Annotated in this window: 49 protein-coding genes, 1 tRNA gene and 1 pseudogene (1 of these 51 running past the window's edge); 20 read left to right on the top strand and 31 right to left on the bottom strand. The window is 61.6% G+C overall.

Annotated elements, in window-relative coordinates:
* The 9 genes from pqqC to APH36_RS13750 all read right to left on the bottom strand — a co-directional run.
* Positions 1-691 carry the 5' portion of a pyrroloquinoline-quinone synthase PqqC gene (pqqC, locus tag APH36_RS13785; RefSeq protein WP_003255592.1) on the bottom strand. The gene continues 65 nt to the left of window position 1, outside the view, so 691 of the gene's 756 nt are visible here — the first part of the coding sequence; its start codon is at positions 689-691; its stop codon lies off the left edge, out of view.
* A gap of 9 nt (positions 692-700) precedes the next feature.
* On the bottom strand, positions 701-1,612 hold the full coding sequence (pqqB, locus tag APH36_RS13780; protein ID WP_060499082.1) for a pyrroloquinoline quinone biosynthesis protein PqqB: 912 nt from the start codon (positions 1,610-1,612) through the stop codon (positions 701-703).
* A gap of 79 nt (positions 1,613-1,691) precedes the next feature.
* On the bottom strand, positions 1,692-1,763 hold the full coding sequence (pqqA, locus tag APH36_RS30780; protein WP_003243383.1) for a pyrroloquinoline quinone precursor peptide PqqA: 72 nt from the start codon (positions 1,761-1,763) through the stop codon (positions 1,692-1,694).
* Positions 1,764-1,934: 171 nt separating this feature from the next.
* A complete protein-coding gene (pqqF, locus tag APH36_RS13775; RefSeq protein WP_060499081.1) occupies positions 1,935-4,223 on the bottom strand; it encodes a pyrroloquinoline quinone biosynthesis protein PqqF in 2,289 nt (762 codons plus the stop codon).
* A gap of 82 nt (positions 4,224-4,305) precedes the next feature.
* Positions 4,306-5,100, bottom strand: a complete 795-nt coding sequence (locus APH36_RS13770) for a carbon-nitrogen hydrolase family protein (RefSeq protein ID WP_060499080.1) — start codon at positions 5,098-5,100, stop codon at positions 4,306-4,308.
* A gap of 14 nt (positions 5,101-5,114) precedes the next feature.
* Positions 5,115-6,797, bottom strand: coding sequence for an NAD(P)/FAD-dependent oxidoreductase (locus APH36_RS13765; protein WP_060499079.1), 1,683 nt, complete (start codon positions 6,795-6,797; stop codon positions 5,115-5,117).
* 162 nt (positions 6,798-6,959) lie between these two features.
* Positions 6,960-7,274 carry a DNA-binding transcriptional regulator gene (locus tag APH36_RS13760; RefSeq protein WP_060499078.1) on the bottom strand — a complete coding sequence of 105 codons (315 nt, stop codon included), beginning with the start codon at positions 7,272-7,274 and terminating at the stop codon, positions 6,960-6,962.
* Positions 7,252-7,614 (bottom strand): hypothetical protein, encoded by a 363-nt coding sequence (locus tag APH36_RS13755; protein ID WP_060499092.1) that lies wholly within the window; start codon positions 7,612-7,614, stop codon positions 7,252-7,254. The genes APH36_RS13760 and APH36_RS13755 overlap by 23 nt, the downstream gene beginning before the upstream one ends.
* Positions 7,615-7,760: 146 nt before the next feature.
* Positions 7,761-8,222: an Lrp/AsnC family transcriptional regulator gene (locus APH36_RS13750; RefSeq protein ID WP_016484597.1), complete on the bottom strand. Its 462-nt coding sequence runs from the start codon at positions 8,220-8,222 to the stop codon at positions 7,761-7,763.
* Positions 8,223-8,404: 182 nt separating this feature from the next.
* Between APH36_RS13750 and APH36_RS30775 the strand changes: the two genes are divergently transcribed.
* A complete protein-coding gene (locus APH36_RS30775) occupies positions 8,405-8,647 on the top strand; it encodes a DUF4160 domain-containing protein (protein WP_082426392.1) in 243 nt (80 codons plus the stop codon).
* The gene (locus APH36_RS13745; RefSeq protein ID WP_060499077.1) at positions 8,644-9,183 is read left to right on the top strand and encodes a DUF2442 domain-containing protein; all 540 of its coding nucleotides are present in this window, start codon (positions 8,644-8,646) and stop codon (positions 9,181-9,183) included. The genes APH36_RS30775 and APH36_RS13745 overlap by 4 nt, the downstream gene beginning before the upstream one ends.
* 72 nt (positions 9,184-9,255) lie before the next feature.
* Here APH36_RS13745 and APH36_RS13740 read toward each other — a convergent pair whose 3' ends face one another.
* The 8 genes from APH36_RS13740 to rpsU all read right to left on the bottom strand — a co-directional run bounded on the left by APH36_RS13740 (position 9,256) and on the right by rpsU (position 22,549).
* On the bottom strand, positions 9,256-10,089 hold the full coding sequence (locus APH36_RS13740; protein WP_223624630.1) for a hypothetical protein: 834 nt from the start codon (positions 10,087-10,089) through the stop codon (positions 9,256-9,258).
* A gap of 60 nt (positions 10,090-10,149) precedes the next feature.
* Positions 10,150-12,027, bottom strand: a complete 1,878-nt coding sequence (locus APH36_RS13735; protein ID WP_060499076.1) for a hypothetical protein — start codon at positions 12,025-12,027, stop codon at positions 10,150-10,152.
* 12 nt (positions 12,028-12,039) lie between these two features.
* A complete protein-coding gene (locus APH36_RS13730) occupies positions 12,040-13,596 on the bottom strand; it encodes an OmpA family protein (protein WP_060499075.1) in 1,557 nt (518 codons plus the stop codon).
* 572 nt (positions 13,597-14,168) lie between these two features.
* Positions 14,169-14,245, bottom strand: a tRNA-Ile gene (locus APH36_RS13725).
* Positions 14,246-14,261: 16 nt separating this feature from the next.
* A complete protein-coding gene (locus tag APH36_RS13720) occupies positions 14,262-18,005 on the bottom strand; it encodes a bifunctional diguanylate cyclase/phosphodiesterase (RefSeq protein WP_060499074.1) in 3,744 nt (1,247 codons plus the stop codon).
* Positions 18,006-18,131: 126 nt separating this feature from the next.
* Complete coding sequence (gene rpoD / locus APH36_RS13715; RefSeq protein WP_060499073.1) at positions 18,132-19,982, bottom strand: RNA polymerase sigma factor RpoD; 1,851 nt, start codon at positions 19,980-19,982, stop codon at positions 18,132-18,134.
* Between the two features lie 67 nt (positions 19,983-20,049).
* Positions 20,050-22,032, bottom strand: a complete 1,983-nt coding sequence (gene dnaG, locus APH36_RS13710) for a DNA primase (protein ID WP_060499072.1) — start codon at positions 22,030-22,032, stop codon at positions 20,050-20,052.
* Between the two features lie 301 nt (positions 22,033-22,333).
* A complete protein-coding gene (gene rpsU / locus APH36_RS13705) occupies positions 22,334-22,549 on the bottom strand; it encodes a 30S ribosomal protein S21 (protein WP_003255575.1) in 216 nt (71 codons plus the stop codon).
* Positions 22,550-22,753: 204 nt separating this feature from the next.
* Here rpsU and tsaD point away from each other — a divergent pair, with 204 nt between their 5' ends.
* Positions 22,754-23,779, top strand: a complete 1,026-nt coding sequence (gene tsaD / locus APH36_RS13700; protein WP_016715759.1) for a tRNA (adenosine(37)-N6)-threonylcarbamoyltransferase complex transferase subunit TsaD — start codon at positions 22,754-22,756, stop codon at positions 23,777-23,779.
* Positions 23,780-23,782: 3 nt separating this feature from the next.
* Here the strand turns inward: tsaD and plsY are convergent, their stop codons facing one another.
* Complete coding sequence (plsY, locus tag APH36_RS13695) at positions 23,783-24,352, bottom strand: glycerol-3-phosphate 1-O-acyltransferase PlsY (RefSeq protein WP_016715760.1); 570 nt, start codon at positions 24,350-24,352, stop codon at positions 23,783-23,785.
* Between the two features lie 74 nt (positions 24,353-24,426).
* On the opposite strand from plsY, the gene folB reads away from it, so the two are divergent.
* Together folB and folK are read left to right on the top strand one after the other, a co-directional pair.
* Positions 24,427-24,783, top strand: coding sequence for a dihydroneopterin aldolase (folB, locus tag APH36_RS13690; RefSeq protein WP_016715761.1), 357 nt, complete (start codon positions 24,427-24,429; stop codon positions 24,781-24,783).
* Entirely contained in the window at positions 24,774-25,283 is a 510-nt protein-coding gene (gene folK / locus APH36_RS13685) for a 2-amino-4-hydroxy-6-hydroxymethyldihydropteridine diphosphokinase (protein WP_060499071.1), read from the top strand. Before folB ends, folK begins: the two co-directional genes overlap by 10 nt.
* A 119-nt stretch (positions 25,284-25,402) precedes the next feature.
* On the opposite strand, the gene APH36_RS13680 is transcribed toward folK, so the two are convergent.
* From APH36_RS13680 to APH36_RS13630, 11 genes are all read right to left on the bottom strand, one after another.
* Positions 25,403-26,518 carry a multifunctional CCA addition/repair protein gene (locus APH36_RS13680; RefSeq protein WP_060499070.1) on the bottom strand — a complete coding sequence of 372 codons (1,116 nt, stop codon included), beginning with the start codon at positions 26,516-26,518 and terminating at the stop codon, positions 25,403-25,405.
* Positions 26,519-26,573: 55 nt separating this feature from the next.
* Positions 26,574-28,142 (bottom strand): SpoVR family protein, encoded by a 1,569-nt coding sequence (locus APH36_RS13675; RefSeq protein WP_019097138.1) that lies wholly within the window; start codon positions 28,140-28,142, stop codon positions 26,574-26,576.
* Positions 28,139-29,413 carry a YeaH/YhbH family protein gene (locus tag APH36_RS13670; RefSeq protein WP_025754030.1) on the bottom strand — a complete coding sequence of 425 codons (1,275 nt, stop codon included), beginning with the start codon at positions 29,411-29,413 and terminating at the stop codon, positions 28,139-28,141. Before APH36_RS13670 ends, APH36_RS13675 begins: the two co-directional genes overlap by 4 nt.
* A gap of 130 nt (positions 29,414-29,543) precedes the next feature.
* Positions 29,544-31,466, bottom strand: a complete 1,923-nt coding sequence (locus APH36_RS13665; RefSeq protein ID WP_060499069.1) for a PrkA family serine protein kinase — start codon at positions 31,464-31,466, stop codon at positions 29,544-29,546.
* 284 nt (positions 31,467-31,750) lie between these two features.
* Entirely contained in the window at positions 31,751-32,080 is a 330-nt protein-coding gene (glpE, locus tag APH36_RS13660) for a thiosulfate sulfurtransferase GlpE (protein WP_060499068.1), read from the bottom strand.
* A 14-nt stretch (positions 32,081-32,094) separates the two neighbouring features.
* A complete protein-coding gene (locus tag APH36_RS13655; RefSeq protein WP_060499067.1) occupies positions 32,095-32,961 on the bottom strand; it encodes a symmetrical bis(5'-nucleosyl)-tetraphosphatase in 867 nt (288 codons plus the stop codon).
* Positions 32,961-33,341: a Co2+/Mg2+ efflux protein ApaG gene (gene apaG / locus APH36_RS13650; RefSeq protein WP_060499066.1), complete on the bottom strand. Its 381-nt coding sequence runs from the start codon at positions 33,339-33,341 to the stop codon at positions 32,961-32,963. Before apaG ends, APH36_RS13655 begins: the two co-directional genes overlap by 1 nt.
* Positions 33,342-33,485: 144 nt before the next feature.
* A complete protein-coding gene (gene rsmA, locus APH36_RS13645) occupies positions 33,486-34,286 on the bottom strand; it encodes a 16S rRNA (adenine(1518)-N(6)/adenine(1519)-N(6))-dimethyltransferase RsmA (protein ID WP_028699058.1) in 801 nt (266 codons plus the stop codon).
* Complete coding sequence (gene pdxA / locus APH36_RS13640) at positions 34,283-35,272, bottom strand: 4-hydroxythreonine-4-phosphate dehydrogenase PdxA (protein ID WP_060499065.1); 990 nt, start codon at positions 35,270-35,272, stop codon at positions 34,283-34,285. The genes rsmA and pdxA overlap by 4 nt, the downstream gene beginning before the upstream one ends.
* Positions 35,269-36,588 carry a peptidylprolyl isomerase SurA gene (gene surA / locus APH36_RS13635; protein ID WP_060499064.1) on the bottom strand — a complete coding sequence of 440 codons (1,320 nt, stop codon included), beginning with the start codon at positions 36,586-36,588 and terminating at the stop codon, positions 35,269-35,271. Before surA ends, pdxA begins: the two co-directional genes overlap by 4 nt.
* Positions 36,569-39,376, bottom strand: a complete 2,808-nt coding sequence (locus APH36_RS13630; RefSeq protein ID WP_060499063.1) for an LPS-assembly protein LptD — start codon at positions 39,374-39,376, stop codon at positions 36,569-36,571. Before APH36_RS13630 ends, surA begins: the two co-directional genes overlap by 20 nt.
* 130 nt (positions 39,377-39,506) lie before the next feature.
* On the opposite strand from APH36_RS13630, the gene APH36_RS13625 reads away from it, so the two are divergent.
* The 3 genes from APH36_RS13625 to APH36_RS13615 are packed head-to-tail and all read left to right on the top strand — an operon-like array spanning position 39,507 to position 41,963.
* A complete protein-coding gene (locus APH36_RS13625) occupies positions 39,507-40,526 on the top strand; it encodes an aminoglycoside phosphotransferase family protein (protein ID WP_060499062.1) in 1,020 nt (339 codons plus the stop codon).
* Complete coding sequence (gene murU, locus APH36_RS13620; RefSeq protein WP_060499061.1) at positions 40,523-41,194, top strand: N-acetylmuramate alpha-1-phosphate uridylyltransferase MurU; 672 nt, start codon at positions 40,523-40,525, stop codon at positions 41,192-41,194. Before APH36_RS13625 ends, murU begins: the two co-directional genes overlap by 4 nt.
* Position 41,195: 1 nt before the next feature.
* The gene (locus tag APH36_RS13615) at positions 41,196-41,963 is read left to right on the top strand and encodes a TerB family tellurite resistance protein (RefSeq protein ID WP_060499060.1); all 768 of its coding nucleotides are present in this window, start codon (positions 41,196-41,198) and stop codon (positions 41,961-41,963) included.
* Positions 41,964-41,999: 36 nt separating this feature from the next.
* On the opposite strand, the gene APH36_RS13610 is transcribed toward APH36_RS13615, so the two are convergent.
* Positions 42,000-42,998: an alpha/beta hydrolase family protein gene (locus tag APH36_RS13610; RefSeq protein ID WP_060499059.1), complete on the bottom strand. Its 999-nt coding sequence runs from the start codon at positions 42,996-42,998 to the stop codon at positions 42,000-42,002.
* 95 nt (positions 42,999-43,093) lie between these two features.
* Between APH36_RS13610 and APH36_RS13605 the strand changes: the two genes are divergently transcribed.
* From APH36_RS13605 to trpE, 9 genes are all read left to right on the top strand, one after another.
* On the top strand, positions 43,094-45,481 hold the full coding sequence (locus APH36_RS13605) for a PAS domain S-box protein (protein ID WP_060499058.1): 2,388 nt from the start codon (positions 43,094-43,096) through the stop codon (positions 45,479-45,481).
* Positions 45,482-45,488: 7 nt separating this feature from the next.
* On the top strand, positions 45,489-46,121 hold the full coding sequence (locus tag APH36_RS13600) for a response regulator transcription factor (RefSeq protein ID WP_173401663.1): 633 nt from the start codon (positions 45,489-45,491) through the stop codon (positions 46,119-46,121).
* Positions 46,122-46,416: 295 nt separating this feature from the next.
* Complete coding sequence (locus tag APH36_RS13595; RefSeq protein ID WP_060499057.1) at positions 46,417-47,541, top strand: ABC transporter ATP-binding protein; 1,125 nt, start codon at positions 46,417-46,419, stop codon at positions 47,539-47,541.
* Positions 47,542-47,581: 40 nt separating this feature from the next.
* On the top strand, positions 47,582-48,616 hold the full coding sequence (locus tag APH36_RS13590) for an ABC transporter substrate-binding protein (RefSeq protein ID WP_060499056.1): 1,035 nt from the start codon (positions 47,582-47,584) through the stop codon (positions 48,614-48,616).
* A 60-nt stretch (positions 48,617-48,676) separates the two neighbouring features.
* Positions 48,677-49,924, top strand: coding sequence for an ABC transporter permease (locus APH36_RS13585; protein WP_016715781.1), 1,248 nt, complete (start codon positions 48,677-48,679; stop codon positions 49,922-49,924).
* A gap of 11 nt (positions 49,925-49,935) precedes the next feature.
* The gene (locus APH36_RS13580; RefSeq protein ID WP_060499055.1) at positions 49,936-50,763 is read left to right on the top strand and encodes an ABC transporter permease; all 828 of its coding nucleotides are present in this window, start codon (positions 49,936-49,938) and stop codon (positions 50,761-50,763) included.
* Between the two features lie 155 nt (positions 50,764-50,918).
* On the top strand, positions 50,919-51,593 hold the full coding sequence (rpe, locus tag APH36_RS13575; RefSeq protein ID WP_016484625.1) for a ribulose-phosphate 3-epimerase: 675 nt from the start codon (positions 50,919-50,921) through the stop codon (positions 51,591-51,593).
* Positions 51,590-52,408 carry a phosphoglycolate phosphatase gene (locus tag APH36_RS13570; protein WP_060499054.1) on the top strand — a complete coding sequence of 273 codons (819 nt, stop codon included), beginning with the start codon at positions 51,590-51,592 and terminating at the stop codon, positions 52,406-52,408. The genes rpe and APH36_RS13570 overlap by 4 nt, the downstream gene beginning before the upstream one ends.
* A gap of 69 nt (positions 52,409-52,477) precedes the next feature.
* The gene (gene trpE / locus APH36_RS13565; protein WP_060499053.1) at positions 52,478-53,959 is read left to right on the top strand and encodes an anthranilate synthase component I; all 1,482 of its coding nucleotides are present in this window, start codon (positions 52,478-52,480) and stop codon (positions 53,957-53,959) included.
* A gap of 68 nt (positions 53,960-54,027) precedes the next feature.
* On the opposite strand, the pseudogene APH36_RS32680 reads toward trpE, so the two are convergent.
* Positions 54,028-54,477 (bottom strand): annotated as a pseudogene (locus APH36_RS32680) (autotransporter domain-containing protein); the annotation flags it as partial.
* A 676-nt stretch (positions 54,478-55,153) separates the two neighbouring features.
* Here APH36_RS32680 and APH36_RS13555 point away from each other — a divergent pair.
* The 3 genes from APH36_RS13555 to trpC are packed head-to-tail and all read left to right on the top strand — an operon-like array spanning position 55,154 to position 57,636.
* Positions 55,154-55,747: an aminodeoxychorismate/anthranilate synthase component II gene (locus tag APH36_RS13555; RefSeq protein ID WP_060499051.1), complete on the top strand. Its 594-nt coding sequence runs from the start codon at positions 55,154-55,156 to the stop codon at positions 55,745-55,747.
* 9 nt (positions 55,748-55,756) lie between these two features.
* Positions 55,757-56,806: an anthranilate phosphoribosyltransferase gene (gene trpD, locus APH36_RS13550; RefSeq protein WP_019097608.1), complete on the top strand. Its 1,050-nt coding sequence runs from the start codon at positions 55,757-55,759 to the stop codon at positions 56,804-56,806.
* Complete coding sequence (gene trpC, locus APH36_RS13545; protein WP_060499050.1) at positions 56,803-57,636, top strand: indole-3-glycerol phosphate synthase TrpC; 834 nt, start codon at positions 56,803-56,805, stop codon at positions 57,634-57,636. Before trpD ends, trpC begins: the two co-directional genes overlap by 4 nt.
* The last annotated feature ends 35 nt before the right edge of the window (positions 57,637-57,671 follow it).

Genomic DNA, 57,671 nt, shown 5'->3' with positions numbered 1-57,671 from the left:
GCTCGTAGGCCATGCTCATGGCGTCGAGCATGCTCCAGAGGATATCCAGCTTGAACTGCAGGATCTCCAGCATACGCTCCTGGCCCGCGCGGGTGGTGTAGTGCTGCAGGGTAATCGCCAGGCCGTGCTCTACGTCACGACGAGCCTGGCCCAGGCGGGTGCGGAAGTATTCGTAGCCGGCCGGGTCGATCCACGGGTAGTGCTGTGGCCAGCTGTCCAGGCGCGACTGGTGGATTTGCGGGGCGAACAACTCGGTCAGCGAACTGCTGGCTGCTTCCTGCCAACTGGCGCGGCGGGCGAAGTTGACGTAGGCATCGACGGCAAAGCGTACGCCGGGCAGTACCAGCTCTTGCGAACGCAGCTGGTCCGGGTCCAGGCCGACAGCCTGGCCCAGGCGCAACCAGGCTTCGATGCCGCCGTCCTCGCCAGGCGCGCCGTCGTGGTCGAGCAGGCGCTGGATCCACTCGCGGCGTACTTCGCGGTCAGGGCAGTTGGCCAGGATCGCGGCATCCTTCATCGGGATGTTGACCTGATAGTAGAAGCGGTTGGCCACCCAGCCCTGTATCTGCTCACGGGTGGCGCGGCCTTGGTACATCGCCACGTGGTACGGGTGATGAATGTGGTAATAGGCGCCCTTGGCGCGCAGGGCCTGCTCGAATTCGGCAGGGGACATTGGCAATGCGTCGCTCATCAGGCCTCCTTACAACTCAATGCTCATTCCGTCGAAGGCAACTTCCACACCGCGGCGCTGGACTTCGGCGCGCTCCGGGGAGTCTTCATCGAGAATCGGGTTTGTGTTGTTGATGTGGATAAGCACTTTGCGCTGACGCGGGAAAGCGTCCAGCACTTCGAGCATGCCGCCCGGGCCGTTCTGCGCCAGATGGCCCATTTCGCGGCCCGTGCGAGTGCCCACGCCACGGCGTTGCATTTCATCGTCTTCCCACAGCGTGCCGTCGACCAGCAGGCAGTCGGCGCCGTGCATCATCGCCAGCAGCTTGTCGTCCACCTGGCCCAGGCCTGGAGCGTAGAACAGCTTGCCGCCGGTGCGGGTGTCTTCGACCAGCAGGCCCAGGTTGTCGCCCGGGTGCGGGTCGAAGCGGTGCGGCGAATAAGGCGGTGCGGCGCTGCGCAGAGGGAATGGGGTGAACTTGAGGTTTGGGCAGGCCTCGATAACGAAGCTGCCTTCCAGCTCGATGCGGTTCCACTGCAGGCCACCGTTCCAGTGGCTGAGCATGTTGAACAACGGGAAGCCGGTGGTGAGGTCCTGGTGGACCATGTCGGTGCACCACACCTGGTGCGGGCAGCCTTCACGCAGGCTGAGCAGGCCGGTGGTGTGGTCGATCTGGCTGTCCAGCAGCACGATGGCGTTGATGCCGGTGTCGCGCAGGGCCCGGGCTGGCTGCATCGGCGCGAAGGCCTGGAGCTGGGCGCGGATGTCGGGCGAGGCATTGCACAGCACCCAGTGTACGCCGTCGTCGGACAGGGCGATGGACGACTGAGTGCGCGCAGTGGCCCGCAGGGTGCCGTCACGAAAGCCCTTGCAGTTGACGCAGTTGCAGTTCCACTGCGGGAACCCGCCACCGGCGGCGGAGCCGAGAACCTGGATGTACATGGCCACTCTCTATGCAAAAAACCGGATCGGAAAAACGAAAACGCCCCGGCAGGCCGAGGCGTGGAACCCTAAGCCGGGCTTAGCGGTTAGCGAAGTACATGGTGACTTCGAAGCCGATACGCAGATCAGTGTATGCAGGTTTGGTCCACATGGGATTACTCCTTCCGGATGGGTTTGGGGTTGCTCAGTTACTACTTGGGTACCACCACGCACTGGAGGTTCCCGGAACTGGGATTGCGCTATCTTACAAGAAAAATTTGTACTGGAAGGTTAATTATTCGAAAAGTGCCGTTGCATTTTGCGTAACAATCACGGGCCTGGATCACTTCCACGTAGGGGTTGGCGCGGCAGCGTTGGCCAAACACAACCAGGAGGCGTCTGCATCGAGCAGGTTACCCAGCAGGTGGTCCAGATCCGTCTGCCGCGTGTTCAGAATAGCCCTGCGCAACGTATCCAGCCTGCCGGGTTGTGTAGCCAGGTGTGTCTGCCACGCCCATTCGGCGACATCGGCGTTGGCCATGGCCGGTTCATCGAATTGACTGGCCAGGGCCTGCTGGGTGTCTGGGTCAAGGGTGACACCCTTGCTGAGTAGCGTGAGCAGGTGGTCGAGGATCTGTGCCTGGTGGGTGTGCGGCGATTGCACCCCGAACAACAGGCCGCCGACTCCCTCTATCTGACGAAAGGTACTGAATACCGCATAGCCGAGTTGCAGCTCCACCCGCAGCCGCTGGTAAACCGGCCCTTGCAGCAGTTGCGCGAGCAAGCGGCCGCTGGCTTCGCGGGTTGCAGGCAGCGGGCAGAACAGCAGTAAGGCATGTTCACTGCCCGGTACTTCGGCATGCTGCCAACGGCGGTTGGCCCAGGTGCGCAGTGGGCTTGGTAGCGAGCCGTGCCCTGGGCAGTGCTGCAGCGCAGTGCCCAGGGCGTTCCGGGCTGAATCGTCGAAGCCTGCGGCCAGGCCGTGCCAGCGTGTGTGCTGCCACAGCTTGTCGAGTTGCTGCTGCTCCAGCGTGCAGGCAGGCACAGCAGGGGGCGGGGTGCCGAGCACCGCGTCAGGCAGTTGCTTGAGCAAGGCCCTGATGGGGATCAGGGCCGCTGGTGGCGTTGTGCAAGGCAACCAGCATCTGGCCGGGGGGCTGACGATCAAAACCAAGGCCTGCGTTACTGCCCGCAGCACCGCTGCCGGTAGCCCGGCGCAGCGCAACTGCCAGTACTCCCCGGCAGCCGTGAATTGCAGTTGTACCGAGGCGCGTTCACAGCGCTCCTGCAGTGGCGCCAGGGCCTGTTCGAGCACACCCTGCAAACGTTGGCGCAGCGTTGAGGGTACGTGCCAGCGCAGGTAGAGCGCTGCGTATTGGCGGGCGCCAGGAAGCAGCTCACTGACCCGCAGTGCTGCCGGTACAGGCTTTGTACTCGCACTGGGTAGACCAGCCATCAGCAAGGGGTCGACCAAGGGCATGTGCCATTCGCCATACACGTTGCATGGCAGGCCTTGCAGCACGGCTTGAAGGGCCTGCAAACCGTGCGTATCCAACTTGGCGAACGGCTGCCCCGTGCTGTCACGGCGGGCCAGTTCAAGTGCACTGGCGCTGCGTTCGCGACTGTGTTGCAGCAGGCCGAATTCGCGGTTCAACAGCTCGAGGTCGGCCTGGCGGATGAAGCTGAACCAGCCTCGCAACAGGGCGCTGGCTTCGTCTGCGCAGGCGTCGGCGCTGAGCTTAAGGTCGAGGTGCCACAGCAGCTGGCCGGCAAAGGCATACAGTGTTTCGGCCTTGAAACGTTGCAGCCATCCACGCGCGCGAAGTGCGCCCAGCCAGGTACCCGGGCGGCTGTCGCCGAGGCAGGCGATCAGCAGCTCCAGCGCTTGCTCGGCACCTGCCGGGAGGTTTTCGTGAGTGAAGGCCAGTGGTGTAGCCGTCGCCGACAATGGCGGCGGTTCGACTTGCGGCACATGCTTGCCTGTGGCGAACAGCGTCGCATGCTGCCGGCCAAGTTGCTCCAGCTCATCCAGCGGCTGCGGCCCGCACAGGCTCAAGACGATCTGCCCGCCCTGGTAGAAGCGTTGGTGGAAGCCCGTAAGTGCTTGCTGAAAGGCAGGGGCCTGCAGGGCCAGGGTATACCGGTTGCCGGCATGAAATGCGCCCAACGGATGGCCTTGCGACACTGATTGCAACAAGGTGAATTGCTGCTGGGCCTGCGGGTTGCGTGACCAGGCAATGAACTCGGCGTGGATCACTTCACGCTCGCGGCGTTGGCGCTCGATGCCCAGATCCGGTTCGGCGAGCATCTGGCACAGGCGCTCGAGGCCCCCGGCCAAGGCATTGGGCGGCACTTCGAAGAAAAAGTCGGTGGTGCGTTCCCGGGTGCTGGCGTTGACCTGGCCGCCCAGGGTCTGCACGTAACGCATCAGGCCGTCGTCCAGCGCAAAGCGTGGGGTGCCTAGGAAGAACAGGTGTTCGAGGAAGTGGGCCAGGCCCGGCCATTTGCCCGGTGCGTCATGGCTACCCGCATGTACCCGTAGGGCGGCGGCCGAACGCTTTAGGCGCGGGGCGTGGCGCAGGGTCAGTTGCAGGCCGTTGGCGAGGGTGAGGTGGCGGATGGCGTCAGGCATGGGGGCTCCGGTTGCTGCTGTCCATGCTAACCCATTTGTTTGCAGGCACGGCCTCTTCGCGGGTTTACCCGCGAAGAGTTCGTCAGCCCTTACGCAGATGCAGCTCCTGTCGCAGGTCAGTCAGATAAGGAAATGCCTGCCGCCCATGCACCACTTGCTCATGCTCCAGCTCCGCCAGCAACAGGCATTCATCCCGCCCGCCCATGGCCAGCAAACTACCATCCGGGCCGATGATGCTGCTCTGCCCGCAATACTGGATCTCGCCTTCCGCGCCGCAGTAATTGGCATACACCAGGTAGCACTGGTTCTCCTGCGCCCGTACCCTTACGGTCACCTGGCAGATGAAGTCATACGGCGCCATGTTCGCCGTCGGCACCAGGATCAGCTCGGCACCCGCCAGCGCCAGGCGTCGGGCGTTTTCCGGGAACTCGATGTCGTAGCAGATCAGCAGGCCGACTTTCCAGCCTTCAAGCTCGACCACCGGAAAGTGGTCCGGGCCTGCGCTGAACATCGAACGGTCCAGTTCGCCAAACAGGTGGGTCTTGCGGTAGTTGCACAGGCTGCGGCCATGGGCATCGATCAACTGCACGCTGTTGTAGATCGCGCCATCATCTGCCCGCTCCGGGTAGCCATAGACAATGGCAATGCGGTGGGTCTGGGCGATTTCCACTACCTCCATGGCCGCCGGGCCATCGTCAGCTTCGGCCAGGCGCTCGACCTGGGGTAGGCCGATGTTGTAGCCGGTCAGGAACATCTCCGGGCACACCAGCAGCTGTGCGCCGCGCTCGGCTGCCAACTGTGCCTGATGGCGCAGCCGTTGCAAGTTGCCGGGCACGTCCAGTGGCTTGGGTGTGCCCTGGAACAAAGCGATGCGCATGACGCCTCCTTGATTCAGTCTGCCAGGGCAATAGGGCCGATTTCATCGAACACATCGCCCGGGCCTGGGTTGTCCGGGTGGGTGTGGCCACCGAAGTGGTTCATGATACCCCACACCGCATTCAGTGATGTTTGCACCGCGCCCTCCACCCAGGCGGGTGTCCACGATACATCGTCACCGGCGATGAACATGCCGCGCTGCTCGGCGGGCATGTTCTGCTGCATGAAGTGTGCGTACATGCGCTGGTTGTAGCGGTAGTGACCCGGCAGTGCGCCCTTGAAGGCGCCCAGGAAGTGCGGATCCGCCTCCCACGAAATGGTGATTGGATCGCCGATGATGTGCCCGGCGATATCGGTTTTCGGATAGATCTTCTTCAGCGCATCCAGGGCCAGTTGCACGCGCTTTTCCACCGGATGCGGCAGCATTTTCAGCGCATCGCTCATCCACGCATAGGACAGGCAGATCACCCCCGGCTTGTCGTCGCCGTTGTCGAACAAGTAGGTGCCGCGGGTGAGGCGGTCGGTGAGGGTCATGCTCATCAGGTCGCGGCCGGTTTCCGGGTCCTTGTCCTTCCAGAATGGTCGGTCGACCATGACGAACGTCTTCGACGACTGCATGTAGCGGGTGCGGTCCAGGGCCATCCACATCTTTTGCGAGAACAGCGATTCCTCGCAGTCGATCTGGGTGGTCAGCAGCCAGGTCTGGCAGGTGGCGAGCACGGCGCCGTAGTGGCGGGTGTCGCCCCAGTTGTCGGTGACCGCCAGGCGGCCATCGGCGGCACGGGCAATGCGTTTCACCCCCGTTCGTGGCGCGCCGCCATGCAGGCCGCTCAGGCTGGTGCCCTCCGGCCAGTGGGCGCAGCGCTCCGGCACATGGCGCCAGATCCCTTGTGGCACCTGCTCCACACCACCGACGACCAGGTGTTGGTGGTCGTCGCAGTTGGTCATCACCACGCGGAAGATTTCCAGCATCGAGTTGGGGAAGTCCGAGTCCCAGCCACCGGTGCCGAAGCCGACCTGGCCGAACACTTCGCGGTGCTGGAAGCTCAGTTTGGCGAACGAGCGTGAGGTGGCGACGAAATCGTAGAACGTGCGGTCGTCCCACAGTGGTACCAGCTTGTTCCACAGCGCTTTGAGGCGCGGTACATCCCGATCGCGGATGGCTTGCTGGATGTCGGCGAACTGGGCACCACTTTCCAGCGCGTCGGCCCAGGCGTCGGCCACTTCGTGGAACAGCTTGGGCAAGTCGGTGGTTTTTTCGGCGTAGTAGGTCTGGCCTTCCAGGTCGATCACGGTGCTGCCCGAGGCCGGCGTCAGCGGGTTAGGGAAGGGCTTGGTTTCCAGGCCCAATTTGTCCACATAGTGGTAGAAGGCAGTGGACGATACCGGAAAGCGCATGCCACCCAGCTCTGCGATGATCCCGTCGGTGCCATTGAAGGCTTGCGAGCGCAGCCGGCCGCCCAGTTTGGAGGCCTCATACACCACCGGTTTGAGGCCTAGCTTCATCAGCTCGTAGGCCGCCACCAGGCCGGCAATACCGGCACCCACGATGGCCACTTCTTCACCGTGGCGCTCAGCCGGAATACTGCCCAGGCCTGCGGGGTGTTCCAGCCAGTCGTCGAAAGCGAAGGGGAAATCCGGGCCGAAGATGGTGATGGGCTTTTTGCCGTCGGCGGGGTGGCGGTTTTTCTTGTTCATGAAGTGACCTTGCCAGAGGGGCTGCGCGGGTGGCGGAGCCTGAGTATAGGAGATGGCTGGAGGTCATTTTAGGGAGTGGAGTGTTCGTTAATAAGGCACAGAGTGGTGTCTGAATGTAGCTTTTGTCGTCATATTTACCATTTAAAAGATATTTATGACGATTCAGGTCAGGGATGCCAAGTGATTCACCGTCTCGGGAAACTTCTGTACAAGACGAATCAATGCGACGGCCTGTGCATTGGGCCTGGAACGGCCTTGCTCCCAATTCTCCAGCGTTCTGGCATTGGTCCGTAAATAATTTGCGAACAGCGCCCTGGACATGTTGAGGCGCTGGCGGAGCTCTAACAGTTCGTTAGGTGCCAAGGGGGCAAGCTCGGTGAAGCTGACTTTGTGCGAGCGCAGGGTTTTCTTGCCTTGGCGATCTTCAGCTAGTGCATCGAAGCCTTCAGTGAGCTCAGTGAACAGGTTGCGGTGCATGGTTTGTCCTCGACAGGTATTCGCGCTCGAGCAGGGTTCGCAGTATTTTTCGCTCGGTGTCGCTCAAGTCATCTTGCATGTCTTTCCCGTACACGGTGAAAAGCCAGAACTGACTGCCAGGAAGCCAGAAGTAGTAGATGACGCGGATGCCACTTCGCTTCCCCTTGTGACGTTGAGCATCAGAGAACCTCAGCTTTCTGAGGCCACCTGTGCCTTTGATCACATCTCCGGCAAGCGGACCGTTCATCAAGAAGCGCTGCAAGGAACGAAAACCCTCGTCACTCAGATAGCTGGCACGATGCCGCTCGAAAGGGGGGAGCTCGACAAAAACTGCTTCCATGGTGTGTACGTTATCTGCGTATAGTTTCGTGTTGGCCACGAGGTATGTCAATCCATCGCTAGCCAGCCTATACGCATTCGAGCTACACCTAAGGCGTAGTGAGTTGCAGCGTGTTACTTAGATCGCTGTACAGTCCGAGTGCCATTTCAAAGTGGTTGCCCACGGTCCACCTTGCTGCTGAGAATGATTGACGTGGTGGTCTTCTCCACCCCGTCGACACTGCCGATCTGGTCGAGCAACTGGTCCAGTTGCTCAGGCGAATCCGTAAGCAGCCAGGCCACGTAGTCGAACTCGCCGCTCACTGCGCACAGCTGCTGGACTTGGCCCATGGCACTCAGGCGCCGCACCACTTCCTTGCCGGAGCGCGGCTGCACCTTGATACCCACATACGCCTGCAGCCCGCCACCCAGCACCCGCTGACCCAAGCGCACGCCATAACCGGAGATGACCTTGTTCTTCTCCAGCCGCTCCAGGCGCGAGTTGACGGTGGTCCGGGCGATACCCAATTGGCGGGCGAGTGTGGCGACGCTTTCGCGGGCGTTGATTTGCAGCAGGGCGATCAGCTGGCGATCGATCTCATCCAGCGTGATGGAGCGGGAATCCGACATGACGAGTCTCTTCGGTTGGCCTGCTAGCCTAGCGAGCGACTGCCAATCAGGGCAAGACCGCTTCTACAGCGACCGCGCTGGCCTGAAGAGACATGTAACCATAATAGTTACATTTTTGGGGCTGTAAGCGTGTTGCTAAACGGGAACTGTCTAGTGCAACCATTGCACTGTATGATTAGCCCATGCCCACGATCCATCGGTTGTCCAATTGCGTAGTCTGCCTGTATGCAAATGATCATCTGCCGCCGCATTTCCATCTGCGACTCAGTGATGGTCGTCAGGCACTGATCGCGATCAATGACCTGACCCCGATGGTCGGCTTCGGCGCTTCGCGGGTTTCCCTGCAAGAAATGAGTGAAGCGCTTGAATGGGCTTCGCGGAACAGGGCTCGACTGCTAGCAATGTGGGAGGAGCTGAATCCATGACCAACAAACAATTCCAGCTGACCGAGGTGGCTGCGGTCGCCCCTGGTTCATTGCTGCTGAGCTTTGCGGACGGCCAGCAATTCACCGTGGTTCTGGATGAAATCATTGGAAAGCACGCGACGTTGGCCCCGCTTGCCAATCCCAAGGTGTTCGCAAAGGTCGCAATTGGTGAGTGGAAAGATACGGTCATCTGGGCCGGTGACGAAAATCTTGAACTTGCCGCCGACAACCTTCGTGCCAGAGCTGTCGAACAGGCAGGGGAGTGTTCACATGAGTTCATCTGGAACTGGATGGCCAGGCATGGGCTGACGTTGGATCGTGCAGCTCAGGAGCTGGGGCTGAGCAGGCGTATGTTGGCCTACTATCGCAGTGGTGAAAAACCCGTACCGAAGACCGTAGCCTTGGCTATGAAAGGGTGGGAGGCACTCCGGTTGGCTGAGGCTGAGGCTGAGGCTAATAGCGTATCTCGTGGCTCGTCTGGCCAGTACGCAAACAGGTTGATTGGCCAAGGGCGTGCACGGAAGAAGCGAGCCTAAATGCTCAACTGAATGGCAAGCATGAAAAAGCCGCGCGTGAGCGCGGCTTTGTCGAATCTGGTGGTCCCTCAACTACTCGACAGCCGCCGTCAGTTCTGGATTGCCAAAACCGGCGAGACTTGCGTTCGACTCCTTGAAGTAAGTGCTCCAGAACTGCTCCAGGTTCTGAATCATCTTTCCACTGCGGTACCCGTTTTTGGCAGTGGTCGGTACGAAGGCTGCGCCATGCACGTAGACGCGCGCTCCGCTGAAATCACCCAGCAGTTTCTGCTTCTCGACCTTGGCTATTTCGACCTTCGGATCTATCTGACGGATACCGTTGGACTGATAGAAGCTTCCGAAGTCGCTGTACTCCAGCATGTCGGACATCAGCAGAATGACATGCTCGCTGACGCCTTCAGCCTTGGCCAGGTCCTCGCCCACTGCTTTCAGGCTGAACAGGATCTCACTGCGGGGAATGTCGGAGCTCGACTTGCCCATGGTGGCGGCAAAGACCTTGCCGAAGCCTTGGAACATCTGCGCAGGTTGGTGCTTGAGGCAGGACTCGAACTTACGGGTGGCCATCATCGGTACGCTACCCAATACCTTCGGGTCGATTGGTTGCTCCAGCTCGCCGGCGTAGCGCAGGCGGGTGTAGTGACCTTCAAGGTACGCGCTGAAGGAGTACAGGCGGATCTTGTCGCCTGGCTGCATGAAGCGCTTGATGTGGCCCCAGGCAGTTCGTTGCAGGTCTTGGGTCAGGGGAGTGGTCTGGTCCACGACCACGGTCAGCATCCGGCCGGACGGCGAAGTGCGGAACTCGTCGATGCGGGCTTGGGCGTAGCAGCTCGGAACGTCATTACGTTCAGCCGCCAGCAGAGCGGTAGGCGCGAGCAGCAGCGCCAGAGCCAGGCTCTTGAAATTCATGGTGCCTCCAGGGGGTGTGGGTAGAGCGGCTACGCAAGGGCGCAGCCGCTCAGTGCAGGCTTAGGCACGCTGGGTGCTTTGCTTGACCATCAGTTGCAGGCGACGAGCGCGCTTGATGGTGTCGAGATCAACACCTTTGGTGGTGGCCACGAAGGACAGGTCATCGTCGTGGAACTCAGTCAGGTCACCGAACTGGTTCGGGTCGAACCCGCCAGCAGCGGGTGCTGCAACAGGGGCTGCTGCAACAGACGCGGGTGCAGCTTGGACTACAGGCGCGGCAACTGCCGGGGCGGTTTCGACGACTGGCGCAGCGTGCACGACGGCCACAACAGGCTGGGTTTCGACTGGGACATTCACTTGAACAGCCACAGTCGGTGCAGGTGCAGGTGCGGCAGGTGCTACGAAGGTTTTCGCTACACTTCTGAAGGTGTCGCGAAGTTGGAACAATGACGGGTCATCGATCTGATTCATCCGTGGCAAGGCTACCCGAATGATTTCATCAATCCTCGCAGAGTCGTTGTTGGCAATGGCAGTGTTCAGGTCAGCAGTCGACTTCTTGATGTAGTTTTCCAATACCGCCCGGCTGTCTTTACCGAGTTGTTCAGCAATCGCTTTCTGATCAGTCCAGGCTTTGCCCGCGTCCTGCTCTTCAATGAAGCGGATGAAGGTACGGCGTACGTTGTCTTTGCGCAGCTCTTCGCGATCACCGCCTTTCACGCGGAATTGCGCCAGCTGAAGAGCCTGGAGCTTGCCGAGGGCTGATTGGGCGTCATTGGCAATGCTGCGGGCTTTGGCTTCGTGATAACGCGTGAACTCACTCGCGCTGGAGAACTTGTGCACCAACTCCCAAGCCTTGCGCGAGTAGGTACCGGCGAAGCCGAAGGTGTAGGCCAGGAAGGTGGAGGTGAACTGGATGAAAATGAACAGTGCACTCAGCACCGCAAATGTCACGAGGCTTGCGCGGTGGAGAGCATCAATCTGGTCCTGGGCAGATTTGCCAGCGGTATCGTTGGCGATGGACTGCATGTCGCCCGGCAACGGGAAGTCGTCCTCACCGCTGGCAGGGAAGTCGTCAGCTGCTTGCGAGACAGCCGGAGGGTTGGCGATCAGGTCAGCCTCTTGTGCATTGAGGGTCTCGGTACGTACCCAGAACGCAGCGACGGCCAGGATGACGATAAACACGGCATAACCGATAACGATGCCGTAACGCTTGGCCGGCATAGCGCCATCCTGTGGCACCTTCACGCGGTTCAGCATTCGCTGATATTCCGGGCGCCCGTCATCGATGTTGGTGTTATCGATGGTCACGATGTCACGGGACACCATGTCGCCATCAGCACCACCGTGACGCAGTTCCTCGTAACCCATGATCTTGCCGACGATGCTGTTGAGGTAGAGCTGACGGCCAGCAAACTCAGACAGAAAAACACCGATGATCGATATGACCAACCCGATGCCAAATGCACCTGCTACGGCAGTGTCGGGGGTTGCGAGCGTCAACGCAAAGGGTGCGAGCGCGTAGCCGAAAGCCGTGGCCTCGATCAGCATCAGTACGATGATGATCGCCCACATGCCGAAACCTTTTTCTTTGCGGTTGTCTTCTCCGATCTTGCCCAGGTAGTCCTGGCAGCGCTTGAAGTGCGCTTCCGACGGCTGGTGGTCACGGTAGTAGGTTTCGTATTTCAGGTTCAGCTGGTTTTCCGACTCGTAGAAGCCGACAGCTTCCGGGTTTTTCGGGGTCGGTTGCTCCTTCGAGCCCGGATTCTTGACCCAATGTGCCAGGCGGCCGACCCAAGGGGTGTTGATGCGCGCCTTCATCAGGGCGTAGCGCACCTCGTACCAGTTGGTGATGATCGGGATGGCCAGGAACGTCAGCAGGACGATTGGCAGGACGATGTGCCAGTAGAGGGCGAAAAACGTCTGGATGGTTTCGAGCATGGGTAATTCTCCTTAGCCGCGCTTCTTCGGTTGGAACTGCGCCACGTAGGCGTCACCCTGTTTCGGGTAGTAGATTTCGCCGGCCACCGCATTGCCTGCACGTTTGTCGAACACGATGTCCATGCAGGAAACCGGAGTGCTCTTTTGGTCGAGCGCGAAAACGCGGTAAAGCACCTGAGTCTCACCTTCGTAGGTGTTGGCGACCGACTTGAAGGGGGCAGAGTCCTTCCTGTTGGCGGTACCGACGTTCGAGGTGAACTGCATGATCGGCACCCCGGCAGCTGCACCCGTGTCACGCAGCACGGCAACGGGGCCTACTGCGGCCACGTGGCCATTGACCTTGCTCGCCCAGACTCCACCGTTGAGGCCTGGCAGGAAGTCAGTGGTCGAGTAGTCTTTCAGCGCCTTACCGGTGGCCAGGTTTTTCACCTCACCCTCGACGCGCGGCAGGTCCCCAACGCAAGAGGTGACAGGTGCATCGGCGTATGCCGAGCTGATCATGGAGAAGGTCGAGCTCTTCGGCTGAATGCGGGACGACAGCATCGAGGTGGTCGTGGTAACCGGCACACCACCGAAGTCGATACCGCCTTTACCTCCGAGTTGGACCACAACATCCTGGGCCGGGGTGGTTGGCAGTACGGGGGCCTTCTTGTTGATAACCGGAGCTTCCAGCTTGGCGGGCGTGCTCACTGGCTGCTTCGCAGCAGTAGCGACCTGAATGGGTTTGGACGGGGTGCTCGGCTTTGCGGCGACCGTCTTGGCTTTGACCTTGGACTCGACGGCGGTGCCATGAGCCAGGTACTTGGCGCTAGAACGCTCGTCACGCACGCGTTGCGCCAGAACCTGCTCGTTGTCGACTTCGACGATCTCCACTCGGCGGTTCTTCGCTCGGCCGGCATCGGTGGTGTTATCTGCCACAGGCCGTGCGGAGCCTGCCCCCTGGAAGAAGATGTCCTGTTTCGGAACGCCAATCGCAGCCATCATGTCAGCGACGGTTTGAGCGCGTTTTTCGGACAGTCTCTGGTTAAGTTCGGCACCACCCGAAGAGTCGGTGTGACCGACCACCAAGAGCTTCTTGGCGGGGACACCTGGCCGAGTTGCTGCGCGATCACGCGCGAACTCTTGTGCCATCATGCTCAGCTTGCGATAGCCCTCAGCGGTCAGGGTTGCCGAACCCGAAGAGAACATCTCGGCGACTTCGATCTGGGCTTCCACGCCGACAGACTTCTTCTGGCCGCTGGCATCAACCATTTCTACTTCCCGCACTTCGGCGGTGAGACCCTGCTCGGCAGCCACAGCCTTCAGACGATCGACACGCTGCTTGTACGCATACAGTGCAGCGCAGCCCAGCGCTCCGCCAGCGACAGCGCCTGCGGCAATCTGATTGCCGTTGCCACCAGCGGCAGCAACAACACCGCCTACGACGAGCGAGCCGAGAACCGCGCCGGCACCACAGGCGAATTTGCCGGAGCGCTCTCCCAGCGTTTTATCGATCGTTGCGCATCCACTCAACCCCACGGCAATAGCCGTAGCGAGAGCTGTGCGTTGCATTGTCTTTGTGCTCAGCATGCCCCTTCCTCTTTCTTCTGCCCAACCCGGGCGAATACCAGCGTTACCGCTGAAACTGTTGCAGCGTCGGCCGCAATTTCCTTGCATCGATAGCACCGTAACGGTGCTATCGAAAAATTCACGCGCTGGGGGCTGAAATCGAATCGACCCTGCGCGAGGCCGCTGTGCAGGGCGAGATTGAGTGCATGCGTCTTGACATGGGGGGAGATAGAAAACGACTCCATGTTCTCTGCGATGCGCCATCCAGGGCGGAATGTGGCAATTTGCTACCTTAATGTTTCCGTATCAAGATGTGAACAAGTTCAACCGGTTCTTCGGCGCTAGTTACTGCCTTTCTCCCAAAGAAGGGGTGCCAAATAACGTGGAGACATCCTCACTCTGCAGCTGGCTCACAGCCATGGCTCAGAAATACGCCCATTTCAGTCCAGGCCATCTGGCCGATGTGGTCAATCTCAACCCTCTGGCTGGGCGTGGACACACGGTGGACACATCGAAGGGTTGTGAAAGGTGAGGGAGACGGGAAATAGCAGACTGTAGAAACGACAAAGCCGCGCAGTGCGCGGCTTGTAAGCTGGTGGGCCCACACGGACTCGAACCGTGGACCAAAGGATTATGAGTCCTCTGCTCTAACCGACTGAGCTATAGGCCCTCAGTAAGTGGCCGGATTATAACGAGGGTTTCGCACCTGTGCCATCTGAAAGATCCGATAGTGCTATGCGAAGAAACGCGGCCGCAAATTCCTCTGGCGGCAGCGGCAGGCTGACGATGTAGCCCTGGATCTGCTCGCATCCTTCGGCTGCCAGAAAACGCTGCTGGGCTTGGTTTTCAACACCCTCGGCAATGATCGTCAGTTGCATGCTGCGGCCCAGGGCGATGATCGCACGGGCGATGGCCGCGTCGTGGGGGTCGTCAGGCAGGCCGCGGATGAACGACTTGTCGATCTTGAGGATGTCCAGCGGCAGGCGCTTGAGATAGCTCAGCGAGGAGTAGCCGGTGCCAAAGTCGTCGATGGCCAACTGCACGCCCAGTTTTTTCAGCTGGTACAGCACAGCCAAGGCCTCTTCTGCCTGGCTCATGATGAAGTTTTCGGTGATTTCCAACTGCAAGTCGCCGGCCTTGAGCTGGTGCTGCTTGAGCAATTGCTCGATGCGTCGGGCAAGGTTTGGGTGGCGTAGCTGGGCGCCAGCGAGGTTGATCGACAACGGGCCGAACGGTTCATAGTGTTGTTTCCAGGCCTGCATCTGCCGGCAGGCTTGCTCAAGCACCCAGTCGCCGAGCTGGAGAATGGTGCCGTTCTCTTCCGCCAGGTGGATGAAGTGCTCCGGCGGTACTTCACCAAAGGTGGGGTGGCTCCAGCGGATCAGCGCCTCGGCGCCTACCAGGCTTTGGGTCTTGAGGCTGAGCTTGGGCTGGAAGCACAGGCTCATTTCGTTGCGTTCGACGGCGCGGCGCAGCTCGTGCTCAAGGGCGATGCGCTCGCTGGCCTGAGCGGTGAGGTCGCGGGTGTAGGCTTCGACGCGGTTGCGGCCTTTGGCCTTGGAGCGGTACATGGCCGCGTCGGCGTTGCGGATCAATGTCGCGACATCAGTGCCGTCCTGTGGGTACAGGCTGATGCCGATACTGGCGCTGGTAAAGAACTCGTGCTCACCGGCCTGGAACGGCGCGACGAAGCAGGCCAGCAGTTTGTTGGCGATGGTGCTGGCGTCACTGGGCTTGTGCAGGCCCGGTAGCAGGATGATGAACTCGTCGCCGCCCAGGCGGGCCACAGTGTCGACGTCACGTACCTGTTCCTTCAGGCGCTGGGCGATGCCTTTGAGCAGCAGGTCGCCGACCGGGTGACCGAGGCTGTCGTTGATGTGCTTGAAGCGGTCGAGGTCGAGGAACAGCACCGCGCCCTGGCGGTTCGACACTTGCGCGCAGGTAAGCACGGCCTGCAGGCGGTTCTCGAACAGGGCGCGGTTGGGCAGCCCGGTCAGCGGGTCGTGGTGGGCCTGGTAGTCGAGCTTGGCCTGGGCGTGCTTGAGGCTGGAAATATCGGCAAACACGGCCACGAAATGCGTGATCTCGCGTTCGTTGTTGCGCACCGCACTGATGGTCAGCCAGCCGGGGTACAGTTCGCCGTTCTTGCGTTTGTTGTAGATCTCGCCTTGCCAGTGGCCTTCGTCGGTAAGCTGGTGCCACATGGCGGCATAAAAGGCGCTGTCGTGCTGGCCGGAAGCGAGCAGGCGCGGGGTTTGGCCCAGGGCTTCGATTTCGCTATAGCCGGTGATTTCACTAAAAGCGCGGTTGACGGCACTGATGCGTTGGTCGATGTCTGTGATCAGCACGCCTTCGGCGGTGTTTTCGAACACGGTGGCCGCCAGTTGCAGCTTTTCCTGCATCAGATGGCGTTCGGTGATGTCTCGGGCAATGGTCAGCATGCAATCGACGCCGGCAATCGGCAGGGGCCTGGCGGACAGCTCGCAGAGGCGGATCTGCCCGTCACTGCGGCGGATGTGGCAGGTGAAGTCGCGCACGAAGCCGTCACGGTTGAGCTGGTCGACGAGGCGCTTGCGCTCGTTGAGGTCGACCCAGATACCCAGGTCCAGCGAGGTTTGGTCGATGGTCGGGTTGAGGTCATAGCCGGTAAGGCGGCAGAAGCCCTCGTTCACCTCCAGCAGCAAACCGTCGCTCTGGCGCGACAGTAACAGGCCGTCGGGCGAGGCGTGAAAGGCTTTGGCGAACTTCTCTTCCGAGGTTTGCAGCTGTTCCTGGGTTTCCTTGAGCTGGCTGATATCGCGTACTGCCACCACCAGCGCCGGGGTGCCGTCGAGCTCGAAGGTTTCGGCCGAGGTCAGGCCGGTGAACAGTTGGCCGTTGCTGCGGCGGAAGCTCATTTCAAGGTTACGGATACCGCCCTGGTGCAGGCGTTCGAGCACCCGCGGGCCGCTGCCTTCGACACCCCACAGGTTGAGGTCGGTGGCGGTACGGCCAATCACCTGGCCTGGGGTCAGGCCGATCTGTTCTTCGAACGCTTCGTTCACCTCCAACAGGCAGCCATCACTGTGACGGGCGATCAGCAAAATATCGGGGCACTGCTGGAACACCGAGGCGAACTTCTGCTCGGACAGGCGCAGGGCGTCCTCGGTGCGCTTGGTTTCGCTGATGTCGATCATCAGCCCGCGCATCACCGGTTGGTGGCCGTGCTCGATCATGCTGACAATATTGCGTACCCAGAGGGGCTGGCCGTCGGCTCGGATTACCCGGTAATCCAGGCTGTGGTCGCGCCCGGCTGCAGTTTCGCTGTCGCAGTAGGCCTGGGCCCAAAGGGCGTCCTCCGGGTGCAGAATGCTGCGCCAGAAACCAGGCTTGAGCCAGTCACTCAAGGGGTAGCCGAGCAGGTCTTCGGCATGCGGCGAAACGTAGCTGTAGGTGAAGTCTTTGGCATCGGCTTCCCAGGCGATGGCCGACAGGCTTTCTATCAAACCTCGGTAGTGGTATTCGCTGCTGCGCAGTTCCTGTTCCAAGGCAATGCGCCGTGAAATTTCCGAACTGAGGCGGCGGTTGATGCGGATCACCACGGCCAGTACGGCCATCAGCAGCAGCACCGTTGGCAGGCCATACACCAGCAGGTCGGACCAGAACATCCGCTGGTCGACCACATTGCCTACCCAGCGCTGCTGTATCTGGCTGACTTCGCTGCTGCTCATGTCGGCCATCACTTTGTCGAGAATACCGACCAGTACATGGTTGCTGCGGGGGACGGCCATCGCCAGTTGGTAGCGATAGGGCGTTTCGCCGCTGACGTAGAGGCCGTCGAGCTTGAGCTGGCGCAGGCTCCAGATGCTGGATGCGAGGTCGCCGACGACAGCATCTACCTGATCGGTGGCCAAGGCCTGCAGCGTGGAGCTTACATTGGGCAGTGCGACCAGGTTGAGGTCCGGGTGGTGGGTGCGCAGCAACTCGTGCGGGGCGTAGTTCTCGACCACAGCGATTTTCAGGCCGTACAGGTCTTCCAGTTTGCGCGGCTGTGCACCGCCTTTGTGGGCAAGGATGACAATGGGAAAGTCGAGGTATGGGCGGGTGAAAGCCAGGTAGCCCTGGCGTTCAGGGGTAGACATGATGCCGGGCAGCAGGTCGATGCGGCTTTCGCGCGCCTGCGCCAGTACTTCGGTCCAGCTACTGGGTTCGACCGGTTTTAGCGTCACACCCAGACGTTGCTGGATCATGGCGATGTAATCGGCGGCCAATCCCTGGTACCGGCCCTCCTGGTCGCGAAACTCGAACGGTGGCCAAGAGGCGTCGACACCCAGGCTTAGCTGCGGATGGGCAGCCAGCCAGGCTTTTTCCTCGTCTGTCAGGGTCAGGGCGCCGGCCGTTGTGTTCCACAGCATCAGGAGCAGCAACAGAATGGCCGGCTTCAAGGACATGGCAGCCTCGCATTCAGGTGGTCTGAAGTCGAGTGTAGACGGGCATTGCGGCAGATGTGCAGTGGAAGCCGGGCTTTATGTTACGGGCCACTAAAGAAAAACCCCGGCCTGGGCCGGGGTTTGTCATCACTCGTCGAGGAAGGAGCGCAGGTGCTCGCTGCGCGTCGGGTGGCGCAGTTTGCGCAACGCCTTCGCTTCGATCTGACGGATCCGCTCACGCGTTACGTCAAACTGCTTGCCCACTTCTTCGAGGGTGTGGTCGGTGTTCATGTCGATACCGAAACGCATGCGCAGCACCTTGGCTTCGCGTGCGGTCAGGCCCGAGAGCACGTCGCGGGTGGCTTCCTTGAGGCTTTCGACCGTGGCTACGTCGATCGGGGACTGCATGGTCGAGTCCTCGATGAAGTCGCCCAGGTGCGAATCTTCGTCGTCACCGATCGGGGTTTCCATGGAGATCGGCTCTTTGGCGATCTTCAATACCTTGCGGATTTTGTCCTCAGGCATTTCCATGCGCTCGCCCAGCTCTTCCGGGGTCGGTTCACGGCCCATTTCCTGCAGCATCTGGCGGGAAATACGGTTGAGCTTGTTGATCGTTTCGATCATGTGCACCGGAATACGGATGGTGCGTGCCTGGTCGGCGATCGAACGGGTGATCGCCTGACGAATCCACCAGGTGGCGTAGGTCGAGAACTTGTAACCGCGACGGTATTCGAACTTGTCCACCGCTTTCATCAAGCCGATGTTGCCTTCCTGGATCAGGTCGAGGAACTGCAGGCCACGGTTGGTGTACTTCTTGGCGATGGAGATCACCAGACGCAGGTTCGCCTCGACCATTTCTTTCTTGGCGCGGCGGGCCTTGGCTTCACCGATCGACATGCGACGGTTGATTTCCTTGATCTCGGCAACGGTCAGGCCGGTTTCGGTCTCAAGGTCGATCAGCTTCTGCTGGCAGGCAACGATGGCGGCGTCCTTTTCACCCAGGGCGGCAGCCCACTTAGTGTTGCGCTTGGCCAGGTCACCGCTCCAGGTTTGGTCGGTTTCGTTGCTTGGGAACATGCGCAGGAAGTCGGCACGCGGCATGCGGGCGTCACGCACGCACAGCTGCATGATGGCGCGTTCTTGCTGACGCAGGCGGTTCAGGGCATCACGTACACGCTCTACCAGTACCTCGAACTGCTTCGGTACCAGCTTGATCGGCATGAACAGATCGGCCAGGGCCTGCAGGGCCTCGACGCTTTCCTTGTGGGTACGACCGTTTTTCTTCAGGACCTTGGTGGTCGCCTGAAGCTGCTCGGATACCGCACCGAAGCGCTGGGCTGCAACAACCGGGTCCGGGCCGCTTTCGGCCTCTTCCTCGTCGTCACCGCCTTCGGACTCTTCTTCGTCGTCGTCGGACTCTTCTTTCGCAGCGGCGGCCTTGGTGCCAGGAATCGGCACTTCTTCGGTCGGCGCAGCGATGTTGTCGTCAGGGTCGATGTAACCGCTGAGAACGTCCGACAGACGGCCACCCTCGGTGGTGACGCGGTCATATTCGCCGAGAATGTAGTCGACAGTGCCCGGGAAGTGGGCGATGGCGCCCATGACTTCACGGATGCCTTCCTCGATACGCTTGGCGATTTCGATTTCGCCTTCGCGGGTCAGCAGCTCGACGGTACCCATTTCGCGCATGTACATGCGCACCGGGTCGGTCGTGCGGCCGATATCGGTTTCAACTGCCGCCAACGCAGCAGCGGCTTCTTCGGCCGCGGCTTCGTCGGTGTCGGCTTCCGCCAACAGAAGGGCATCCGCATCCGGAGCACTCTCGAATACGTTGATCCCCATGTCGTTGATCATGCGGATGATGTCTTCCACCTGTTCCGGATCTGAAATATCCTCAGGCAGGTGGTCGTTGACCTCCGCGTAAGTCAGGTAGCCCTGCTCACGACCGCGGGTGATCAACTCTTTGATACGAGACTGCTGTTGCGCTTTTCCGGACATAACACCCTATCCACTGAAGGTCTTGGCGGGCAAAAAACAAGCCGAGGATTATACCCGAGCATGGGCCTCACGCGCCAGATGAGGTCGGCGTTTGTGCGGGAACATTCCGGCTCAGCAGGGCGAGGAGCTGGGTTTTTTCCTCGCTGGTCAATTCGCTTTGACGTGATTTCCTGAGCAGTTGTTCCAGGCTGCGCTCGCGTTGGCGGGCGGACAAGCTAGTTATAGTGTCGAAAAACTGTTGTTCAAGGTTGTCGGCCACGATCAGCCATTCCTTTTCTGCCAGCGCTCGCAGCAGGCGGCCCTGTTCGGTGCCGTGCCAACGTGCGATCAACTGCATTGAGCTTAGCCCAGGATTTTTCTGCGCGGCTTCGATCAGTGCCACCAGCAGTTGGCTGTACAGATGTTCTTCGTCGGCAAAATGGCTGGCGTCTTCCACCTTGCCGGCCAGCAGCGGGTGGTGCAGCAGGGTGCGCAAGGCCGCCAGGGTGGGGGGTTCGACCGGGGCCGGTACGCGTGGTGGCGCTTCGTCGCGTTGCTGCCAGGGCTTGCCGCCTTTACGGTTCTTGTCCCAGGGTTTGTCGCTCCATTGCTTCTTGCCGCCGCCCTTGTTCGGCTTCCACTCCTGTTCCTGATGAACAGGGGCGTAGTCGTGCTGCGGCATGTCGCCGAAGTCGGGGGTGTAGCTGGCCATGGCGTCGTAGTCGTAGCCAGGGTCGTAATCCGGCACGCTGTTGGCCGCGGGTGCGTGTTGCGTCAGTTGCTCGACCTGCTGCGGATCGAGGCCGGTGATTTCCTTCAGGCGGTTGCGCATCAACTGGCGCAGGTTGGCGCCAGGGATCTTTTCGATCAACGGTGCGGCCAGGGTCGCCATGTGTGCCTTGCCTTCCAGTGAGCGAGGGTCGGCTTCGACACTCAGCTGCTCGAAGAAGTAGTCGGCCAGTGGCTGGGCATGCTGGTTGATGCGGGCCATGAAGGCATCGGTGCCTTCGGCGCGCACCAGGCTATCCGGGTCTTCGCCTTCAGGCAGGAACAGGAAACGCGCGCGGCGGCCGTCCTGCAGGTTCGACAGGGTCGACTCCAGCGCACGCCAGGCGGCCTTGCGCCCGGCCTGGTCGCCGTCGAAGCAGAACAGCACGCTGGGCACCACGCGGAACAGCCGCTTGAGGTGCTCCTCGCTGGTGGCGGTGCCCAGGGTGGCCACGGCATTGCGCAAGCCTTGCTGGGCCAGGGCGATGACGTCCATGTAGCCCTCGACGACGATGATTTCGTCGAGGTTGCGGTTGTGCTTGCGCGCCTCGTACAGCCCGTACAGTTCCTGGCCCTTGTGGAACACCGGGGTTTCCGGGGAGTTCAGGTACTTGGGTTTGTCGTCGCCGAGCACCCGGCCGCCGAAGGCGATGATGCGCCCACGGCTGTCGCGGATCGGGAACATCACCCGGTCGCGGAAGCGGTCGTAACGCTTGCCGCTTTCGGCGTTCTCGATCAGCAGGCCGGCGTCGATCATCACTTTCTGCTGCAGGGTGTCGGCACCCAGGTGCTTGAGCAGGTTGTCCCAGCCTGGCGGGGCAAAGCCCAGGCCGAAGTCGCGGGCAATTTCCCCGGACAGGCCGCGCCCTTTGAGGTAATCCACCGCCGCCTTGCGGGTCGGGTGGCTGCGCAGGGCCTGGCGGTAGAACTCCGAGGCGGCATCCAGTAGCGGGTACAGTGGCGAGTCGGTAGGCTGGCGCGGCTTGTGGTCGCGGCGGCCCTGTTCGCGGGGCACTTCCATACCGGCGGCGCGGGCCAGTTCCTCGACGGCCTGGGGGAAGTCCAGGTTGTCGTGGTCCATGACGAAGCCCAGGGCGTTGCCGCCGGCGCCGCAGCCGAAGCAGTAGTAGAACTGCTTGTCGGGGCTGACCGTGAAGGAGGGGGTTTTCTCCTTGTGGAACGGGCAGCAGGCGGAGTAGTTCTTGCCGGTTTTTTTCAGCTGGACGCGCGAACTCACCACGTCGACGATGTCGAGGCGGTTGATCAGGTCGTCAATGAAGCTCTGGGGAATCAGCCCGGCCATGGCAGTCTCGTCATCTGGCAACTGGCAAGTCTAATCGCTCACGCGCCGAATGGGGCGAGTGTTGCTTGGGGAAGTGCGAGGGAGTGTGCTCGTCGCCGGCCCTTGAGGGCCCGTCAGTCGGACGTGCACGTCTGGTCATACAACAAGGAGGACCAGCTCTGACGTTTCAGGCAGGTTGCCCATGTGCAGTTCGCATGACGCTTGTGCAGGGCCTTGAGCTAGCTGCTCAAGTTTGAAGCGACCACTGCCATCGCCCGGCGGTTAGCCGGGCAGGGCAGAAGCTTTGCGTTGAACGCCTGTATTAGTACAGACGAACGGCGCGGCGCTGTTCGCGCTGAACTTTCTTGGCGTGACGCTTAACAGCGGCAGCTGCTTTGCGCTTACGCTCTGCGGTCGGCTTCTCGTAAAACTCGCGGCTACGAACTTCAGCCAGTACACCGGCTTTTTCGCAGGAGCGCTTGAAACGACGCAGAGCTACGTCGAAGGGTTCGTTCTCTTTAACTTTGACGGCTGGCATCCAGGGCTACCTTAATTCATTACCGGGGTAGACGTGCTCCTGGCAAAACAAAGGTGTGCTGGAGAACGTCGGTTTTCAAGGGTTGCGGATGTTAACCCTTAGCAAGCCGGAATGCAAAGCCTCTGATCGAAAACCGCTGGTCGGCATCCGACACGGGGACTATCATGCGCGGCTTCGAATTCAGCCCCCACAAGGGACGAACCCATGCTAGTACTGGGATTGGAAACATCCTGCGACGAAACTGGTGTCGCATTATACGACAGTGAACGCGGTTTGTTGGCCGATGCACTGTTCAGCCAGATCGACCTGCACCGCGTGTTTGGCGGTGTGGTGCCCGAGCTTGCCTCGCGTGACCACGTCAAGCGCATGCTGCCGCTCATCCGCCAGGTGCTGGACGAGGCCGGCTGCGTCGCCACCGAGATCGACGCCATCGCCTACACCGCAGGCCCTGGCCTGGTCGGTGCACTGCTGGTGGGTGCCTCCTGCGCCCAGGCACTGGCCTTTGCCTGGGACATTCCGGCAATTGGCGTACACCACATGGAAGGCCACTTGCTGGCGCCCATGCTGGAAGAAAACCCACCGGAGTTTCCGTTCGTCGCTTTGTTGGTTTCCGGCGGGCATACCCAGTTGGTTCGGGTCGATGGCATCGGCCAGTACGAACTGCTGGGCGAGAGCCTGGATGACGCTGCCGGTGAAGCGTTCGACAAGACCGCCAAGCTGATCGGCCTCAACTACCCCGGTGGCCCGGAAATCGCGCGCCTTGCTGAAAAGGGTGTGCCTGGGCGTTTCGTGTTCCCACGGCCGATGACTGATCGCCCGGGCCTGGAGTTCAGCTTCAGTGGCTTGAAAACCTTCGCCCTCAACACCTGGCAGCAATGCAAGGATGCTGGTGACGACGGTGAGCAAACCCGTTGCGACGTGTCCCTGGCATTCCAGCAGGCGGTGGTGGAGACGTTGACCATCAAATGCAAGCGGGCGCTCAAGCAGGCCGGCCTCAAGCGCCTGGTCATCGCCGGTGGCGTGAGTGCCAACAAGGCGTTGCGGGCGTCCCTCGAGGACATGCTCGGCAGCATCAAGGGCAACGTGTACTACGCGCGGCCGCAGTTTTGTACCGACAATGGCGCGATGATCGCTTACGCCGGCTGCCAGCGCCTGTTGGCCGGGCAGCAGCAGGACCTGGCCATCAGCGTGCAGGCACGCTGGCCGATGGAGCAGTTGCCACCGCTGTAGGTTTTAGAAGTGCCGTTCGCGCCCGGCAAACAGGTCGCGCAGGTTGCTGCGGTGGCGCCACACGATCATCACCGTCAGCACGGTGATCGGTAGCAGGGCTTCCGGCTCGCGCCAGGCCAGCAATGGCAAGGTCAGTGGCGTGGCAATCAGTGCCGCCAGCGAGCTGGTACGGGTAAGGTAGAACGTCAGTAGCCAGGCGCCAATGGCCAGCAGCGCGGCCGGGAAGTACAGGCCCATGAGCATGCCGGCGGCGGTGGCTACGCCTTTGCCGCCCCGAAAGCAGAAATACAGCGGGAACAGGTGGCCCAGCACTGCGCACACGCCTACCCAGGCTTGCGCGTGCAGGTCCAGCCCGGCAAAGCGGGCAAGCAATACCGGCAAAAGGCCCTTGCACAGGTCGCCAAGCAGGGTCAGGATCGCCAGTTTACGGCCTGCCAGGCGTAGCATGTTGGTGGCGCCGGCATTGCCTGAGCCGCTGGAACGCGGGTCCGGGCTGCCCGAAAGGCGGCTGAGGACAATGGCGAAGGACAGCGAGCCGAGCAGGTAGGCGAGTAACGCCAGTAACCAAAACATGCTAACTATTCCGGGCGAGGACGCCCTGATTCTAACGGCGCCAGTCGCCCTTGTCGTGCTGTGGAGAGAAGTGCTTGGACAGAGTGTTCATCGAAGGCCTGGAAGTCGATACCGTCATCGGTGCCTATGACTGGGAGCGGGATATTCGCCAGTGCTTGCGCCTGGACCTGAGCTTCGCCTGGGACAACCGCCCGGCGGCGGCGGGTGACGACCTGAGCCTGGCGCTGGACTATGCCAGCGTGTCGGCGCGTGTCCAGGCGTTTGCCGAGCAGGCGCGCTTCGAGTTGGTGGAAACCTTTGCCGAGCGCCTGGTGGCCACCTTGATGGAAGAGTTCCAGATCCCGTGGGTGCGGTTGAAGCTGACCAAGCCGGGAGCGGTGCCGGCGGCCCGTGGTGGTGTTGGCGTGGAGATCGAGCGCGGATGTCTCTGAGCACGGTTTACCTGGGACTGGGTAGCAACATCGACCGCGAAGCGCATTTGTGCGCCGGGCTTGATGCCCTGGCCGGCATCCTGACCGACATGCGCTGCTCACCGGCGTTCGAAAGCCAGGCGGTGGGGATCAAGAGCGGGCCGTTCATCAACTTCGTGGTGACCGGGCAAACCGAGCTGCCGCTGATTGAACTGGACCGTCGGCTGAAGTTCATCGAGGCCGACAACGGCCGCTATGCGCCGGACCGCAAAGGGTTGCCGCTGGATATCGACGTGCTGATGTATGACGAATTGCACGGTACGTTCGATGGGCTGGTGCTGCCCAGGGCCGAGATCCTGAAGAACGCGTTTGTGCTGTGGCCATTGTCGTTGCTGGCACCTGAGCTGGTGCATCCGGGGGCGGGCAAGACCATGGCGCAGTTGTGGCAGGAGGCGCAGATTGATCAGGTGTTGGCGCCGGTCGCCTTTGAATGGCGTGGGTTGCAGTTGACTCCAGCATAAGCCTGTACCGGCCCTTTCGCGGCTAAAGCCGCTCCTACAGAGATCGCGGGATGCCGAGCAAACGCGGTCCCTGTAGGAGCGGCTTTAGCCCGAAAGGGCCAGTACAGACAGCCAAAAAATCACCCTTCTGCAACACCGATGTAGGCTTCAATCGCCTTCAATCGCTCAGCCTTGAGTGCTTCGCCCAGTGCCTGGCCCGTCAGCCCGGCCTGCACCAGGGGCTTCACATCCACCGCCCGTACCGCCGCCGCTGCGCCACGCAGATACGCTGCCTGTGGATAACCCTCCTTGCCATCACCCAGCGCCACCATCTCGCACGCCGCAATAAAATCCTCGAACCGCTGCGGCCGCCGATATACGTCGAACTTCTGCAACAGCTCCAGCAGTACCGCCGCAGGTAACGCCAGCGCCTGATTGCCCTGCGTCAGACATTCCCCTGTCAGCAGCGCCAGCTCCTGGCATTCCCGAGGCGCCTTGAGGCGCTGGTTGACGGCTTTGATCGAGGCCGGTGCCAAGCCGCTCAGCAGGCATGCCCAGCGTACGTGCAAGGGCTGCTCGTGCACCGCCGCTTGCTCCAGGGCTGCCAATGCCCGTGAGTTGTCTGCAAGCTCAGGCAGCAGCGCTTGCAGTGCATCGCAAGCACGCAGCACCTGGAAGAACACCTGCGGCTGCGCTTCCATCAATGCCCGCTCGATTTCCTTCCAGCTACGCTCGGCTGTCAGTGCTTGCAGCTCCCCCGAAGCACTGATCTGGCGCATCAGCTCCAGAGTCTCTTCGGCAACCCGGAAACCCAGTGGTGCATAGCGGGCAGCAAACCGCGCAACGCGCAGCACGCGTAAAGGATCTTCTGCGAATGCCGGGGAAACGTGGCGTAACAGGCGCTGATCGAGATCGGCCTTGCCATGGTAGGGGTCGTACACCGTGCCCGCCTCATCCTCGGCCATCGCATTGATGGTGAGGTCGCGGCGGATCAGGTCTTCTTCCAGGGTCACGTCAGGGCTGGCGTGAAAGGTGAAACCACCATAGCCGCGCCCGCTCTTGCGCTCGGTGCGCGCCAGTGCGTATTCCTCGCCGGTTTTCGGGTGCAGGAACACCGGGAAATCAGCGCCGACCGGCCGATAGCCGTTGGCGAGCATTTCTTCGACGGTGGCGCCCACCACCAGCCAGTCGATATCGCTGACCGGGCGGCCGAGCAGGCGGTCGCGCACGGCGCCGCCGACTTTGTAGATGTGCATGTGCAGCTCTCCATAACTGCCGACAGAATACCCTGTCGGCAGTTATGGCGTTGCACTAGAGGTGGTGGATGACTGCCAGGTCCATGCGGCCGTAGTCCGCGCTTTCGCCGTGCTCGCCACGCGGCGGCATGTGATGGGTCTTCATCACCTGCTCACCTTGCACGGTTTCCAGGTGGATATCGAAGCCCCACAGGCGGTGCAGGTGCTTGAGCACTTCATCGGTCGAGTCGCCCAGCGGTTTGCGGTTGTGCTGCTGGTGGCGCAGGGTCAGCGAGCGGTCGCCACGGCGGTCGACGCTCCAGATCTGCACGTTCGGTTCGCGGTTGCCCAGGTTGTACTGCGCTGCCAACTGCTCACGAATCACCCGGTACCCCGCTTCGTCGTGAATGGCGGGCACCAGCAGGTCGTCGCGCTGGTCGTCATCGAGGATGCTGAACAGCTTGAGGTCGCGCATCACTTTAGGCGACAGATACTGCAGGATGAAGCTTTCGTCCTTGAAACTGCTCATGGCGAACTTGATGGTAGAAAGCCAGTCGCTGCCGGCAATGTCGGGGAACCAGCGGCGATCTTCCTCGGTTGGGTTCTCGCACATGCGGCGGATGTCGGTGTACATAGCAAAGCCCAGTGCATACGGGTTGATGCCGCTGTAGTACGGGCTGTCGAAGCCGGGCTGAAACACCACGCTGGTGTGCGACTGCAAGAACTCCATCATGAAGCCTTCGGTAATCAACCCCTCGTCGTACAGGTCGTTCATCAGGGTGTAGTGCCAGAACGTCGCCCAGCCTTCGTTCATCACCTGGGTCTGGCGCTGCGGGTAGAAGTACTGGGCAATCTTGCGCACGATGCGCACCACTTCACGTTGCCAGGGCTCCAGCAGCGGGGCGTTTTTCTCGATGAAATACAGGATGTTTTCCTGAGGTTCGGCGGGGAAGCGCCCGTCATCGCGGTCGTTACCCTTTTCGGCGCTTTTCGGAATGGTGCGCCACAGGTCATTGATCTGGCGCTGCAGGTGCTCCTCGCGCTCCTGTTGCCGGCGCCGTTCTTCCTCGGCGGAAATAGGGTAGGGCCGCTTGTAGCGGTCCACACCGTAGTTCATCAGGGCATGGCAGGAGTCGATCAGGTCTTCCACGGCATCAATGCCATGACGCTCTTCGCACTGGGCGATGTACTGCTTGGCGAACACCAGGTAGTCGATGATCGAACTGGCGTCGGTCCAGGTGCGGAACAGGTAATTGCCCTTGAAGAAACTGTTATGGCCGTAGCAGGCGTGGGCGATCACCAGTGCCTGCATGCACATGGTGTTTTCTTCCATCAGGTAGGCGATGCACGGGTCGGAGTTGATCACGATTTCGTAGGCCAGGCCCATCTGGCCTCGGCTGTACGACTTTTCCGTGCTGAGGAACTGCTTCCCGTAGGACCAGTGGTGGTAGCCCAGCGGCATGCCGACCGAGGCGTAGGCGTCCATCATCTGCTCGGCCGTGATCACCTCGATCTGGTTGGGGTAGGTGTCCAGGGCGTAACGCTCGGCCAGGCGGCTGATTTCCCGATCGTAGGTCTGGATCAGCTCGAACGTCCACTCGGACCCGGTGGAAATGGGTTGGCGTCTCTGTGCTCTGGCGGTCATGTGGCTAACCTGCGCTGGAAGAGTTCACGGAAGACCGGGTAGATGTCGCCGGCCGATACCAGCTGCTGCTGAGCGAACGTGTCGGGGTAGGCTTCACCGATGCGTTCGTATTCATACCACAGCGCCTGGTGCTCACGGGGGGTGATCTCGACGTAAGTGTAGTACTGCACATGCGGCATGATCTGCTTGGAGAGGATCTCGCGGCAGATGGGCGAGTCGTCGTTCCAGTTATCGCCATCAGAGGCCTGCGCGGCATAGATGTTCCAGTCGCTGGCCGGGTAGCGTTCGGCCATGATCTCCTGCATCAGCTTGAGTGCACTGGAAACGATGGTGCCGCCCGTTTCCCGTGAGTAGAAGAACTCCTCCTCGTCGACTTCCCGGGCGCTGGTGTGGTGGCGGATGAACACCACTTCGATGCGGTCGTAGTTACGCTTGAGGAACAGGTACAACAGGATGAAGAAGCGCTTGGCGATGTCCTTGGTGGCCTGGGTCATCGAGCCGGACACGTCCATCAGGCAGAACATCACCGCCTTCGAGCTGGGGTTGGGCTGCTTGACCAGCAGGTTGTACTTGAGGTCGAAGGTGTCGAGGAAGGGCAGGCGGTTGATGCGCGCCTTCAAGCGTTCGATTTCCTGTTCGACTTCCTGGATATCGGTGAAATTGTCCGGTTCTTCGACCCGCAGGCGGGCAAGTTCCTTTTGTGCTTCGCGCAGCAGCGCACGGCTGCTTCCGGTCAGGGCGATGCGCCTGGCATGGGCCGAGCGCAGGGTACGCACGATATTGATGCGCGACGGGTTACCTTCATTGGCGATGCCGGCGCGCACGGTCTTGAAGGTATCGGCGCCTGTCAGGTGGCGCTTGACCAGGTTGGGCAGTTCGAGGTCTTCGAACATGAATTCGAGAAACTCTTCCTGAGTGATCTGGAAGACGAATTCATCCATGCCTTCGCCGGAATTACCGGCCTTGCCACGGCCACCGCCGCCACCCCCGCCGCCTTGCGGCCTTGGGATGTGTTCACCTGCAGTGAATTCCTTGTTGCCAGGGTGCACGATGGTCTGTTTGCCCCCGCGACCATGGTGCAGCACCGGTTCGTCGATGTCGCGACCGGGAATGCTGATCTGCTCGCCATGTTCCATGTCCATGATGGAACGGCGGCTCACCGCCTCTTCGACGGCCTTCTTGATGTGTTCGCGGTACCGCCGCAAAAAGCGCTGGCGGTTGACCGTGCTCTTGTTCTTGCCGTTCAGGCGTCGGTCGATAACGTAGCTCATGGTCCCTCCGGTAGCTGGGAACAGCTGCACGCTTCAAGCTACGAGCTGCTGCACGTCATGGCAGCAAAGCAGCTGCCGCCGCCCAAGGCCGGCATGGCAGCCTTGGGCGCACGGTGTATAGCTTGTCGCTTTATTGCGATTTCCTGACCCGCAGGTACCATTCCGACAGCAGGCGCACCTGTTTGTCGGTGTATCCACGCTCCACCATCCGGGTGACGAAGTCGTTGTGTTTCTTCTGGTCCTCTTTGCTGGCCTTGGCGTTGAAGCTGATGACGGGCAGCAGGTCTTCGGTGTTGGAGAACATTTTCTTCTCGATCACGACCCGCAGTTTTTCATAGCTCAGCCAGCTTGGATTTTTGCCGTTGTTGTTGGCGCGTGCGCGCAGTACGAAGTTGACGATCTCGTTACGGAAGTCTTTCGGGTTGCTGATGCCGGCCGGTTTCTCGATCTTTTCCAGCTCCTCGTTGAGGGCGATGCGGTTGAGGATTTCGCCGGTTTCCGGGTCGCGGTATTCCTGGTCCTGGATCCAGAAGTCGGCGTACAGCACATAGCGGTCGAAGATGTTCTGGCCGTATTCGCTGTAGGACTCCAGGTAGGCCGTCTGGATTTCCTTGCCGATGAACTCGATGTAGCGTGGTGCCAGGTATTCCTTCAGGTAGCGCAGATAGCGTTCGCGCACTTCCGCCGGGAACTGTTCCTGTTCTATCTGCTGTTCCAGCACGTACAGCAAGTGCACCGGGTTGGCGGCAATCTCGTGTGGGTCGAAGTTGAACACCTTGGACAGGATCTTGAAGGCGAAGCGGGTCGAAAGGCCGTTCATGCCTTCATCAACGCCAGCGGAGTCCCGGTATTCCTGGATCGACTTGGCCTTGGGATCGGTATCCTTGAGGTTTTCCCCGTCGTAAACGCGCATCTTCGAGTAGATATTGGAGTTTTCCGGCTCTTTGAGGCGGGAAAGCACCGTGAACTGAGCCAGCATCTTGAGCGTGTCTGGCGCGCAATGGGCCTTGGACAGCGAGCTGTTGACCAGCAGCTTGTCGTAGATCTTGATCTCATCGCTGACGCGCAGGCAGTACGGCACCTTCACGATGTAGATCCGGTCGATGAACGCTTCGTTGTTCTTGTTGTTGCGGAAGGTGTGCCACTCCGATTCGTTGGAGTGCGCCAGCAGGATACCGGTATAGGGAATCGCCCCAAGGCCTTCGGTACTGTTGTAGTTGCCTTCCTGTGTGGCAGTGAGCAAGGGGTGCAGAACCTTGATAGGCGCCTTGAACATTTCGACGAATTCCATCAGGCCCTGGTTGGCCCGGCACAGCGCGCCCGAGTAGCTGTAAGCGTCGGCGTCGTTCTGTGGGTACTCTTCAAGCTTGCGGATATCGACCTTGCCGACCAGGGCCGAGATGTCCTGGTTGTTCTCGTCGCCGGGCTCGGTCTTGGCAATGGCGACCTGGTTGAGAATCGACGGGTAGAGTTTCACTACCTTGAACTTGGAGATATCGCCGCCAAACTCCTGCAGGCGTTTGGTGGCCCATGGTGACATGATGGTGTTCAGGTAGCGCCGTGGGATGCCGAACTCTTCCTCGAGAATGGCCCCATCTTCGGTGGCATTGAACAAACCCAAGGGTGACTCGAACACCGGCGAACCCTTGATCGCGTAGAACGGCACCTTTTCCATCAGCTGCTTGAGTTTTTCGGCCAGCGACGACTTGCCGCCGCCCACCGGGCCCAGCAGATAGAGGATCTGTTTCTTCTCTTCCAGGCCTTGGGCAGCGTGGCGGAAGTACGAAACGATCTGGTCGATGCACTCTTCCATGCCATGGAAGTCGGCAAAGGCCGGATAGCGGCGAATTACCTTGTTGGAAAAGATGCGCGACAGCCTGGAGTTGGTAGAGGTGTCGATCAGCTCTGGCTCACCGATGGCCAGCAACAGCCGTTCGGCCGCCGATGCGTAGGCACTGCGATCCTCTTTGCACAGCTCGAGGTACTCCTGCAGCGAGAGTTCTTCCTGGCGCGTAGACTCGAAACGTTGTTGGAAGTGGCTAAAAATACTCATGACGTCACCTCGCTCGATACGTGGAGACGACGCCGGATCAGTCAGCTGATGCTGGCATGCAACCGGGTTCGCCGATTGCTGTATACCCCCCAGAACACCCTGTAACGCTACCGATGACCCGCACGCCGGTGTACCGGCTCTCCCCTTTTTTGGATGGCCTGAGCTTAAGCGTAGTTGGTTATCTGCAAGGTCAAGGGGCGAGGTGGGCAGAAGTTACGAACGACCGTTCGTCAGATAAGCCGCAAGCCCGCACGGGGCGCGGGCTGCAGGAAAAATGAAAATATTTATTCGGCGCTGCCTTGGGCGGTCTCGGCCGGGTAGGTGGCGCGCCACAGTTCGAAGCCGCCGTCCACGCTGTACACGTTGGAGAAGCCCTGGCCTACCAGGTAGGCGGCAGCGCTCTGGCTGGAGTTGCCGTGGTAGCAGACCACCAGGGTCGGGGCATCGAGGTCGGCATTGCGGATGAACTCGGCAACCGAGTGGTTATCCAGGTGCTGGGCACCCGTGATGTGGCCTGCGGCAAAGGCCTGCGGGTCGCGAATATCGACGACGACCGCACCTTGCGCGCGCAGTGCCAGTGCCTGCTCGGGAGGGATGCGCTTGAATTCGCTCATGGGTACTACTTCCTTCAGGTGTGGTCGTTGAGTGTAGTGGGTTGTGCCGGCGGGCGCAGGGTGCCGTCGTCGGCGCAGTCGCAGCGGTGGTATTCGCCGCTGTCGACGTTGTACAGGGTCATGGCGCCGCCCCACACGCAGCCGGTGTCCAGGGCGATGACGCCTGGCGCGTCTACGCGGCCTTCGAGGGCCGCCCAGTGGCCGAAGATGATCTTCACATGCCGCGAGCGGCGGTCCTTGTGTGCGAACCAGGGCTTGTAGCCCTTGGGCGCGGTGCCCAGGCCCTCTTTGCTCTTGAGGTCGAGCTTGCCCTCGGCGGTGCAGAAGCGCATGCGGGTGAAGTAATTGGTGATGACCCGCAGACGTTCCACGCCGGTGAGGTTCTTGCTCCACTTGTTCGGCTCATTGCCGTACATGCCGTCGAGGTACAGCTTCAGGCGGCCATCGTCGCGCAGTACTTCTTCCACCTCAGCCGCCAGGCCAAGTGCCTGGCCCAGCGTCCACTGTGGCGGGATGCCGGCATGCACCATGGCAATGCCGCGTGCCTCGTCGTAATGCAGCAGCTTTTGCTGGCGCAGCCAGTCGAACAGTTGATCGGCATCCGGCGCTTCGATGATTTCGCGCAGGGTGTCGCTTTTTTTCAGGCGCTCGACGTTATGCCAGGCGGCCAGCAGGTGCAGGTCATGGTTACCCAGCACGCAGACCAGCGACTGGCGGATCGAGTACAGGAAGCGCAGGGTTTCCAGCGACTCGGGGCCGCGATTGACCAGGTCGCCGACCAGCCACAGGCGGTCGACGGCCGGGTTGAAGTTGACGCGTTCCAGCAGGCACTTGAGAGGTTGCAGGCAGCCTTGCAGATCGCCGACGGCGTAGGTGGCCATCAGTGCAGCGCCCCGGGCACCGCCAGGCGGAAGGGCGCGATGTCGGCGTCGAAGCGCTTACCGTCTTCGGCGAACATCTGGTAGCTGCCCTGCATGGTGCCCACGCGGGTGCTGATGACCGCACCACTGCTGTAGGTGTGGCTCTGGCCCGGGTCGATGTTGGGTTGCTGACCAACCACACCGGCGCCGCGCACTTCCTCGACTTCGCCGTCACCGTTGGTGATCAGCCAGTGCCGCGACAACAGCTTGGCCTTGAGCGAGCCGTTGTTCTGCACGGTGATGGTGTAGGCGAACGCGAAACGACTGTTTTCCGGGTCGGATTGTTCTTTCAGGTAGCGGGTCACGACGCTGACGTCGATTTGATAGCGGGGGTCGGACATGCAAGGGCCTTGGGCGAACTGACGCAATAATGCAGTCTAGGCCATTGGGAGGGGGGAGGGCCAGCGCCGAGGGGGCTTGAGGGCTAGGTTGGATATGCCGGCCTCTTCGCGGGTTTGCCCGCGAAGAGGCCGGTACAGGCGAAATCAGGCTTGCTGGTCAGCCAACTGGTCAGCCAGGCGCACAAAGGCCGCCAGGTCCAGCTGTTCAGGGCGCAGGCTGCCGTCCACGCCGGCAGCTTCGATGGCTGCGCTGTCGAGCAGGCCCTTCATGGTGTTGCGCAGGGTCTTGCGGCGCTGGTTGAACGCCTCGCGCACCACCTGCTCCAGCAGCTTGGCATCTTTGGCCGGGTGGGGCAGCACTTCGTGCGGTACCAGGCGCACGATGGCCGAGTCCACTTTCGGCGGCGGGTTGAAGGCGCCAGGGCCGACGTTGAACAGGTGCTCGACCCGGCAGTGGTACTGCACCATGATCGACAAACGCCCCCAATCCCCACCACCGGGGCCGGCGGCCATGCGCTCGACCACTTCCTTCTGCAACATGAAGTGCATGTCGCGGATCAGCCCGGCATGGCTGAGCAGGTGGAAGATCAGTGGGGTGGAGATGTTGTAGGGCAGGTTGCCGACCACCTTGAGGCTGCGTGGCGGCACGCCCAGCTGGTTGAAGTCGAACTTCAGGGCGTCACCCTGGTGCAGGCGGAAGTTGCTGCGGTCAGCGAACTTGTGCTGCAGGATCGGCACCAGGTCTTTGTCCAGTTCCACCACATCCAGCTGTGCACCGCTGCCCAGCAGGCCTTCGGTCAGGGCGCCCTGGCCCGGGCCGATTTCCAGCAGGTGTTCGCCTGCCTTGGCGTTGATGGCACGCAGGATGCGGTCGATGATGCCGGCGTCGTGCAGGAAGTTCTGGCCGAAACGCTTGCGCGCCCGGTGTTGGTATTGCTCGTTCATGGTCGGTTCTCGGCCATCTGGTAGGCGGTTTCCAGCGCGACGCGCAGGCTGCCGGTGTCGACCTTGCCGGTGCCGGCCAGGTCCAGGGCGGTGCCGTGGTCGACCGACGTGCGGATGATCGGCAGGCCCAAGGTTACGTTGACCGCAGCGCCGAAGCCTTTGTACTTGAGTACGGGCAGGCCCTGGTCGTGGTACATCGCCAGCACCGCGTCGCAGTGCTCCAGATATTTGGGGGTAAACAGGGTATCGGCCGGCAGTGGCCCGCGCAGGTCCATGCCTTCGGTGCGCAGGCGGGCCAGGGTCGGCTCGATGATGTCGATTTCTTCGCGGCCAAGATGGCCGCCCTCGCCCGCATGCGGGTTGAGGCCGCACACCAGAATGCGCGGGTTGGCGATGCCGAATTTGTCGCGCATGTCGGCATGCAGGATACGGGTTACACGCTCTACGCGCTCGGCAGTGATGGCGTCGGCAATATCACGCAGCGGCAGGTGTGTGGTCACCAGGGCCACACGCAAGCCACGGGTGGCCAGCATCATCACCACCTGTGCGGTGTGGGTCAGTTCGGCAAGGAATTCGGTATGCCCGGAGAAGGCGATACCGCTTTCGTTGATAACACCCTTGTGCACAGGGGCGGTGATCATCCCGGCGAAGCGCCCGTCCAGGCAGCCTTGGCCTGCACGGGTCAGGGTCTCCAGCACGAACGCGGCGTTGGCTTTGTCGAGCTGGCCTGGCGCTACCGGGGCAGCGAGGGGGGTATCCCAGACGTAAAGGCTGCCTGCGGGTGCCGGCTGGTCGGGCCATTGGCTCGGGCCTACCGGCAGCAGGCTGACAGCCCGCCCCAGCTGCGTGGCCCGCTCGGCGAGCAGGTCACGGCTGGTGATGGCGATCAGGGGGTGGGGCTGGGCGTCTGCGGCGAGCAGCAGGCACAGGTCGGGACCTATGCCGGCTGGTTCACCGGGAGTGACGGCGAAGCGCAGGGGCTTCACTGGGCGGCCTGGTCAGCGCCAGGCAGCTTGATTTCAACATAGGCTTCGTCGCGGATCTGGCGCAGCCAGGTTTGCAGCTCTTCGTCGTACTTGCGGTTACGCAGAACGCTCAGGGCCTGCTGTTCGCGAGCCTGCTCGGTGCTGTCGGTGGCGCGGCGGCCCAGCACTTCCAGAACGTGCCAGCCGTACTGGGTCTTGAACGGTTTGGTCACCACGCCTTGCTGGGCGTTGGCCATCTGTTCACGGAACTCCGGTACCAGGCTGTTCGGGTCTACCCAGTTGAGGTCGCCGCCGTTAAGCGCCGAGCCTGGGTCTTCCGAGAAGCTCTTCGCCAGTTCGCCGAAGTCTTCGCCGTTCTTGATGCGGTCGTACAGGCGCTCGGCCAGTTGCTCGGTGGCCGCATCGCTGCGGATCTCGCTTGGCTTGATCAGGATGTGGCGTACATGCACTTCGTCACGCAGCACGTTCTCGCTACCCCCGCGCTTCTCCTCGAGCTTGAGGATGATGAAGCCGTTAGGGATGCGGATAGGCTGGGTAATTTCGCCGACCGGCATGCTGCTGAGCATCTTGGCGAAGTCGGGTGGCAGCTGGCCGGCTTTACGCCAGCCCATCTCGCCGCCTTCCAGGGCGTTTTCGCTGGCCGAACGGGCGATAGCCATTTGGCCAAAGTCCGCGCCTTGCTTGAGCTGCTGGTACACATCGCCAACCTGGCGCGCAGCCTTCTGGATGTCATCCGAGCTGGCTGCTTCCGGGGTCGGGATCAGGATGTTGGCCAGGCGGTACTCTTCCGACATCTGCATCTTGCCCATGTCGGAGTTGAGGAAGTTCTTCACTTCCTGCTCCGACACCTGGATGCGCTCGGCCACACGGCGCTGGCGCACGCGGCTGATGATCATCTCGCGCTTGACCTGTTCGCGGGCGTCGTCGAACGACAGGCCGTCGTGGGCCAGGGCAGCACGGAACTGGTCCAGCGACATGCCATTGCGCTGGGCAATGGTGCCGATGGCCTGGTTCAGCTCTTCGTCGGTAATGCGGATGCCGGAACGCTCGCCGATCTGCAGCTGCAGGTTCTCGACGATCAGGCGTTCCAGTACCTGCTGTTCCAGGGCGCCGGTCGGCGGCACGCCGCCGCCGCGCTTGGCGATGGTTTGCTGCACCTCGTGGACGCGCTGGTCCAGCTGGCTTTGCATGACCACGTCGTTGTCGACGATGGCCACCACGCGATCAAGAGGTTGCACCGCGGCATGCACCGCGCCACTCAGCAAAGCGGCGCCCAGCAACACTGGGCGCAGACGATCAATAAGCTTGGTCTTCACGTTCACGGTAACCTTGAATGCCTTGGTCGAGGAAAGATTCGACCTTGTTGCCCACTACACCACCGAGGCCTTTCAGAACGATCTGAAGGAAGATACCGTGGTCGCCTTTTTCGTTCTGCGGAAGCGCCTGGCTGAAGTCGTCGTAATCGATCCAGTAACGGTTGATCAGGCGCAGCTTCCAGCAGCAGTTGTCGTACTCGAAACCGCCCATGGCTTCCAGGGTACGGTTGCGGTTGTAGTCATGCTGCCAGCGAGCGATGACGCTCCACTGCGGAACGATCGGCCAGATGACCGAGAAGTCATGCTGCTGGATCTTGTAGTAGTTTTTGATGTAGTTCGGATCGCCTGGGTTGCCGTAGTCGCCGCCGTCCACCCTCCATGTGCCCGTCGAGGAGTCATAGGCAATGGTGTCATTGCGATAGCGGTAACCAACGTTTACGACCTTGTTCGGATTGTCTTCAGGCTGGTAATGGAACATTGCGCTACCCGAACGGGTGCTGTGGCTGTCCGGGTCCCAGTTGAAGTCCGAATTGAAGCGCCAGTCGCGGTTGAAATAGTAGTTGTATACCAGCGCATACGGCGATACATCAGACTGCGCGTAATCCCGTTTGCGATAATCGATGCCCGGCAACTGGACCTTGCGGTCCTTGAAGTAGTAAGCCTGGCCGATGCTGAAGTTCTGGCGCTCGAAACCGTTGTCTTCGATCCAGCGGGTGGTCACGCCCAGCGACAGCTTGTTCTCGTCGCCAATACGGTCGGTACCGCTGAAACGGTTGTCGCGGAACAGCGAGTCGTAGCTGAACAGGGTTTCGCTGGTATCGAACAGCGGGATGTCCTTCTGGTCCTTGTACGGGACGTAGAGGTAGAACATGCGCGGCTCGAGGGTCTGTTTGTAATTGGTACCGAACAGCGACGTGTTGCGGTCGAAATACAGGCCGCTGTCGACACTGAAGATCGGCACATCGCGGCTCACGGTGCTGTCATAGCTACCGTAGGCGCTTGGGTCCGCGCTCTGCAAGGCGATTGCGTCGGCTTTGCCTTTGCTGTCCAGGTCGAGATCGTACTGGGTGTAGGCATACTTCAGCTTGGGCGTGAGGAAGCCGTAGCTGGCTGTCATTGGGTAGCTGACCGACGGCGCGACGTTCAAACGTGTTCCGTTGGCGCGTTCAATACCCTGGATGTTCTCGTCAAGCCGGCGACCGGCTGCCCCGGCAGAGAAGTCCGGGTTGCCATCTTTATCTAGAACGAAGTCGTTCTTCAAATCGCGGTCGAAGCGCGCAGCCTCGGTTTCGTAAGCGAAGTTCAACCCGCCTGGCTGATAAGGCAGCACACCATTGAAGGTGATCTGCGGCAGGCGATCATAAGGCGTGATCTGCGAAATGGTCGCTGCCTCGTAGGCATGCACGTTCAACCGCGCAGTGTAGCTGTCGCCACGCCAGGTCAATGCGCCCTGCTGATCGAGGAAGTCCTTGCTTTCGACGCCGATCTGGTCGGATTCCAGGTCCTGGAAGTAGAACGGGTCGCTGATGTCGGTGTAGTTCACCTCGGTCATCAGGCGCTCGTCCAAACCGCCTTTGTGCTGCCAGTTGACCATCCAGCGCTGTTCTTTGTAGTCAGTCTGGTCTTTGCGGTCGTCGTCTTTGTCGTTCAGGTAGGCGCCGCCGAACTGGCCTTCGCTCGAAGGCGTCAGGTAGCGGAACTCGCCTTCCATCAGCAAGCCGCGTTTGGTCATGTAACGCGGGTACAACGTGGCGTCGTAGTTGGGCGCCAGGTTGAAGTAGTACGGCGTGACCAGCATGAAGCCGGTGTCGCTGCTGGTGCTGAACGATGGCGGCAGGAAGCCGGACTGACGACGGTCGTCGATCGGGAAGTAGATGTACGGTGTGTAGAACACCGGGAAATCCTTGACCCGCAGCGTAACGTTGGTCGCAGTACCGAAACCGGTGGCCGGGTTCAGGGTGATGTTGTTGCCCTTCAGCTGCCAGGCGTTGCTGCCCGGTTCGCAGGTGGTGTACGTACCGTCCTTCAGGCGGATGATGGCGTTTTCACCACGCTTGGCATACAAGGCGTTGCCGCGGATGTGCGACTTGTGCATCACGTATTCGGCGTTGTCGACCTGGGCTTCGCCCGTGTCGAGCTGGATCTGTGCCTGGTCACCGACCACCAGCGAACCGTTGTCACGGATCTTGACGTTGCCCTTGAGCTCGCCACGGTTTTCGGCCTGGTAGAGGTTGGCCTCGTCGGCCTCGGCCTGCATGCTGCCCTGGCGCATTACCACGTCACCGGCGAGGGTAGCGATCTGCTGCTCCTGCTGATACTTGGACACCTTGGCGTTGATGTAGGTCGGCGACTCGTCTTTCGGCGTGGTGTCGGCCATACCCGGGCGGGTTGGCTCGATATAGGCGCCACCGCAGTACGGGCCGGTTTCGGCCAGCTGTGCGGCGGTGAGCTTGTCACGCGGTACCCAGTCGAGGTGGCTGTAGTCTTCGCTGCGCGACTTCAGGCCACGGCCTTTGGCCTCGGTGACCAGCATCGGCTGGTCTGCGGTTTCGGCCTCGCTTGCGGCTGCTGTGCCGGAGCTTACAGCCGCACCTTCGTGCACCGGGCGCGGCGGCAGGTTGTTGACTGGCGCTTTGGGCTTGCAGTCCCAACCACCGGAGGCGGACACTTGGCAGTCGAACTGTTCGGCTGCCACTACGTATGAGGTGGCCAGAGGTTGCAGGGCCAGCAGACCGCCGGTTACCAGCAACGGAAACTTTCTACGAAACGCGGGGGATTTCAATGCCATCTTATTAGTCCGGGCTTCCTGCGTGCCATCTGCCCGCGTGTGGGGCCGCACGCCTCTCGATGGTCTGAAAAAGATGCTGGATAATAAAGCATGACCCGCTTGACGGCTAGGGCCGTCGGAGACCCTTGTAATGCCTGAACACGATGTACGCTTGCAACAACTGACGGTCTGGCTCGATGAGCAGCTCAATGATCTTTTCCGCAAAAACGCCTGGGGCGAAGTGCCGGCCGGCAGCCTGACTGCGGCCAGCAGCGACGCGAGCTTCCGCCGCTACTTCCGCTGGCAGGGCGCCGGCCACAGCTTTGTGGTCATGGACGCACCGCCTCCGCAGGAGAACTGCCGACCGTTCGTCGCCATCGACCACCTGCTGGCCAGCGCTGGCGTGCATGTGCCGCTGATCCACGCCCAGGACCTGGAGCGCGGCTTCCTGCTGCTGGGTGATCTGGGCCACCAGACATACCTTGATATCATTGATGCCGACAACGCCGACGGGCTGTTCGCAGATGCCATCGATGCTCTGCTGGCCTTCCAGCGCCTGCCGATGGACGCGCCACTGCCCAGCTACGACGACGCGCTGCTGCGCCGTGAAGTGGAATTGTTCCCGGAGTGGTACGTGGGCCGTGAACTGGGCCTGACCTTCACCGATGCCCAGAAGGCTGCCTGGCAGCGTATCAGCCAACTGCTGATCGACAGTGCCCTGGCCCAGCCCAAGGTGTTGGTGCACCGCGACTACATGCCGCGCAACCTGATGCAAAGCACCCCCAACCCCGGCGTGCTGGACTTCCAGGACGCGGTGTACGGCCCGGTCACCTACGACATCACCTGCCTGTTCAAGGACGCCTTCCTCAGCTGGCCTCAGCCACGGGTCGAAGGTTGGCTGCGTGACTACTGGCAGAAGGCGCAGGTTGCCGGTATCCCGGTACAGGCCGACTTCGAGGCGTTCCAGCGTGCCAGCGACCTGATGGGCGTGCAGCGCCACCTGAAGGTGATCGGTATCTTCGCCCGTATCTGCCACCGTGACGGTAAACCCCGTTACCTGGGCGACGTGCCGCGTTTCTTCGCCTATATAGAAGAAGTGATCAGCCGCCGGCCCGAATTGGCGGAGCTGCGTGAACTGATCGCACAGTTGCAGGCCGGAGCGCGTGCATGAAGGCAATGATCCTGGCGGCGGGTAAAGGCGAGCGCATGCGCCCGCTGACCCTGCACACCCCAAAACCGCTGGTCCCGGTGGCCGGCCAGCCGCTGATCGAGTATCACCTGCGCGCCCTGGCGGCGGCAGGCGTTAACGAGGTGGTGATCAACCATGCCTGGCTCGGCCAGCAAATCGAAGACCACCTGGGTGACGGTAGCCGCTTTGGTCTGAGCATCCAATATTCGCCCGAGGGCGAGCCGCTGGAAACCGGTGGAGGCATCTTCAAGGCCTTGCCTTTGCTGGGTGATGAGTCATTCCTACTGGTGAACGGCGATGTCTGGACCGACTACGACTTCGCACGCCTGCAAGCCCCCTTGCAAGGGCTTGCTCACCTGGTGCTGGTCGACAACCCGGGCCACCATGGCCGAGGTGACTTCCGCCTGTTGGGCGAACAAGTCGTCGATGGCGATGAGGCACCGGGCACGCTGACTTTCAGTGGCATTTCGGTGCTGGACCCTGCGCTGTTCGACGGCTGCCAACCGGGTGCCTTCAAGCTGGCACCGCTGTTGCGCCAGGCCATGGCGGCAGGGCAGGTCAGTGGCGAACACTACCGTGGGCACTGGGTGGATGTCGGCACGCTCGAGCGCTTGGCCGAAGCCGAGCGCCTGATTGGCGAGCGCGCCTGATATGTGGTGGCCAGGGACACTGATTGGCGCCGGCGCCGGCTTTGCCGTGGCCAGCATTCCGGGCGCTTTGCTGGGCCTGTTGCTTGGGCAGGCCCTTGACCGCCGCTTGCGCCTGGATGGCTGGGAGGACATGCGCGAGCGCCTGGGCGGGCGCCCGGCCTTGCGCGATGACGAGTTGCTGTTCGTGATGCTTGGGCGCCTGGCCAAGTGCGATGGTCGGGTGGGCGAGCAGCACATCCAGCAGGCGCGTCAGGAGATGGTGCGCCTGGACCTGGCCGAAGCGGCCCGGCTACGCGCTATCAATGCGTTCAACCGTGGCAAGGCAGGCAAGGACAGGCTTGGCAGGCACCTGCGGCGCATTCGCCAGCAGCCACATGCGGCGGAAGGCACCTTGCGTGCCTGTTGGCGCATGGTCTGGGCCGACGGCAAGATGGGCAACAAGGAGCGTGAGCTGCTGCTGGACTGGGGGCAGAAACTGGGCCTGAGCCGGCGGCAGGTGCAGGCCATGCCGCTGGAGTACGAGCCGCGCAAGGCTACGGGGGCGGAAGGTGTCCCCATGACCTATGCGGCTGCCTTGCGCTTGTTGGCGGTGGAGGCGGATACCGAAGGCGACAAGGTCAAGCAGGCCTATCGTCGGCTGGTCAGCCGTCACCACCCGGACAAGCTGGCGGGCACGGGTGCCAGTGAGGCGCAGGTGCGGGAAGCGACCGAGCGTACCCGTGAGTTGCACCAGGCCTATGCCATGATCCGCAAGCGTCGGGGCCTGTAAAAAACGGGGCCGCAAAGCGGCCCCATCGATTTCAGCTCAACCCTGTGGACTTATCCATCCCCGCACCCGGCGGAACAACTGCTCCTGCTCGGCTGCCTTGTTCCCCGGCATGGCGATCAACGACAACTGCCGGTATTGGCTGTCCTTCTGCCGCTTGCTGGCCTGCAGCCGCTGTTCGGCTGCGCTGCGGTCCTGGCTGCGGGTGGCGTAGTAGATATCGGCTGTCGGCACCTTCAAGGTTGGCGCCAGGCTTTCCAGGTCATGTTCCACCCTCGCTGGCGTCTGCGCAGCCACCATCACCAGTTTCTGCACGTGCGGTGGCTGTTTTTCGCTCAGGTAGCGGGCTGCCCAGTACGCACCGCTGCCATGTCCGATCAGCACGATGCTGCGGGCATTGTGCTGTTGGGCAAACGCCACGGCAGCGTCCAGTCGGGCGAAAATGCGCTCGGCGTCGGCCGGGTCTGTCTGCTCGCTGGCCTGTTCGGCGTCGGTGCTTTCCGCCGTATCGGCATCGGCAGCAGTGGCCTGGGCGACATTGGCATTGGCGTCGGCGGGTACGTCCTTGGCTGGCGCACTTTCACCCTGGGTTTTTTCGGGTTCGGCAGCCGGCTTGGCTTCAACCCGTGCCTGCGGGCTGTCGGCCAGAAGATCCGGCAGGCTAAGGCTCAGGCTGTGCCAGCCGACATCCGGGAATTTTTGCCGCAGGGGGCCTACGGCATTTGGCCAGTCGGCCGTTTCACCAGCCCCCGGGACGATGATCACCGCCCCTTGCGGGTCGCTGTCGTTGGCCGGCTTCCACAAGGCCAGGAAGCTGTCGGCGCCCGCCTGCAACGTCTGCTGCTCGGCCCTGGGTACCAGCCGCTCCAGGGCCAGGGCATCTTCCTGGCTGCGCTCCAGCAGCGGCGGGCGCGGGGCTTCGGCAGCGGGTGCATCGGTTGTGGCGGGTGCTTTTTCTGCATCGGCGGCCACGGCGGCGAGCGGAAGGATCGAGGCCAGGCAGCACATTGCCAGCGTCGTGCGATAAAGTGTGGACATGCGTCAACCCAAGGCCAGAATGATACCGGCAGCCTAATAGTATTTGCCCGTGACGGCCATGCTGCATGGCCGCCTTTGCCAAGACGAGCGTGTAGATGAAGCGAGTGCGTCGCCTGTTGGTTATCGGCTGCTTGTGGCTGCCCTTGATAGCCTTGGCCAGGACCGAGGCGCAGCCCACGGTTGTACTGGAACCTGCGCAGCAGCAGTGGCTGGACAGCCATCGCAGCCTGCGCGTCGGCCTGGTGCTGCAAGCGCCCTACGCCCAGTTCGACCGGCGCCTGCAGCAACTGTATGGGGCCAACGTAGAGCTGGTGAACAGCCTGGCGCAGGCACTGCGCCTGGACCTTACCTGGCGCAACTTCACCGACCAGACCAGCCTTGAACATGCCCTGCAGGCCGGGGAAATCGACTTTGCCCCAGGCCTTACCCAGACGCCAGCCAGCCTGCGCCTGTGGTTGTTCAGCGACCCGTACATGCGCGTGCCGCAACTGGTGGTGGGGCCGCGCACCGGGGCCATGGCGGTAGAGCTGGAAAAGCTCGAGGCCGAGCAGCGCGTGGCGGTGCGCATGCCCAGCCAGCTGGCGGATTATCTGCGTGGCAACTACGGCAACCTCAACCTGCAGGGGGTACCCAACGAGCGTGAGGCCTTGCAACTGGTGGTAGGTGGCCAGGCCAGTTTCGCCGTGCTGGATGAAGCCCGACTCAGCCGCCTGTCGCGTGAGAGCGAGTTCAGTGAGCTGGCGGTGGTTGGCGATATAGGCCTGCCACAGCTACTGCGCATTGGCTCTCGACGCGACTGGCCACTGCTGGCCGACGTGCTGGAGCGTGGCCTGCAGGCATTGCCGGCCAAGGAGCTGGAGCAAATGCACCAGCGCTGGTTGCAGCCGAAGTACCCACGCCTGAGCGAGTCGCCTGGCTTCTGGCAGAACCTGGCCTTGCTGTTCGGCATGCTGCTGTTGTGCGCGCTGGCCACGTTGGTGTGGCAACGCCGGCAGCAGCGCCAGCTGGAGCGCAGCCTGTTGGCCACGCGGGAAAGCCTGGTGGAGCGCCAGGTGCGCGAAGAGGCGTTGCGATTGAGCCAGTTCGCCATCGACCAGAGCACGGTGGGTATCTTGTGGGTCAACTGGGACAGCCACGTGCGCTACGCCAACCACGCTGCCGAGCGCATGCTGGGTTACGCCGAGGGGGCGCTGCTGGAACGGCCGCTGGGTGACTTCGAGCCAAGCCTTAACATGGACCGCTGGCTGGAACTGTGGAAAGGCGCGCGTACGGGGGCAACGGGCATCGGCCAGTTCGAGACGCAGTGCCGACGGGCCGACCACAGCCTGCTGCCGGTCGAGCTGTCGCTGAGTTTTCTGCGCTTTCGTGATTCCGAATACCTGGTGGTCTACCTTGCCGACGTCACCGAGCGCCACCGTGCCCTGGCGGCACTGCGCGAAAGCGAGGCGCGGCTGAAGGGCATTGCTGGCAATGTGCCGGGGCTGGTATTTCGTCTGGAGCGCGACCCGGCCGAGGGCGATCTGGAGTTTCCCTACATCAGTGAAGGCAGCGAGGCGCTGGTGGGGTATACGCCTGGTGAAATCCAGCACCCGCAGATGGGGCTGCGTAACCTGGTGCACCCTGAGGACCGTGCCGATTACCACCGGGTGCAGGACCTGGCCCTGGCCAGTGACCAGGACTGGTCCTGGCAGGGCCGTATCCTCACCCGCCAGGGCGAACAGCGTTGGGCCGACATCAAGGCCAGTACCCGGCGCCTGGGTAACGGCCAGGTGGTGTGGGACGGTGTGGTGTGGGACATCACCCAAGGCAAGCGTGCGGAAATGGCACTGGCCAAGTCCCAGGAGCAGCTACGCGAGCTGTCGGCCCACCTGGAAAGCGTGCGTGAAGAAGAGAAAGCCCGCATCGCCCGGGAAGTGCATGATGAACTGGGGCAGATGCTGACGGTGCTCAAGCTGGAAGTGTCGATGTGCGAGCTGGCCTTTGCCGAGCTGGACCCGGGCCTGAACGAGCGCCTGGCTAGCATGAAACGCCTGATCGCCCAGCTGTTCCAGTTGGTGCGCGACGTGGCCACGGCGTTGCGCCCGCCAATCCTCGATGCCGGCATCGCTTCGGCCATCGAATGGCAGGCACGGCGTTTCGAGGCGCGCACGCAGATCCCGTGCCTGGTACAAGTGCCGGATAATCTGCCAGCATTGAGCGATGCCAAGGCCATTGGGTTATTCCGTATCCTCCAGGAGGCACTGACCAACGTGATGCGTCATGCCCAGGCGCACAGCGTGGAGATCGAGCTGGTGCTTGCACAGGGGCAATTGCGCATGACGGTCAGCGATGATGGCCAGGGCTTTTGCCGCGAGCAGACCCGGCCCACCTCGTTTGGCCTGGTGGGCGTGCGTGAGCGGGTGCTGATGTTGGGGGGCAGCATGGCGCTGGACAGCGAGCCAGGCGAAGGCACTAGCCTGAGCGTGGCCATACCGTTGGAGTAGGAGAGCGATCGTGATTCGAGTGCTGGTGGCCGAAGACCACACCATTGTCCGTGAGGGTATCAAGCAGCTGATTGGCCTGGCCAAGGACATGCAGGTGGCGGGGGAGGCCGGTAACGGCGAGCAGCTGCTTGAAACCTTGCGCCACACGCCCTGTGAGGTGGTATTGCTGGATATCTCCATGCCGGGTGTGAATGGCCTGGAGGCGATCCCGCGGATACGTGCGTTGCACGATGCCCCCGCGATCCTGATGTTGTCGATGCACGACGAGGCACAAATGGCGGCGCGGGCGCTGAAGGCCGGAGCGGCAGGTTATGCCACCAAGGACAGTGATCCGGCGCTGTTGCTGACCGCGATCCGTCGGGTGGCGGGTGGCGGGCGTTACATCGACCCTTCGCTGGCTGACCGCATGGTGTTCGAAGTGGGCCTGACCGAGTCGCGGCCGTTGCACACGCTGCTGTCGGAGCGCGAGTTTTCGGTGTTCGAGCGCCTGGCCCAGGGCGCCAACGTCAACGACATCGCCCAGCAGCTGGCGCTGTCGAGCAAGACCATCAGCACCCACAAGGCGCGCCTGATGCAGAAGCTGAAAGTGAACTCGTTGGCGGAGCTGGTGAAGTACGCCATGGAGCACAAGCTGGTCTGATTGCGACATGCACTCTCGGTGAACCTGTCGACGTCCCTGTGGGAGCGGGCGTGCCCGCGAAAGGGCCTTACCTGCTGATCTCCATGGCTGTGCCGGCCTCTTCGCGGGCGTGCCCGCTCCCACAGGTTCGGTGGAGTGTTCGCAAGGGCATTCCAATCCCGCCATCCTTGTAGGGCAATCCCTACAACAAATCTTCCATCCGGATGATGGCATTCTCTCAGCACCCCCGATTTTCGGCCGCTTGCGCCTCTTCTACTCTTTTGCCTACGCAGTCATCCAACAAGAAGGTGCAGGCATGAGCGAGGCGAAGTCGAACGCTGCAACCAGCGAAACGCTGGTCAGCTTCCGTGGTGTGCAGAAGAGCTACGACGGCGAGTCGCTGATCGTCAAAGACCTCAACCTGGAGATTCGCAAGGGCGAGTTCCTGACCCTGCTCGGCCCGTCCGGCTCGGGCAAGACCACCAGCCTGATGATGCTGGCCGGCTTCGAAACGCCCACCGCGGGTGAAATTCAGCTGGCCGGGCGCTCGATCAACAACGTGCCGCCGCACAAGCGCGACATCGGCATGGTGTTCCAGAACTACGCGCTGTTCCCGCACATGACCGTGGCCGAAAACCTGGCCTTCCCGCTGACCGTGCGCAACCTCAGCAAGACCGACATCAGCGAGCGGGTCAAGCGCGTGCTGAACATGGTCCAGCTCGATGCCTTCGCCAAGCGCTATCCCGGCCAGCTGTCCGGCGGCCAGCAGCAGCGCGTGGCCCTGGCCCGTGCGCTGGTGTTCGAGCCGCAGCTGGTGCTGATGGACGAACCGCTCGGGGCGCTGGACAAGCAACTGCGTGAACACATGCAGATGGAGATCAAGCATATTCACCAGCGCCTTGGCGTGACCGTGGTGTACGTGACCCACGACCAGGGCGAAGCGCTGACCATGTCCGACCGCGTGGCGGTGTTCCACCAGGGCGAGATCCAGCAGATCGCCGACCCGCGAACGCTGTACGAAGAGCCCTGCAACACCTTCGTCGCCAACTTCATCGGCGAGAACAACCGCATCAACGGCACCCTGCTGGCCAGTGATGGCAAGCGCTGCCAGGTGCAGCTGCCGCGCGGTGAGCGGGTAGAGGCGCTGGCGGTGAATGTGGGCCAGGTCGGCGAGCCGGTCACCTTGTCGATCCGCCCCGAACGCGTACGTCTGAACGGCCACAGCGAAAGCTGCGTGAACCGCTTCTCTGGCCGGGTGGCTGAATTCATTTACCTGGGCGATCACGTGCGGGTGCGCCTGGAAGTTTGCGGCAAGGGCGACTTCTTCGTGAAACAGCCCATTGCCGAGCTCGACCCGGCGTTGGCCGTGGGCGATGTAGTACCGCTGGGCTGGGAGGTGGAGCACGCCCGCGCGCTCGATCCGATTGCCGAAGCCCATTGATGGATTGCTTCACCAACCCTGTACTGTGGAGAGAATAAGAATGCGCAAGCAGTTGAAACTGACCGCCCTGGCCTTGGGGCTGTTCGCCGCTGGCCAGGTCATGGCCGCAGACCTCACCGTGATCTCGTTCGGGGGCGCCAACAAGGCGGCCCAGGTAAAAGCGTTCTACGAGCCATGGGAGAAGGCGGGTAATGGCAAGATCGTCGCCGGTGAGTACAACGGCGAAATGGCCAAGGTCAAGGCGATGGTCGACACCAAGAGTGTGTCGTGGAACCTGGTAGAGGTTGAGTCGCCAGAGCTGGCGCGTGGTTGCGATGAGGGCATGTTCGAAGAGGTCGACCCGGCCCTGTTTGGCAATGAGGGTGACTACGTGCCGGGTGCCATCCAGCCGTGCGGCGTGGGCTTCTTCGTCTGGTCCACGGTCATGGCCTACAACGCCGACAAGCTGAAAACCGCACCTACCAGCTGGGCTGATTTCTGGGACACCAAGAAATTCCCAGGCAAGCGCGGCCTGCGCAAAGGTGCCAAGTACACCATGGAATTCGCACTGATGGCCGACGGCGTTGCGCCCAAGGACGTCTACAAAGTGCTGGCCACCAAGGAAGGCCAGGACCGCGCCTTCAAAAAGCTCGATGAGCTCAAGCCCAGCATCCAGTGGTGGGAAGCGGGTGCACAGCCACCGCAGTTCCTGGCTTCGGGTGACGTGGTCATGAGTTCTGCGTACAACGGCCGTATTGCCGCTGTGCAGAAAGAGAGCAACCTCAAGGTGGTGTGGAACGGCGGCATCTACGACTTTGACGCTTGGGCGATCCCTAAAGGTGCCAAGAACGCAGAAGAGGCGAAGAAATTCATCGCTTACAGCGTCAAGCCCGAGCAGCAGAAGACTTACTCCGAAAACATCGCCTATGGCCCGTCCAACTCCAAGGCCGTGAGCCTGCTGTCGGATGAGGTAAAGAAGGACATGCCGACCACGCCTGAGAACATCGCCAATCAGGTGCAGATCGATGTGGCCTTCTGGGCTGACAACAGCGAGCAGCTGGAGCAACGCTTCAACGCCTGGGCGGCGAAGAAGTAAGCGTCCGGTGTAGGGGGCCGCAAAGCGGCCCCATTTTCAGTTCGTATCGCGGAGTTCGCCATGGCCATTGCAGTGCCCCTCAATGAAGGCGCAGGTCCAAGTCTCAAGCAGCGCCTAAAGCACGCCGAGCGGGTCAACCGCTGGAAGGCGCAGGCGTTGATCGCGCCGCTGGCGCTGTTTCTTCTGTTGGTGTTCCTGGTGCCGATTGCAGCGCTGCTGTACAAGAGCGTCGGCAACCCGGAGGTGGTCGGCGGCCTGCCGCGCACGGTCGAGGTCATCAGCCAGTGGGATGGCAAGAGCCTGCCCGGCGAGGACGTGTACAAGGCGCTGAGCCAGGACCTAGCCGAGTCGCGCAAGAACCAGACCCTTGGCGACCTTTCCAAGCGCTTGAACATGGAGCTGGCCGGCTACCGCAGCTTGTTGACCAAGACCGCCCGGGCACTGCCCTTCAAGGCTGAGCCTGCCTCTTATAAAGACGCGCTGCAGGCCGTCGACGAGCGTTGGGGTGACCCAGCCTACTGGCAAGCGATACGCCGCAATACCAGTTCGGTGACATCGTTCTACCTGCTGGCCTCTGTCGACCACCGCATCGATGACCTTGGCGAACTGGCCAAGGCCACCCCGGACCAGGCCATTTACCTGGACATTTTTGCCCGTACCCTGTGGATGGGTGTGGTGATCACCGCCATCTGCCTGGTGCTGGCCTACCCACTGGCCTATTTGCTGGCCAATCTGCCGACCCGGCAGAGCAACCTGCTGATGATCCTGGTGCTGCTGCCGTTCTGGACTTCGATCCTGGTGCGGGTGGCGGCGTGGATCGTGCTGCTGCAGTCGGGCGGGCTGATCAACAGCGCGCTGATGGCCATGGGCATCATCGATCAACCGCTGGAACTGGTGTTCAACCGTACCGGCGTTTACATCTCGATGGTGCACATCCTGCTGCCGTTCATGATCCTGCCGCTGTACAGCGTGATGAAGGGCATTTCGCCCAGCTACATGCGTGCGGCAATTTCGCTGGGCTGCCATCCGTTCGCGAGCTTCTGGCGGGTTTACTTCCCGCAGACTTACGCCGGTGTTGGTGCGGGTTGCCTGCTGGTGTTCATCCTGGCCATCGGCTACTACATCACCCCGGCACTGCTGGGCAGCCCGAACGACCAGATGGTCAGCTACTTCGTTGCCTTCTACACCAACACCAGCATCAACTGGGGCATGGCCACCGCGCTGGGCGGGCTGTTGCTGCTGGCGACCGTGCTGTTGTACCTGATCTATAGCTGGCTGGTCGGCGCCAGCCGCCTGCGCCTGAGCTGAGGAGCCTTGTCATGCTGAGCCCATACATGTCGCCCGTGGAGCGGGTCTGGTTCTACAGCCTGCGCATTCTTTGCGGTTTGATCCTGCTGTTCCTGATCTTGCCGGTATTGGTGATCGTGCCGCTGTCGTTCAACAGTGGCAGCTTCCTGGTGTACCCGCTGCAGGGCTTCTCGTTGCAGTGGTACCAGGACTTCTTCGGCTCGGCCGAATGGATGCGTGCGCTGAAGAACAGCATCATCGTCGCCCCGGCAGCCACGGTGCTGGCCATGGTGTTCGGCACCCTGGCGGCCATCGGCCTGACCCGTGGCGATTTCCCCGGCAAGTCGCTGGTGATGGCGTTGGTGATTTCGCCGATGGTGGTACCGGTCGTGATTATCGGTGTAGCCAGTTACCTGTTCTTTGCACCGCTGGGGATGGGCAATAGCTTCACCTCGCTGATTCTGGTGCATGCGGTGCTTGGTGTACCGTTCGTCATCATTACCGTGTCGGCCACCTTGCAGGGCTTCAACTACAACCTGGTGCGCGCGGCGGCCAGCCTGGGCGCATCGCCACTGCTGACCTTCCGCCGGGTGACACTGCCGCTGATTGCGCCCGGGGTTATCTCTGGTGCGTTGTTCGCCTTTGCCACATCGTTTGACGAGGTGGTGGTGACCCTGTTCCTGGCTGGGCCGGAGCAGGCGACCCTGCCACGGCAGATGTTCAGTGGTATTCGCGAAAACCTGAGCCCGACCATTGCAGCGGCAGCGACCTTGCTGATTGCCTTCTCGGTGATATTGCTGCTGACCCTGGAGTGGTTGCGTGGGCGTAGCGAGAAGCTGAGAACCCAGCAGCCTACCTGATTGTCAGTTTTCTGTACCGACCTCTTCGCGGGCAAGCCCGCGAAGAGGTCGGTACAGGTTGAAACAGCTGGTCGACACGGATTGATACCAATCAGCCTCTACCCGTTTGCCTGAGTTACAATGCGCGCCACCGTGATTCTGCCAACAGGTGCGCCATGCAGCCCTACGCTATTGCCCCCTCCATTCTCTCTGCTGATTTCGCCCGCCTGGGTGAGGACGTCGACAAGGTATTGGCGGCGGGTGCCGACATCGTCCACTTCGATGTCATGGACAACCATTACGTTCCGAACCTGACCATCGGCCCGATGGTGTGCACTGCCCTGCGCAAGTACGGCGTCACCGCGCCGATCGACGTGCACCTGATGGTCAGCCCGGTCGACCGCATCATCGGCGACTTCATCGAGGCCGGCGCCACCTACATCACCTTCCACCCGGAAGCCACCCAGCACATCGACCGCTCGCTGCAGTTGATCAAGGACGGTGGCTGCAAGGCCGGCCTGGTGTTCAACCCGGCCACCAGCCTGGATGCCCTGAAGTACGTGATGGACAAGATCGACATGGTGCTGCTGATGAGCGTCAACCCAGGCTTCGGCGGGCAGAAGTTCATTCCCGGCACCCTCGACAAGCTGCGCGAGGCGCGTGCGTTGATCGATGCCAGTGGCCGTGATATCCGCCTGGAAATCGACGGCGGTGTCAACGTCAACAACATCCGCGAGATCGCTGCCGCTGGCGCCGACACCTTCGTGGCCGGCTCGGCGATCTTCAACGCCCCGGACTACCAGGAAGTCATCGCCAAGATGCGCGCCGAGCTGGCTCAGGCCCGCCCATGAGTGGCTTCGAGCAGCTGTTCCCGGGGACGCTGCCCAGGCTGGTGATGTTCGATCTGGACGGTACCCTGATCGATTCCGTGCCAGACTTGGCCGCCGCCGTGGACCGCATGCTGCTCGAACTGGGGCGCCCGCCTGCCGGCCTTGAGGCGGTGCGCCATTGGGTTGGCAATGGCGCTCAGGTGCTGGTGCGCCGAGCACTGGCGGGCGGTATTGAGCATGGCGCTGTGGATGATGCGCTGGCCGAGCAGGGCCTGGCGCTGTTCATGGAAGCCTATGCCGAAAGCCATGAGCTCACCGTGGTTTATCCCGGTGTGAAAGACACCCTGCGCTGGCTGCAGAAGCAGGGCGTGGAAATGGCGCTGATCACCAACAAGCCGGAGCGCTTCGTCGCCCCGTTGTTGGACCAGATGAAGATCGGCCGCTATTTCCGCTGGATCATCGGCGGCGACACCCTGCCGCAGAAAAAACCGGACCCGGCGGCGTTGCTGTTCGTCATGCAGATGGCCGGCGTTACCCCGCAACAATCGTTGTTCGTCGGTGATTCGCGCAGTGACGTGCTGGCGGCCAAGGCGGCTGGCGTGCAATGCGTAGGGCTGACCTACGGCTACAACCATGGCCGACCGATCCACGACGAAACCCCCAGCCTTGTGATCGATGACCTGCGCGCCTTGCTGCCCGGTTGCGAAGACCCGGCCACTGGGATAACGTTGGCGGACCTTCAAGCCTCACAAGACAGAGAGTCCACCGTGGCGGTTACTGGCAAATTCTGGATGAAAGTCATCAAGGCCCTGGCCCGTTGGCGTTGGCGCGCCTGACTTCTGCCTGCCGGCGTGTGCCGGCCCATCCGTTTGCCTGACTTATTGCTGCTTGCCACGAGGCTACTCATGAACCGCGAAGAATTCCTGCGCCTAGCCGCTGCCGGCTACAACCGCATCCCCCTGGCCTGCGAAACACTGGCCGACTTCGACACGCCGCTGTCGATCTACCTGAAACTGGCCGACCAACCCAACTCGTACCTGCTCGAATCGGTTCAGGGCGGCGAGAAGTGGGGCCGTTACTCGATGATTGGCCTGCCGTCGCGCACCGTGATGCGCGTTCACGGCTACCACGTCAGCATCCTGCAGGATGGCATCGAGGTGGAAAGCCACGATGTCGAAGACCCGTTGGCGTTTGTCGAAAGCTTCAAGGACCGTTACAAGGTCGCCGACATCCCTGGCCTGCCGCGCTTCAACGGCGGCCTGGTCGGCTACTTCGGCTACGACTGCGTGCGTTATGTGGAAAAGCGCCTGGGCGCCAGCCCCAACCCGGACCCGCTGGGTGTGCCGGATATCCTGCTGATGGTGTCCGATGCCGTTGTGGTGTTCGACAACCTGGCAGGCAAGATGCACGCGATCGTGCTGGTCGACCCGGCTGAAGCGCACGCCTTCGAACAGGGCCAGGCACGGCTGCAAGGCCTGCTGGAAACCCTGCGTCAGCCGATCACTCCGCGCCGTGGCCTGGACTTGAGTGGCCCGCAGGCCGCCGAGCCGGAGTTCCGCTCCAGCTATACGCGCGAGGACTACGAGAACGCCGTCGGCCGTATCAAGGAATACATCCTGGCCGGTGACTGCATGCAAGTGGTGCCGTCGCAGCGCATGTCCATCGACTTCAAGGCTGCGCCTATCGACTTGTACCGCGCGCTGCGCTGCTTCAACCCGACGCCCTACATGTACTTCTTCAACTTCGGTGACTTCCATGTGGTTGGCAGTTCGCCCGAGGTGCTGGTGCGTGTCGAGGACAACCTGGTTACCGTGCGCCCGATTGCCGGTACTCGCCCGCGTGGTGCGACTGAAGAGGCCGACCGCGCGCTGGAAGACGACCTGCTGTCGGACGACAAGGAGATCGCCGAGCACCTGATGCTGATCGACCTGGGCCGTAACGACGTGGGCCGGGTGTCCTCGACCGGAAGCGTGCGGCTGACCGAGAAGATGGTGATCGAGCGTTATTCCAACGTGATGCACATTGTTTCCAATGTCACCGGCCAGCTGCGTGAAGGGCTGACGGCGATGGATGCGCTGCGGGCGATTTTGCCGGCTGGCACCTTGTCGGGCGCACCGAAGATTCGTGCGATGGAGATCATCGACGAACTGGAGCCGGTCAAGCGTGGGGTTTACGGTGGTGCCGTGGGGTACTTTGCCTGGAATGGCAACATGGACACCGCGATTGCCATCCGTACTGCCGTGATCAAGGACGGCGAACTGCATGTGCAGGCCGGTGGCGGCATCGTTGCCGACTCGGTGCCGGCGCTGGAGTGGGAAGAAACCATCAACAAGCGCCGCGCGATGTTCCGTGCAGTTGCGTTGGCTGAGCAGACCAGCGCCAAATAAATCGATTGGGCTGCTTTGCAGCCCTTCGCGGGCACGCCCGCGAAGGGCCGCGCAGCGGCCCCATCTATTCAGAAGTCCATGCTGATCCCCAGGCTCACCCCCTGCTGCGTCAACTCGTCACTCTTGCGCCAGTTGTAGTTTCCGCGCAAATGCACCCCTGCCACCACTTCATGGCTTACCCCCAGGCTCGCCCGGGTCAGGTCGCTGTGCGGCGTATACCCGGTGAGGGTGAAGTCATTCGCCGGTAAGCTGGTGAGGTGCATGGTCACATCCTGCCGGTCATCTTCGAACTCATGTTCCTGCGCCACTTCTGTGAACAGCCGGGTACTCGGCAGCACCTGCACAGTGCCGTGCGACCCCAGGCCCAAGCGGCGTGACGTGCGCGCCTGGTCATCGAAGCCCAGCGCCGTCGAGCGACCACTCTTCTCGTCGTAACCATCCACCTTCACGCGCGCATAGTCGGCACTGATGAAGGGGGCCAGCTGCCAGTTGCTGCTGTGAGCTGCCAGGTGTGGCCCAGCCGCCCGGCGTCGTTCAGGCGGTAGCTGCCGCCCACTGTCAGGTTGTAGCGCGGAGGGGTCGGCGCGCGGGCCAAGCTCGGTCGGGTTCACACCCAACCGTCCGCTCAGGACCATCGGCGAAACTGGCGCATAGTTGCCATTGGCATCGAGGTTGGTGAAGCGCACGCAGCCAAACCGCCCGGCATCGCTGAGGCTGTCGCCAAATACGATCATGCTGGAGTAGGGCGAGGGTGCCGCGAATGGCTGGCTGCAGGCTAATGCCAATGAGGCGAGGGTAAAGCGCAAATAACGGGGCTTTTCGCATCAGGGAACATCCTTTTCTTTGTTTTTATGAGGGGCTGCCCGATCGACCTTGGCAAATCGCCGTGCATCCCTCCCAAGTCCATTCGTTTCCCCGTGGTTACAGGCATATTGCGCCCGCCGCCCCGGTAAGCTACTGTGCCGGGACGTATGAGCGAGACCTATCCTGTGTTGATCGTCAGCAAACTCTTGATGCGCGTAATCAAGGCCCACGCCCGTTGGCGTTGGCGCGCCTGACTTTATCTCTTGCCGGCCCGTCCGGCCCGTCTCCGTTTGCCTTCTTCATTTTCTGCCCTTTGTGGCGAAGCTGTGCCTGTTGCGACAGCAAGAAGGTTCGAATTCTGAAGTCAGTACGTTCAAGAGGTTTAACACCATGTTACTGATGATCGACAATTACGACTCATTCACTTACAACGTCGTTCAGTACCTGGGCGAGTTGGGTGCGGAGGTGAAGGTCATTCGCAACGACGAAATGACCATTGCCCAGATCGAAGCCCTTAATCCCGAACGCATCGTCGTATCCCCAGGCCCGTGCACGCCGAGCGAGGCTGGTGTGTCCATCGAGGCCATCCTGCATTTCGCCGGCAAGCTGCCGATCCTGGGGGTATGCCTGGGCCACCAGTCCATCGGCCAGGCCTTTGGGGGTGATGTGGTGCGTGCCCGCCAGGTGATGCACGGAAAGACCAGCCCGGTGCACCACCGCGACCTGGGTGTGTTCACCGGGCTCAACAACCCGCTGACCGTTACCCGATACCACTCGCTGGTGGTCAAGCGCGAAACCTTGCCCGACTGCCTGGAAGTCACGGCCTGGACTGCGCATGAAAACGGCTCGGTCGATGAAATCATGGGCCTGCGCCACAAGACGCTGAATATCGAAGGGGTGCAGTTCCACCCCGAGTCGATCCTGACCGAACAGGGCCACGAGCTGTTCGCGAACTTCCTCAAGCAGACCGGCGGCCGCCGTTAAGGATCGAACATGGATATCAAGAGCGCGTTAAGCCGTATCGTCGGCCAGCTGGACCTTACTACCGAAGAAATGCGCGATGTGATGCGCCAGATCATGACTGGCCAGTGCACTGAAGCGCAGATCGGTGCCTTCCTGATGGGCATGCGCATGAAAAGCGAAAGCATCGACGAAATTGTCGGTGCGGTTTCGGTCATGCGTGAACTGGCCGACAAGGTCGAACTGAAAAGCCTCGATGGCGTGGTCGACATTGTCGGCACCGGCGGTGATGGCGCCAATATTTTCAACGTGTCCACCGCTTCGTCGTTCGTCCTGGCGGCGGCGGGCTGCACCGTGGCCAAGCACGGTAACCGCGCGGTGTCGGGCAAGAGCGGTAGCGCCGACCTGCTGGAAGCCGCCGGTATCTACCTGAACCTGACGCCCACCCAGGTGGCCCGCTGCATTGACAGCTTAGGCATCGGCTTCATGTTCGCGCAAAGCCATCATTCAGCCATGAAGCATGCTGCCGGCCCGCGTCGCGACCTGGGGCTGCGGACCTTGTTCAACATGCTCGGCCCGCTTACGAATCCGGCCGGAGTGAAGCACCAGGTGGTCGGCGTGTTCGCCCAGACCCTGTGCCGCCCGTTGGCCGAGGTTTTGCAACGCCTGGGCAGCAAGCATGTGCTGGTGGTGCATTCGAAGGACGGCCTGGATGAGTTCAGCCTGGCAGCGCCTACTTTTGTTGCCGAGTTGAAGAACGGCGAAATCACTGAATACTGGGTCGAGCCGGAAGACCTTGGTATGAAGAGCCAGAGCCTGCATGGCCTGGCTGTCGAGAACCCGCAAGCGTCGCTTGAGCTGATCCGCGATGCGCTGGGCCGGCGCAAGACCGAAAACGGCCAGAAGGCCGCTGAAATGATCGTACTCAACGCGGGGGCTGCGCTCTATGCCGCCGATCACGCGATGACCCTGGCCCAAGGCGTGGAACTGGCCCACGATGTACTGCACACCGGCCTGGCCTGGGAAAAGCTGCAGGAGCTGGGTGCCTTTACTGCAGTATTCAAGGTGGAGAACGAAGCATGAGTGTGCCGACGGTGCTGGAAAGGATCATTGCCCGCAAGTTCCAGGAAGTGGCCGAGCGCAGCGCGCGCGTTAGCCTTGCCGAGCTGGAACGCCTGGCCAAAGCTACCGATGCCCCGCGTGGCTTCGCCAATGCGCTGATCGAGCAGGCCAAGCGCAAGCAGCCAGCCGTGATTGCCGAAATCAAGAAGGCTTCGCCGAGCAAGGGCGTGATCCGCGAGCATTTCGTGCCGGCGGAAATCGCGGTTAGCTACGAGAAAGGCGGCGCTACCTGCCTGTCGGTGCTGACCGATGTCGATTATTTCCAGGGTGCCGATGAATACCTGCAGCAGGCCCGCGCTGCGGTATCGCTGCCGGTTATCCGTAAAGACTTCATGGTCGACCCTTACCAGATCGTCGAAGCCCGCGCCTTGGGTGCGGACTGTGTGCTGTTGATCGTGTCGGCACTGGATGACGTGAAGATGGCCGAGCTGGCGGCTACGGCCAAGGATGTCGGCCTCGACGTGCTGGTGGAAGTGCACGACGGTGATGAGCTGGAACGCGCGCTGAAAACCCTGGATACGCCGCTGTTGGGGGTGAACAACCGCAACCTGCATACCTTCGAGGTCAGCCTGGAAACCACCCTCGACCTGCTGCCGCGTATTCCGCGTGACCGCCTGGCAATTACCGAGAGTGGCATTCTCAACCGGGCCGATGTGGAGCTGATGGCGATCAACGAGGTTTACTCGTTCCTGGTGGGCGAAGCGTTCATGCGCGCCGAGCAGCCTGGGTTGGAGTTGCAGCGGTTGTTCTTCCCGGAGCAGGTGAAGAAGACTGTTCAGCCACTGGACTGAATAAATGAAGCCGGCGTTTTTGCCGGCTTTTTTGT

The sequence above is a fragment of the Pseudomonas sp. NBRC 111133 genome, from assembly GCF_001320605.1.
Taxonomy (GTDB): domain Bacteria; phylum Pseudomonadota; class Gammaproteobacteria; order Pseudomonadales; family Pseudomonadaceae; genus Aquipseudomonas; species Aquipseudomonas monteilii.
The sequence above is the reverse complement of the archived record's forward strand: the minus strand, read 5'-3'. Positions and strand labels throughout refer to the sequence as shown.

Coding starts and splice junctions, on each gene's coding strand:
- pqqB (WP_060499082.1), bottom strand. CDS start 1,612: ATGTACATCCAGGTTCTCGGCTCCGCCGCCGGTGGCGGGTTCCCGCAG.
- pqqF (WP_060499081.1), bottom strand. CDS start 4,223: ATGCCTGACGCCATCCGCCACCTCACCCTCGCCAACGGCCTGCAACTG.
- APH36_RS13770 (WP_060499080.1), bottom strand. CDS start 5,100: ATGCGCATCGCTTTGTTCCAGGGCACACCCAAGCCACTGGACGTGCCC.
- APH36_RS13765 (WP_060499079.1), bottom strand. CDS start 6,797: ATGAACAAGAAAAACCGCCACCCCGCCGACGGCAAAAAGCCCATCACC.
- APH36_RS13760 (WP_060499078.1), bottom strand. CDS start 7,274: ATGCACCGCAACCTGTTCACTGAGCTCACTGAAGGCTTCGATGCACTA.
- APH36_RS13755 (WP_060499092.1), bottom strand. CDS start 7,614: ATGGAAGCAGTTTTTGTCGAGCTCCCCCCTTTCGAGCGGCATCGTGCC.
- APH36_RS13750 (WP_016484597.1), bottom strand. CDS start 8,222: ATGTCGGATTCCCGCTCCATCACGCTGGATGAGATCGATCGCCAGCTG.
- APH36_RS30775 (WP_082426392.1), top strand. CDS start 8,405: ATGCCCACGATCCATCGGTTGTCCAATTGCGTAGTCTGCCTGTATGCA.
- APH36_RS13745 (WP_060499077.1), top strand. CDS start 8,644: ATGACCAACAAACAATTCCAGCTGACCGAGGTGGCTGCGGTCGCCCCT.
- APH36_RS13740 (WP_223624630.1), bottom strand. CDS start 10,089: ATGAATTTCAAGAGCCTGGCTCTGGCGCTGCTGCTCGCGCCTACCGCT.
- APH36_RS13735 (WP_060499076.1), bottom strand. CDS start 12,027: ATGCTCGAAACCATCCAGACGTTTTTCGCCCTCTACTGGCACATCGTC.
- APH36_RS13730 (WP_060499075.1), bottom strand. CDS start 13,596: ATGCTGAGCACAAAGACAATGCAACGCACAGCTCTCGCTACGGCTATT.
- APH36_RS13720 (WP_060499074.1), bottom strand. CDS start 18,005: ATGTCCTTGAAGCCGGCCATTCTGTTGCTGCTCCTGATGCTGTGGAAC.
- rpoD (WP_060499073.1), bottom strand. CDS start 19,982: ATGTCCGGAAAAGCGCAACAGCAGTCTCGTATCAAAGAGTTGATCACC.
- dnaG (WP_060499072.1), bottom strand. CDS start 22,032: ATGGCCGGGCTGATTCCCCAGAGCTTCATTGACGACCTGATCAACCGC.
- rpsU (WP_003255575.1), bottom strand. CDS start 22,549: ATGCCAGCCGTCAAAGTTAAAGAGAACGAACCCTTCGACGTAGCTCTG.
- tsaD (WP_016715759.1), top strand. CDS start 22,754: ATGCTAGTACTGGGATTGGAAACATCCTGCGACGAAACTGGTGTCGCA.
- plsY (WP_016715760.1), bottom strand. CDS start 24,352: ATGTTTTGGTTACTGGCGTTACTCGCCTACCTGCTCGGCTCGCTGTCC.
- folK (WP_060499071.1), top strand. CDS start 24,774: ATGTCTCTGAGCACGGTTTACCTGGGACTGGGTAGCAACATCGACCGC.
- APH36_RS13680 (WP_060499070.1), bottom strand. CDS start 26,518: ATGCACATCTACAAAGTCGGCGGCGCCGTGCGCGACCGCCTGCTCGGC.
- APH36_RS13675 (WP_019097138.1), bottom strand. CDS start 28,142: ATGACCGCCAGAGCACAGAGACGCCAACCCATTTCCACCGGGTCCGAG.
- APH36_RS13670 (WP_025754030.1), bottom strand. CDS start 29,413: ATGAGCTACGTTATCGACCGACGCCTGAACGGCAAGAACAAGAGCACG.
- APH36_RS13665 (WP_060499069.1), bottom strand. CDS start 31,466: ATGAGTATTTTTAGCCACTTCCAACAACGTTTCGAGTCTACGCGCCAG.
- glpE (WP_060499068.1), bottom strand. CDS start 32,080: ATGAGCGAATTCAAGCGCATCCCTCCCGAGCAGGCACTGGCACTGCGC.
- APH36_RS13655 (WP_060499067.1), bottom strand. CDS start 32,961: ATGGCCACCTACGCCGTCGGCGATCTGCAAGGCTGCCTGCAACCTCTC.
- apaG (WP_060499066.1), bottom strand. CDS start 33,341: ATGTCCGACCCCCGCTATCAAATCGACGTCAGCGTCGTGACCCGCTAC.
- rsmA (WP_028699058.1), bottom strand. CDS start 34,286: ATGAACGAGCAATACCAACACCGGGCGCGCAAGCGTTTCGGCCAGAAC.
- APH36_RS13630 (WP_060499063.1), bottom strand. CDS start 39,376: ATGGCATTGAAATCCCCCGCGTTTCGTAGAAAGTTTCCGTTGCTGGTA.
- APH36_RS13625 (WP_060499062.1), top strand. CDS start 39,507: ATGCCTGAACACGATGTACGCTTGCAACAACTGACGGTCTGGCTCGAT.
- murU (WP_060499061.1), top strand. CDS start 40,523: ATGAAGGCAATGATCCTGGCGGCGGGTAAAGGCGAGCGCATGCGCCCG.
- APH36_RS13615 (WP_060499060.1), top strand. CDS start 41,196: ATGTGGTGGCCAGGGACACTGATTGGCGCCGGCGCCGGCTTTGCCGTG.
- APH36_RS13610 (WP_060499059.1), bottom strand. CDS start 42,998: ATGTCCACACTTTATCGCACGACGCTGGCAATGTGCTGCCTGGCCTCG.
- APH36_RS13605 (WP_060499058.1), top strand. CDS start 43,094: ATGAAGCGAGTGCGTCGCCTGTTGGTTATCGGCTGCTTGTGGCTGCCC.
- APH36_RS13595 (WP_060499057.1), top strand. CDS start 46,417: ATGAGCGAGGCGAAGTCGAACGCTGCAACCAGCGAAACGCTGGTCAGC.
- APH36_RS13590 (WP_060499056.1), top strand. CDS start 47,582: ATGCGCAAGCAGTTGAAACTGACCGCCCTGGCCTTGGGGCTGTTCGCC.
- APH36_RS13585 (WP_016715781.1), top strand. CDS start 48,677: ATGGCCATTGCAGTGCCCCTCAATGAAGGCGCAGGTCCAAGTCTCAAG.
- APH36_RS13580 (WP_060499055.1), top strand. CDS start 49,936: ATGCTGAGCCCATACATGTCGCCCGTGGAGCGGGTCTGGTTCTACAGC.
- rpe (WP_016484625.1), top strand. CDS start 50,919: ATGCAGCCCTACGCTATTGCCCCCTCCATTCTCTCTGCTGATTTCGCC.
- APH36_RS13570 (WP_060499054.1), top strand. CDS start 51,590: ATGAGTGGCTTCGAGCAGCTGTTCCCGGGGACGCTGCCCAGGCTGGTG.
- trpE (WP_060499053.1), top strand. CDS start 52,478: ATGAACCGCGAAGAATTCCTGCGCCTAGCCGCTGCCGGCTACAACCGC.
- APH36_RS13555 (WP_060499051.1), top strand. CDS start 55,154: ATGTTACTGATGATCGACAATTACGACTCATTCACTTACAACGTCGTT.
- trpD (WP_019097608.1), top strand. CDS start 55,757: ATGGATATCAAGAGCGCGTTAAGCCGTATCGTCGGCCAGCTGGACCTT.
- trpC (WP_060499050.1), top strand. CDS start 56,803: ATGAGTGTGCCGACGGTGCTGGAAAGGATCATTGCCCGCAAGTTCCAG.